Raw genomic sequence first — 57,671 nt, 5'->3', positions numbered from 1 at the left:
GGTTATGTAAGAACAAAGACTCCGTTTATGGCCAAAAGTGACTTATATAAAATCTCCGGACACTGGGATCATTATAAGGAAGGCATGTTTGTACTTGGTGATGAAGAAGTGGATAAGGAAGTATTTGCTCTTCGCCCTATGACTTGTCCTTTCCAATACTATGTATATAAATCAGCCCAAAGATCCTACAGAGATCTGCCTCTTCGCTATGGTGAAACTTCTACACTTTTTAGAAATGAAGATTCCGGCGAAATGCACGGATTAACTCGTGTACGCCAGTTTACTATTTCTGAAGGCCACTTAATTGTAAGACCGGATCAAATGGATGAAGAATTTAAAGGTTGTCTTGACCTTGCCAGATATTGCTTAAAGACATTAGGCCTTGAAGAAGATGTAACTTACCGTTTATCCAAATGGGATCCAAACAATAAAGAAAAATATATCGGTACCGAAGAAGTATGGGAAGAAACTCAGGGAAGAATCAGAAAAATATTAATAGACCTTGAGATTCCTTTTACAGAAGAAGAAGGGGAAGCTGCCTTTTATGGCCCTAAAGTAGATATACAGGCTAAGAATGTATATGGAAAAGAAGATACCATGATTACCATTCAATGGGATGCATTAATTGCAGAACAGTTTGATATGTATTACATTGACCAGAATGGTGATAAAGTCCGCCCTTATGTTATTCATAGAACCAGTATGGGCTGCTATGAAAGAACCCTTGCCTGGTTAATTGAAAAATATGCCGGATTATTCCCAACCTGGCTATGCCCTGAACAGGTAAGAGTACTTCCTATTTCTGAGAAATATCATGATTATGCGAAGAAAATAGAGAGCCAGCTAAAAGATAACGGAATTCATTGCAGTGTTGATGAACGTGCAGAAAAAATCGGGTATAAAATCCGTGAAACAAGACTTGACCGAGTTCCTTATATGTTAGTAGTAGGACAAAAAGAAGAGGAAGAGGGCTTAGTATCTGTAAGAAGCCGTTACCTTGGAGATGAAGGACAAAAACCTTTAGATACTTTCATAAATGATATCTGCAAAGAAATAAGAACAAAAGAGATTAAAAAAATTGAAGTAGAACAATAATGACTTATGAAAAGGGATATTGTAAAGTGATTTTACAATATCCCTTTTTAAGTCATAATATACAATTACAAATCCTTGACAAATATCATGTATATATTATATGATTAAGTAGTTTTGAAAAAAATAATATTGGTTAGAATATAGATTAATTTCACAAGTAATATACCAAGGCATTCTATGGGAAAGATTATACCGGCAGTATATTATCCCTTGTGACAGATTTAGTTTGGAGGATTCATTTTGGCTGATTATACGAAGGAAATAGAAAAAAGAAGGACATTTGCAATTATATCTCACCCGGATGCCGGTAAGACGACCTTAACTGAAAAACTGTTACTTTATGGCGGAGCTATAAACCTTGCAGGTTCTGTAAAAGCGAAGAAGACGGCAAAACATGCTGTTTCTGACTGGATGGAAATAGAAAAACAACGTGGTATTTCGGTTACTTCTTCCGTTATGCAATTTAATTATGGAGATTATTGTATTAACATACTGGATACCCCGGGACACCAGGATTTCTCGGAAGATACTTACCGTACTTTAATGGCAGCGGATTCTGCAGTGATGGTTATTGATGCTTCTAAAGGTGTTGAAGCACAAACAAAGAAATTATTTAAAGTATGCGTAATGCGTAATATCCCAATATTTACGTTTATTAATAAGATGGACCGTGAAGCAAGAGACACCTTTGAATTATTAGATGAAATAGAAACAGTTCTTGGTATTCAGACCTGCCCAATCAATTGGCCTATTGGATCCGGTAAGAATTTTAAAGGTGTCTATGACAGAGAAACCAAACATATCTCCCGGTTTTTTGCAGCTAATAATGGACAAAAAACGGTAGATACCATAGAGGTTGAATTAGGAGATGAAGAGCTGGATACTCTCATTGGAAAAGAAAATCATGCAATTCTTGCAGATGAAATTGAATTACTTGACGGTGCCAGCAGTGAATTTGATTTGGGCTTAGTGCGTGAAGGCAAATTATCGCCGGTGTTTTTTGGTTCTGCCTTAACTAATTTTGGTGTAGAAACATTTTTAAAGCATTTTCTCAATATGACTACCACACCACTGTCCAGAAGGTCCAATGAAGGCCTGATTGACCCGGTTAAGAATGAGTTTTCTGCTTTTGTATTCAAAATTCAGGCAAACATGAACAAAGCCCATAGAGACCGTGTTGCATTTATGAGAATTTGCTCCGGTAAATTTGAAGCAGGAATGGAAGTAAATCATATTCAGGGCGGAAAGAAGATGCGGTTATCTCAGCCTCAGCAGTTAATGGCCCAGGAGAGAAAAATCATAGAAGAAGCCTATGCAGGAGATATTATTGGTGTATTTGATCCCGGTATATTCTCAATTGGTGATACTATCTGTATGCCGGATCAAAAGTTTGCGTATGAAGGTATTCCAACTTTCTCACCAGAACATTTTGCAAAAGTACGCCAGGTAGATACCATGAAAAGAAAGCAATTCTTAAAAGGTATCACCCAGATTGCTCAGGAAGGTGCTATTCAGATTTTTCAGGAATTTAATACAGGTATGGAAGAAATCATAGTTGGAGTAGTTGGTGTTCTTCAATTTGACGTATTAAAATTTAGGCTGGAATCCGAATATGGAGTGGAAATCCGCTTAGAGAATCTTGCTTTTGAGCATATCAGGTGGATTGAAAATAAAGGAATTGACGTAAGTAAGCTAAGTGTTACATCTGATACTAAGAAGGTAAGGGATATGAAAGGTAATCCGCTGTTACTATTTGTTCACAGCTGGAGCATACAGACGGTTTTAGATAGAAATAAAGAATTGAAATTATCTGAATTCGGAAGAGAGTAGGAAGCTACTTCCTCTCTTCCGATTCTGACTGAGAGAAACGTATAATAAGTTAAAAGTTTTTATTGACATTTAACTTATTATATGATAGACTATAAAAGCTTGTAAATCCTTAGTTGAATAATTAAGGATGAACGATAACAACAAAGCAGAGTATCCACTCTCACCTCAGCACTTAGTTGTGACTTTGGTTAATATTTCTGGATTATGGAATTTAAGCTGCAAACATGGCATGTTTGTGTGCCGCTGAATTTCGTGAGCGCTTACTGATGAATTCGGTAAGATTGATCCGGTTGAAACGTGGATGGACTTTGCTATCCACTTTTTTTATGCCAAGTAACATAATGATTTAAGATTCAAACCTATGGAGGTGTACAACTATTAGCGATTTAATGATTAATGAGCAGATTAGAGACAAAGAAATCCGTTTAATTGGAGAAGACGGCGAGCAATTAGGAATTATGTCATCCAAAGACGCCCTAAAACTTGCAAAAGACGCAAATCTTGATTTAGTAAAGATTGCTCCCACAGCAAAACCACCAGTGTGCAAAATTATTGACTACGGTAAGTACAGATATGAAGTAGCCAGAAAAGAAAAAGAGGCTAAGAAGAAGCAAAAGGTTACAGATGTAAAAGAGATTCGTCTGTCTCCGAATATCGATGCAAACGATCTTAATACGAAAGCTAACCAAGCTAGAAAGTTTATCACAAAAGGTGATAAAGTTAAAGTTGCTCTTCGTTTCCGTGGTAGAGAAATGGCACATATAACATCCAGTAGACAGATTTTAGACGATTTCTATTCAAAGCTTGAGGATGTTGCAGTCGTTGAGAAGCCAGCAAAATTAGAAGGTAGAAACATGATTATGTTTTTAACTGAAAAACGTTAGTAACATTTCGCAATCTCAATCATAGTGACTCTATGATTTGTATTGAAAAATGTCATAAATAATATAAATAAGACAATTGGACAACCTGGCGGAATCCGCATATGGGGAGATTTAATTGTATCATGATTAAGGAGGACATATTATGCCTAAGATTAAAACAAACAGATCAGCAGCAAAGCGTTTCAAAAAAACAGGTACAGGACAATTAAAGAGAATGAAAGCTTATAAAAGCCATATCTTAACTAAAAAATCTACTAAGAGAAAGAGAAATCTTAGAAAGGCAACTTTAGTTGGGGCAACAAAAGTAAAGAACATGAAGAAGATTATGCCATATCTATAAGATATTGGTGATAAGGAGGGAAATAGAACATGGCAAGAATTAAAGGCGGAATGAACGCAAAGAAAAAACATAATAAAGTATTAAAGCTGGCTAAAGGCTATAGAGGAGCCAGATCCAAACAATATAGAGTAGCAAAACAATCCGTAATGAGAGCATTAGCAACTTCTTTCTCTGGTAGAAAAGAAAGAAAGAGACAATTCAGACAATTATGGATCGCAAGAATCAATGCTGCTGCCAGAATGAACGGACTTTCATACAGCAAATTTATGTACGGTTTAAAAGTTGCTGGAGTAGAAGTGAACAGAAAAATGTTATCTGACATGGCTATTAACGATCCTGCAGGCTTCGCTTCTTTAGCTGAGGTTGCAAAATCTAAGATAGCTTAATTGGTTGTTCCAATAGATTAAAATAAAATAGTGCAATGGATTTGTAATCGGTTGCAGTTAAAATATTAGGCTTACTTCATGAATAAACTATTTATAGTTTCCCTGAAGTAAGCCTTTCTTGTTATGTAGAGCTTCTAACTATTAATTTGGTTGGTAAAATTACCTTTTTGGGAAGAAGCTCATTGCCATTTATTCGGTCTAATAATAAATCAACGGCCACCATTCCTATTTCAAATGTAGGAACTTCCATAGTTGTTAAGGGTGGATTTGAATATTTAGAAACTTCAATATTTGAGAGTCCGATTATAGCAACTTGGTCCGGAACGGATATTTTGTTATTGTATAAACAATTAAGGGCGGCCATTGCCATTAAATCACTTGCAGCAAAAAAAGCATCGGGATAATTACCAGTCTCACATAAATGATTTACTTTCTCTGTACAAATATCTTCATCCCACATACAATCGATAATCCAGTCAGGATTTACAGACAATCCTTCTGCATGCATGGTAGCGTAGTAACCTTTATAACGTTGACTTTCTTTAATATTACCTTTTCTACCGCTTCCACCAATAAATCCAATCTTCTTATGACCTCTTTCAATTAAGTGTTTAACAGCCAAAGTTGCGATGTTGTAATGGTCATACCCCACATTATCAATTTCTTCCCTCTCAGTGTCAATACCAACAATATTAGGAACCTGATTACGGATAAATTCATAGGTTTCTTCATCTAATGTTTCCATTAGTATTAAACCGCTTATAGATTCATTAAAAGTGCCGAATAAAGTCTTCTTATCTTCTAATTCAGCTCCTGTTCTAATAAATGCTATGTCATATCCTTTACTGGACAATCTGTCTTCAATTCCAGATAATATGGACATAAAATAGGGGTCGTTAAATTTTTTCTTTGTAACACTTAGAATGCAGCCGATTTTAATATTGGTTTTGTTGTCAGTATTTGATGTCTGATTTTTCCCGCTGGTATTCACTTTATAATTCAATTGATGAATGGCTTTCCAGACTCTGGCCCGGGTTTCATCTGTCATTTTATAAGTGGTGTCATTGTTGATTACTCTGGATACTGATGCAATAGAAACGTTAGCTAATTTTGCAACATCTCTTATAGTACTCATAGAAAGGATCCCCTCCTTATTTAATTTAATATCTTTTGTTTCGCGATATTTACGTAATATATATAATACAATTTAAATCATTACATGTCAAGAATAACTAATAATATATTGAAATAAAAAATATATTGTGAAAAATATACGGATTATTATTTACAAATGAAATATTCAATGCTATAATAACTATAAATTTTAGTAAACAAACGTAACAAATCAACGTAAACAATAAAAAATTATGCGTAAACCATCTATTTTCTAAAAAATGTACTAATATAGTTTTAGGAAAGGAAAGTCATGAAAGAGGTTCATTGTGCTATATGCAGCAAAAAAGTAATAAATGATGAAGTTGCTATGAACTTAAAAGTACTTGGAAAGCAAATTGGTATCATACGCTGTTATGATTGTCTGGCTGCCGTGATGAACTGCAGTACGGCTAAGCTGACAGAACTATCTGAATACTATAAAAGTTCAGGATGCAATCTTTTTAAAGTAAATTACCTGCAGTAAGGATGGAGAAGATTATGAATAAGAAAAATACCATATACCCAACGATAATTGATACGGCAATTATAAATCCGGGCATTGGCTTTATAGCTGCCCCTGAATTGATGGGAAGTAAGGAAAAAGTTTACGACAATCGGGGCAATGAGGTTGAAAAATATAAGTTTACAGAGGATAGTAGAACTTATAATCACCCGGACAGTAAAGTATATTTTTGCAGCGTGGGCTGGAGGCAGATAGAGCGTGAAAAAGGTTTATATGATTGGAAGCTGCTAGAAGATAAATTAGAATATGCAAAATCTTTAGGGTGTACAGCAGTGGTTAGATGTTCTCCTTATGCCTTAAATGAAGAAGAGGATATACCTGGCTGGTTTCGAAAAGAATGCCCCCACGAACCGGAATTCCCTTTTTGGAGGGTGGATCCTAACACTACTCCCTACATAGAATATTGGTCAAATTTTATTAGAGACTTTGCAAAACATTTCGATGGGAATCCAATTATCAGTTCCGTTGACATGACAATCGTAGGAGCATGGGGAGAAGGAGGAGGAACGGAATTCTTAGATGAGGAGGCAATTAAAAAGGTTACAGATGCCTATTTGGATGGATTTAAAATTACACCTCTTCAAGCACTTTTACATGATCCCTTATCTGTTAAGATTATTAAGGAACGTAAAGCAAAGGTTGGTTTTCGAGTAGACTGTCTGGGGGATATGGGTGGATTCCATGGTGAGAAGTGGTCTCATATGCTGGACTTTTACCCTCAGAATATTCAAAACTTTAATATGGGTTCTGCCTGGGAAAAGGCACCTGTTTTATTTGAAGCATGCTGGCATATGAATGATTGGTATTATCAGGGATGGGATATTGATTATATTATTAAGGAATCGTTAAAATGGCATATATCCTCATTTAACAGCAAAGGCACTACCGTTCCGGAACCTTGGAAAGAAAAAGTAGAGGGCTGGATTCAGAAAATGGGGTACCGTTTTGAACTTAGGAAGTTTACTTATGACAGCCTGATAAAAAAAGGACAATATATTCATATCAGCGGCTTATGGGCTAATGTAGGAGTTGCACCTGTTTATAATCCCTATACTCTTGTAGTCAGGCTGGTTGGGGAGAAGGGAGTACATACTTTTAAAAGCAGGGAAGATATTCGTGGGTGGCTGCCGGACATGGACATTCTCTGGGAAGAAAGCTTTTTAATTCCCGATAATGTATTGGAAGGTACCTATAATTTAGAAATTGGAATTGAAACAGGTGTAGATAAAATAGGAAATATAAAACTTGCCATTGCAGGAGAAAAGAACGGTTATTACCAAATGGGTAAAATTTTAATAGAAAGGGACTAACACCATGAATCAAAAATTAGAGTATAAGGCTTGTATCGATTATTGTAAGTTTGATCAATTGCCAAAAGGAATTGAAGAAAAGTATGCAACCTATGAACCAGATAACAGTGAAATCTTAATTCACAGGGACTTTTTATATGGAATATGGAATCAGTATAATATTCCTGAAGACAAGAGAGAACTTCTGTTATCTGCCTTGGAAGAAATAGAAAAGGATTCTGTGCTATTCTATTTTACTAAATTTTTGGTAGATGATATGTGCTCTGCACGTAACCGTTGTGATGAAGATTTTTATACCAATCTTACTCCCGGTTGTATGAAAAAGCATGGTGACTTATATTCCTTCTTGTTGTTGCTTTCCTGTGTAGTACCTTCTATAAAACAAATGGAGAACAGAGGAATACCAAAAGAGTATTATGAGAAGATACCTCATCAACCTTTAAAGAATCAATTAGAGAAATTGGTAAAGAGCAATGATACTAAAGTAAGTGATTTTCCATGGGACATGAATTTTTATACTTGCTCTATATTCTTGCTTGACCGGTTTTTCTTTATACCATACCGTTTTGAAGATAATTTCACTATGTTTCGTAATAAGATTTCACAAAGAGTAATTGCCTTAAGACATGCTGGGGAAGAATTCCGCAGGGACGGACAAAGAGATGGAATTAATGATGTATTTGACAAGAAGGGTAAGTTTGCTACCATATGGGATGAAAATGAGGACTTTATTACCGCAAATAGAATTAACCCAATGGGATTTGTAGAAAAGGAAACAACTACAATTAATAAAAGTGAATGGGATACGGTACTGGAAAAGGGAGATACGGTTTTAGCTTTTCATATTCCTTCAGGACCCGGTTACACGCCGGACAGGGTAAGAAACTCAATGGAACTGGCAATTGAGTTTTATCAAGAGTATTTTCCGGAACTAACTATAAAGGGATTTTGGAGTGAAAGCTGGTTGTATGATACCAGATTGTCATTAATACTAAATGAAAGCAGCAATATTGTTCAGGTACAAAGACAATTTTATAATTATCCTATTTTTGAAGGAGACAGCATGCTCAGGTATGAAACCTTTGGAGACTGGAAGGCAGATCCTGACAGTATTTTGTTAAAGACATCCTTGCAAAAAGCAGCCGCGGAATACATAAAAAGCGGAAGAAGATTCAATACCTTAAGTATGGTAGTTCTAAAAGAAGATGCTAACAAAGTAGGAAGTATGCCATATATAACCAATGAAGACATGAGACGATTTAAAGAAATAGTAGACAGTCATCTGCAATAGGAGGGGATATGGGAATTTATTCACTTGAGAATTATGAGAAGTATAAAACCAAAACAATTCGTTTAAAGCCAGAAAGTAAGGCACCATCTAATTTTGGAACGGGCCAGATTCATTATGTAAAACTTCCATGGGCTTCCTTAGAACCACACCGGGGTGAATTTAATTTAGAATTAATTAATAGAGAAATGGAGAATGTAAAGAATCCGATTCTGGTGCTGATTCCTGATATTCCCTTATGGGTAGATAACCATAAGTCAGATTCCTTTACCTCCTTTATAAGAAGGGTTGGAAGTTTCATAGGAGGAGATAGGAAATTGGTTGGTGTTGTGATTTCAACAATAAATAACAGCCAGGCAGAATGGGATGGGTATATAGAATCTTTTGATAAAACAACGATTTTCGCTGATTTAGATAACAAGGAGTTGATCAGTTATTTAAAAGATAATAATAAAGACTTTGGATTATTGGTAAAGTGCAATGAAAAGAATTGGATAGAATGCTGCGAAGGATTTGCAAAACAAAACCTTCAACATGTATGGAAGAAGAACCCGGTGTTGATACATATAACGGATGATGTTTGTGGACCTAATATAAGCAGAGAAATCTATAGATGGCATGGAGGACTCTCAAATAAACAATTAGATTTGGGATATAACGTAACTATAAGAAGGGTTACTTATCCGGAGGCAGTTTCAAGCAAGGGCGCATTACCCATTCGGCTTTGGCTTGTGAATATGGGAACTGCAAGGATTTATCAGCCCTTTATAATAAAATTACTAATAAAACCCCAGGACCTACAGCTGTACAGTGAAAAGAATTCTTATGAATTGACCTTGAAAGGCAGTACAGAATCATGGTCGGTAGGTGATATTACTCATAATGAGGTTCTCCAATTACCGGATATTGAATCTGGGGTTTATACCATATCCATAGGACTTTTTTTATTAGATAACACTCCTATACAACTTAATAATGAAAATACTCCATTGAATGGATTTTACCAGATTGGGACGGTTTGTATTGATGATAAGAAGCGAAATGAGCTTTTTAACATCTGGGATACCTATTATCCGGAAGGATATTATCCCTTAGAGGATCCCCAGGTTCCGGAAGAAGAATAAATCCCAGGATATTAAAGGACACTTATGTATACTAAATTAAAAAGGATATTTAGGCAGATATATTTTAACAGTAATGAACTAACAGAAGAGGAATATAAAAGGGGACAGAAGAAGTTAATTCTTTCCGGGTTAACAGCTAACATGATTAGCTTATTAACAACAGGAACCTTTTTAGTGGGTTATTTAAGTTATTTAGGAGCATCGGAAAGATACATTGCCATAATAGGTGCAATTCCCCAGTTAGGTTGTATATTACAGATGTTTTCGCCTTATATTTTTGAGAAATTAAAACATAGAAAACTGCTAATTTGTATTTGCTGCTTTCTGTTTCGGTTTTCAGTGGGAACCATCATCTTTGTACCTTATGTATTACACAAAAAAGTTTCTCAGCTTATGGTGATCATGATAATTTATTCTTTTGCATATCTGGCGGCAGGTTTTGTTACACCAGGGCTTAACAACTGGAATATGAGTATAACTCCTGTACGGGGAAGAGGCAGGTTTCTTGCAATCAAAGATATTACATCTATGTTTGGAGTTGCAGCAGCTTCGTTAATGATAGGCCGGATGTTGGATTACTATAAGGTAAATAATAAATATTTAACAGGTTTTACTATTATATTTCTTCTTGCATTAGTAATATCCATACTGGATTTTATGCTCCTATCCGGTATAGGGGAACCGATTAATATACAGCAGGTACATAATAGTTCCTTATTTCAAATGATTAGCAGACCCTTAAAGGATCTACATTTTCGTAAAGTTATCTTTTTTTTGAGCATATGGTATTTTGCAGTCCATTTTTCGGTTTCATTTATTTCTATATATATGGTTAATTCTCTTGAATTAAGTTACTCTTTTATCTCAGTGGTTGGAGTATTAGGGAATATTTTTGGAATGGTATCTATTTATTTGTGGGGGAGTTTGGCAGATAAAACCTCATGGAATTTTTTATTAAAAACCAGTGGAATTATAATTGCATTTTGCTATATGGGTTGGGCTTTTGTTACCGTAAACAATGCTTTGATTTTAGTTCCTGTTTTTCAAATACTATTAACAGGAAGTAATGGAGCATTTAACATGGCAGCGGTTAATATTCAGTATGCCTATGGGCCGGAGTCGGGTAAAACCGCATATTTAGGAGTGACCCAATCTATCGCTTATGTTACCGGATTTTTTGGAGGAATTTTGGGGGCAGCTGCTTCTCAACTACTTAAGAATCTTAGAATAGAGTGGAAGGTAGTTTCCATAGGAAACATACAAATATTATTTTTAATTACAAGTCTTATTTTATTTACAGCATTAGGAAGTATTAAGATAAAGAAATAAAACGCAGGCGCTAAAACGCCGGAATCGAGGTTAAAGTGAAATTAGGTTTAATAGGTGCAGGACAAAGAGGCATGATTTATGCAGAGTATGCCTATAACAGTAAAAGAGCGGACATTATTGCAGTAGTAGAACCGGATGATAAGAGAAGAAAGGCGGCAGCAGATAAGTTTAATATACCATTAGAAAGACAGTTTAAATCAGTAAAAGAATTTTATCAATTAGGGAAAATATGTGATGCAATTATTATTGCATCTATGGATAGAGACCATTATGAACAGACTATGGACGGATTGGAGCTGGGCTATGATATTCTTTTAGAAAAGCCAATTTCCCCAAGTCCTTTGGAATGTGTAAAAATACAGGAAAAAGCCCATGAAAAGAAATGCCATGTTATAGTTTGCCATGTACTTCGTTACACAAACTTTTTTGCAGAAATTAAGAAGATTATAGACAGCAATGAATTAGGTAAGGTAGTAACCATTCAGCATAATGAAAATGTTGGTAATTACCACATTGCCCATTCTTTTGTAAGAGGAAACTGGAGAAGAAGCGACCTGGCCAGCCCTTTGATTATGCAAAAGTCATGTCATGATATGGATATTCTAACTTGGCTGGTGAACAGTAATGCAAAACGAATTTCATCTTATGGAGATTTGAGGTATTTTAAAGAAGAAAATGCGCCAAAGGATAGTTCGGACAGATGCCTGACCTGTAAAGCAGCAAAAGAATGCCGTTTTGATGTGAGAAAAGCTTATCTGCCGGTAATAGGACAATGGCCGGCTACGGTAATAAGTCAGGATCAGACAGAGGAAGGACTGTTAAAGGCATTGGAGACCAGTCCTTACGGACGTTGTGTATACCGCTGTGATAATGATGTATGCGATAACCAGGTATCCCTTATTGAATTTGAAAATGGTGTAACTGTAAGCTTTAACTTAAGTGGATTTACTAACAGGATGTGCCGGACCATCAAAATAATGTGTGAGAATGGAGAAATAAGAGGGGATGATGGACTAAATATTATTGAAGTGACTCATTTTGCCCCCAATGCAGTAGGAGGTTATGAACAAAGGGTCATTCATCCGGGCTCAGTGGAAGGTGGACATGGAGGCGGTGATACCGGTTTGATGGAGGACTTTTTAGATATGCTGGAAAGTAAGGGTGAGGACAGCAGGTCATCCATTGACAGATCCGTAGAGAGCCACATTATGGCATATGCAGCGGAAGAAGCAAGAGTTACCGGCAAAACCATTGAAATACAAGGATTTAAAGAACAACTGAAAGATGCTGTTTTAAAATAAGAGGAAGCAAAATAATAGGGTGGTAATAGGTTTTATGGTTATTAAATGGTGCAAAGCACCGGAATCGAGGTTAGGTTGAAAAACAAATTTTTCAACCGGCAATTTGCGGGCACAAATTGCTTGTTATTAAATGGTGCTAAAGCACCGGAATCGAGGTTAATATGAATTTGGCTGCTGAAAAGTCATTGAATGGAGGCCGAAATAGAAGAAAAGACGGACTTCTCTATGAGTTAAAGAAAAACAGAATTTTGTATTTAATGTGTGTACCTGCTTTAATCGTATTAATTCTATTTTGCTACATACCTTTTGGCGGAGTTTGGATGGCATTTACAGATTTTAATGTAGTGGATGGTATCTTTGGAAGTAAATTTGTTGGGCTGGAGAATTTTAAATTTTTCTTCTCAAAAAACAGTATGGGTTGGAGAGTTACTTATAATACTTTGGTAATTAACTTTTTTGGTATTATACTTGGAACTATCGTCCCCATTACTATAGCTATTTTTCTAAATGAGATTAGAAATAAGTCTTACAAAAAGATTACCCAAAGTATGATGTTTTTTCCTTATTTTCTTTCCTGGGTGGTAGTAGGTGCAATTATATACGGAATATTCTCTACAGATGTGGGTGTTGCTAATAATTTATTAAGTTTTTTTGGTAAGAACTCTGTAAGCTGGTATGCAGAACCTAAGTACTGGAAAGCAATCATTATTATAGCTAACGTATGGAAATGGAGCGGCTATAATTCCATTATTTATATGGCTGCAATGTCTAGTTTTGATGGAAGCTTGTATGAAGCAGCTAAAGTTGACGGTGCCAATAAGTTCCAGCGTATCTTTTATTTAACAATTCCTATGTTAAAACCTACCGTTGTAGTTCTTACACTAATGAGTATCGGGCGAATTTTCTATGGTGATTTCGGAATGATCTATGGTATTGTTGGCAACAATCCGGTTTTAATTGATGAGGTTACCGTAATTGATACCTATGTTTATCAGACAATGAGAACTTTAGGATTCTCGTATTCTACAGCAATAGGATTGTTCCAGTCTTTAATGGGCTTAATACTAGTAACATTTGCAAACAAGGCCGCTAAGAAAGTAAATGAAGGAGAGGGGCTGTTCTAATGAATAAAAATAAACTGTTTACAGATAAATTAGTGACGATTATCGCGTATTGCTTTATTGGATTGTTCGCAGTTATATGCTTATATCCGTTAATCTTAACCATAAGTGTTTCCTTTTCATCAGAACAGGAAATAGCAAGAAAGGGTTATTCCATTCTTCCCTTAGGCTTTACTTTTGATACCTATAAGTACATATTTATCAACAGCGGTACTAAAATTTTAAAGTCTTATGGAGTGACTATATTTATTACGGTAGTAGGTACAGTAGGAGCTATGCTGATTACCAGTATGCTGGCATTTGCTATCTCAATAAAGAAATTAAAATATAGAAATGTTATTGCATTTATTTGTAATTTTACAATTATTTTTTCTGCGGGGCTTATACCCTGGTATATGGTGTGCGTTAATTTCTACGGATTGAAGAACAATATTTTGGCATTAATCCTGCCTTCTATTTTTAGTGTCTGGAATATGTTTTTAATGCGTACATACTTTTCCAGTATACCATCGTCCCTTTATGAGGCAGCAGAAATTGATGGAGCGAATTATTTTACCATATTTATAAAGATGGCAATGCCTCTAAGTAAGACCGCCATATTAACAGTGGGCTTAATGTATGCATTACAATATTGGAATGATTGGTGGCATTCTTTGATCTTTATTAATGATAAAAATCTGTTCCCATTACAGTATTATCTATACAGCATATTGTCCAATGTTAATGCAATTAGTTCCGGACGTGTACCGGCCGGGGCAGCAGGGGGAATAACGTTACCGGCAGAAACCGTTAAGATGGCCGTAACGGTAATAACCATAGGACCTATCATCTTTCTATACCCCTTTGTTCAAAAGTACTTTGTTCATGGTGTTATGACAGGGGCCGTGAAGGAATAACCTTGTGTATTATGCCGCAAAGGCATTTTATAAAAAATATAAAGGAGGATATTTTTATGAAATTAAAAAAATTACTTATTTTATTAGCAGTAATGATGTTAGCGGCTTCGCTGTTAGCAGGCTGTGGCAAAAAAGGGGGAAATGCAAAAGGAGACCTGGAAACTCTTACTATTTTATATCCCGGAGAAACAAGTGACAGGATGTCTGAATTCCTTAAAAATGAATTCGCTGAAAAGATGGCAGCAGATCTTGGGTTAAAGGTTGAAGTTACCTTTGTGCCTTGGGCTCAGTATTGGGAGCAAAAAGATATTATGTTAGCTGCTAATGAACCAATAGACCTTTATTGGGATGGACTTCCTGATCTTGCAGCAATGGTAAATAAGAAACAAAGTATGGCATTGGATGATTTGATTAATGAATATGGAAAAGATATGCTTAAGGTTTTACCGGAACAACAGCTTCAAGGTGCAACCATTGACGGTAAAATATATGGTATTCCATCTGCCTATGCACCATCCTCTGCTATGTTCCAATTAGTATGTGTCCGTCAGGATATATTAGAAGCAGTTGGAATGACAGAAATCAAAACTGCTGAGGATTTAAAAGAATTTGCAAAAAAGGTTAAGGAACAATTTCCTGAAATGAAAGGGCCAGCTGACGTAATCTTTAAGCCTTTAACCAGATACTTTACAGAGGAGCAATATAACTGGATTGCTGCAGAAGACTTAGTGGTATTTGGTGAAGATACGAAAAAGGCATATAGTTATTTTGAGACAGAAGCATTTCAGAAACTTTCTAAGTATAACCAAAGTATGTATGATGAAGGATTGTATACGGAGGATTTAACAATCAAATACAATGAAAGAGACTCCCGCATGCAGACCGGCTTATATCTATGGGTAGAGGGCTCTTTAGGTAAGGAAATGGAAATCATTAATACTGTTAAAGCCAATGCTCCGGATGCCAAATTAAAAAGTTACCTTCTGGCACCGGAAAAGCCCCGTTATATTACATCAACAGGGGGAGAGGTATTATGTATCCCTGTAACTGCACCTAATCCGGAAGGGGCAATGAAGTTCATTAATTGGCTTTATTCTTCACAAGAAAATTATTTATTCGCATTATATGGGGTTGAAGGAAGAGATTACGAAATTGTTGATGGAAGAATTAATAAGATTTCCTCAAATGAGTTCTTCTATGAATGGATGTTCAGAAATCAAAATTATCAATTATTTGCTCCGGATGTAGAACAGGAAAACATTGATAGTTATACAAAATGGGATAATGAAGCTATTGTATCAGATTCTTTAGGTTTCCGTTTTAATAATGAGAATGTAAAAGAAATAGAAACTGCCCTTAGAGAAGTAGCTGGTAAAGATTTAGCTGCTGTCCGTTCCGGTTTTGTAGATTTTGAAACGGAATATCCAAAGGCAATTAAAAAATTAAAAGATGCAGGTATTGATGAATATGTAGCAGAAGTACAGCGTCAGTTAGATGAATACTTAGCTAATAAAAAGTAAAAGACGAAAAGTATTTATTAAGGCATAACGTGTAAATAATCCCTGTTCCGAATAGAGGAACAGGGATTATTATTTAATCTTTTTTATTTTTTTTGCGTTGTTTTACGCATTCATTTAATAAGTACTCAATCTGCCCGTTAATGGAACGAAAATCATCCTCCGCCCAAGCGGCTAATTCCTGCCATAAGGAAGATGATAATCGTAATAAGAGCTGCTTTTTTTCCTTATCCTTTTCTTTATTTTCCATTTATCATCATCCCAATCTTCATATATTGTACAAAGCATTTATTTTTTACGATTATCTTTTATTCCTGTCTTTTTGATATTGTTGCAATATTTATATTATCTAATACAAGGAACCGCTGTTTACTACGGGCTGAGGATCTTTATTTCCGCAAAGTACAACCAGTAAATTACTAACCATGGCAGCCTTACGTTCCTCATCCAAATCTACAATATGCTTTTGATTTAACTGTTCTAATGCCATATCCACCATACCTACGGCACCTTCCACAATTAATTGTCTTGCAGCAACAATGGCAGATGCCTGCTGTTTCTGCAACATTGCAGATGCAATCTCAGGTGCATAGGACAGATTTGTGATTCTTGCTTCTGCAATTTCAAGTCCTGCAATGTTGACTCTGGACTGAATTTCTTCTTTTAATCTTTCAGCAACTTCCAAGCTGCTTCCTCTTAAGGATTTTTCTTCGTCATTATCAAAAGAATCATAAGGATATAAGCGAACGATATCCCGAAGAGCAGAATCCGTTTGTATGGATAAGAATTCATTGTAATTGTCTACATTAAAGACTGCTTTTGCTGTATTTACAATCTTCCATATTACGACTACTCCAATTATAATTGGATTCCCTAGCTGATCATTGATCTTTTGCTTTTCGTTATTTAGAGTCATTGCTTTTAAGGATATTTTCTTGCTTGTAAATTGTACTGTGGAAATATTAACAGAGATTTTATCTTTTGCTGCTGCATCATTTGCTGAGCCAAAGGAACCGGAGGATGCGGTTTTGGAAGCAGGATTTACGGCAACACAGAATGGATTTACGAAGAAGAAGCCTTCGCCCCTTAGTGTTCCGTGATATTTACCGAATAAAGTTAAGACAAGAGCTTCATTTGGCTTTAGTACTTTTAGTCCGGCATATAAAACAGGGCCAATTATAAAGGAATAAAGAATTCCTCCAGTCATAAGTAATGCTCCAAGAAACACATTTCCACCGCCATTGGATAACAGAACGATACCATAGATGAATCCTGCAATTCCTAACAGTATCAGTAAACTGTTTACTATCAGTGCGGATAGTCCGCTTTTCGCCTTTAAATGAATCTCTTCGTAATTCATTGAGTTTTCTAAATTTTTATAGTTGTTTGACATATTTAAGACCCCTTTCTTGTATGAACTAATATTTAATACCACTATAGTTTTAAATAGTATTAAATATTAAAGAGATATCAAAATGATATCAATACCATATTATACTATTTATGCTTAATGTGTCAATATATATCTATAAGAAAATAGTGAACTGCATACAGTCCCCGTCCATACAGTTCCTTGAGCTTCGGCGTGATTCGTACAGGAATACCTGTATATAGGATCAGATAATATAACAGAGCTCTGGCTTGCTAAACTTGACGGTTACTTTTACCAATGATAGAATAATTATGGTATTTTATTAAGGTTCATTGTAAATAAGAGTTTTTAAAATCTCACTGCTTTAAGTTTTAATGTAGGTTTCGAAAAATTAAATTGGTGAAAAGCCAGGTCTGGGAGGTTTTTGCTTTGAACAAAGTGATTGCATATTTAAAACCCTATAGGAATTCTATGTTATATGGGCTTTTTATTAAAGTTATTGGAACATTTTTGGATCTAGGACTTCCATGGGTGCTAGCATATATTATAGACGAAGTAATTCCGTTTAAGAAAATTTCTTATATTTTGCTATGGGGAGTTGTTATGATACTGCTTTCTGTTGGGGCAAGAACCTTTAATATCAAAGCAAACCGCAATGCTTCCAAAGTAGCTAAAGATACCGTAAAAACTTTAAGACATGATCTGTATAAAAAAATTCAAAGCTTATCCGGTGCTCAAATCGATTATTTTACAATACCTTCTTTAGGATCCAGATTAACAACGGATACTTATAATATTCACAGTATGATTAGTATGATGCAGAGGCTTGGAGTGAGATCACCTATTTTACTACTTGGAGGAATCGTGATCACCAGTACCTTAGAACCTGTATTGACATTAGTTCTTGCGGGTATTTTTCCCTTTCTTATTTTAGTTGTATTCTACATATCCAAAAAAGGCATTCCTCTTTATATTCAGGTACAATCCTCCGCAGACCGTTTGGTACGGGTAGTAAGAGAGAATATCAGCGGTATTCGTGTGATTAAAGCATTATCTAAAACTCCCTATGAAAAAGAACGTTTTAAAAAGGTGAACAGGGAGGTTGTCAACAAAGAATTGAAAGCTGGTATTACTATGGCTGTTACTGACCCCATAATGAATCTGCTTTTGAATTTAGGACTTACCCTGGTGATTGTTATCGGCGCTTACCGGGTAAACAGCGGTAGTTCAGAACCGGGTAAGATAGTTGCTTTCTTATCTTATTTTACACTAATGCTAAATGGCGTTATTGGTATCACCAGAATATTTGTAATCTACTCTAAGGCCAGTGCTTCCGCAGCCCGTATAGAGGAAGTGTTAGTTATAGAAGATGACTTAAAGGAAATGAATATAGAGCCGGTTCAGACAGAGTATCATATTGAATTTCGTGGGGTATCTTTCACTTATACGAGAGAACCTTGTATAGAAGACATCAGCTTTGCCCTAAAACGGGGAGAGACCCTTGGTATCATAGGCTCAACCGGTTCCGGAAAAACTACATTGATTAACCTGTTAATGCGCTTTTATGACGTTTCGGAGGGAAGTATTCTTATAAATGGAAGAGATGTAAGAAACTATAACAAGCAGGAACTTCGTAAAAAGTTTGGTGTAGCCTTTCAAAATGATGTATTATTTGCAGACACCATCTATGAAAACATAAAGCTGGGAAGAAATCTGTCCAGGGAACAGGTAAAGACTGCTCTTACACATGCTCAGGCTGACTCTTTTATTCAGGAACTGGAGGGAAAACTTGACTTTAAATTGTCCATTAAGGGAAGTAATTTAAGTGGCGGTCAAAAACAAAGATTATTGATTGCAAGAGCATTAGCCGGAAATCCGGAGATATTAATTTTAGATGATTCCTCCAGTGCATTGGATTATAAAACAGATTCACTGCTTCGAAAAGCAATCAGAGAACAGTATCATGATACAACCAGCATTATTATTGCCCAGAGAATCAGTTCCATTATGAAACTGGATCATATTCTTGTGGTTGAGGAGGGGAAGATGGCTGGCTATGGAACACATGAAACCTTGTTAGAAACCTGTGAGGTATATCAGGAAATCTATCATTCACAAATGATGTAAGAAAGGTGGGAATAAACATGGCTGTAAATCCAGGACCGTCAAAAAGGGGAGTCAGCACAAAAAATGATAGACCAAGGGATACCAAATATGTTTTAAAACGTCTCTGGCCTTATATATATCATTATAAATGGTTATTAGCCCTGGCAATTATCTTAACTCTTGCCGGCAATGTGTTTGCCCTCTTAGGACCTATGTTATCCGGTTATGCAATTGATGCCATTGAGCTGGGCAAAGGAAGGGTAGCTATAAATAAGGTTTTATATTTTGCAGGATGGATGATTGGGTTTTACATTATTTCCTCTTTCTTTGCATATCTGCGTTCCATATTGATGATTCATTTAAGCCAAAAAATTATCTATAAGATGAGAGAAGATGTATTTACCAAATTGATAGAATTACCAATTGGATATTTTGACAGGAATCAGGCGGGAGATATTATCAGTAGAATATCTTACGATATTGATACCATTAATACTTCCCTTTCTACAGACATTGTACAAATAGTTGCCAGTATAATGATTGTAATAGGCTCTTTTATTATGATGTTAATTATATCGCCGGTGCTGGTATGGGTAATGTTGATTACCATACCTCTATCTCTGTTATATACCAGGTTTATGTCCAAAAAGGTACGTCCCCTTTTCCGAAAGCGCTCGGCTAAATTAGGAGAGCTGAATGGCTTTACAGAGGAAATGGTATCCGGATTAAAGACCATAGAAGCTTATGCTTCCGAAGATGCTGTTATGGAAGGTTTTGATGCTATAAATGAGGAAACTACAGAAGCATATTATCAAGCTGAATTTTACGGCAGTACCATGGGACCGACAGTTAACTTTATTAATAATATTTCCTTATCTTTTATTACTGTGGTTGGTGCAATATTTTATCTTAAGGGAAATATGTCACTTGGTAATATATCTTCTTTTATACAATACAGCCGTAAGTTCTCCGGCCCTATTAGTGAAACAGCCAATATTATCAGTGAACTTCAGTCTGCGGCAGCTGCTGCAGAGAGAGTATTTAAGCTTATGGATGAAGCACCGGAAGTGTTGGATAAGGAGGGAGCGAAAGAATTAGAAAAAGTAGAGGGAGAAGTGGATTTGAAAGATGTTACCTTTGGTTATATACCCGAGAAGGTTATCTTTGAAAAACTAAATCTCACAGCAAAACCTGGTAGTTTGACAGCCATTGTAGGACCTACGGGAGCTGGAAAAACTACGGTTATAAATCTTCTTATGCGTTTTTATGATATATGGGATGGAAAGATTCTGATTGATGAAAATGAAACAAGAGACCTGACAAGAAAAAGCCTTCGAAAGTCTTTTGCCATGGTATTACAGGATACCTGGCTATTTCGGGGAACTATCTTTGATAATATAGCTTACGGTAAAGAAAATGCCACCATGGAAGAAGTAGTTAAGGCGGCCCAAATGGCAGGAATTCATTCTTTTATTAAACGTCTTCCTGAAGGGTATCATACCATAATCAGTGAGGATGGCTTTAATATATCAAAGGGGCAGAAACAGCTGCTTACTATTGCCAGGGCCATGCTGCTGGATGCCAAAATGTTGATCCTGGATGAGGCAACTTCTAATGTAGATACAAGAACGGAAGTAAAGATACAAAGAGCAATGGTTAAACTTATGGAAAATAAAACTTGCTTCGTTATTGCCCACCGTCTATCCACCATTCAAGGTGCCGATACCATATTAGTAGTGAATGAGGGGAAAGTAGTGGAGCAGGGAAAGCATAAAGAATTGATGGAGAGGAAAGGGTTCTACTATAAGTTGTATCAGTCCCAATTTGAATAATATTTTAAAAAATGCACCTATGGGGAGTAAAAACATAGGTGTTTTCTTTTATATAAGAACATATCACAAAATTTTTATCCTTTTACAAAGTCTTTCCCAAACTTCTTTTACCGGAACTTCAACTGTGCCGTTTTTAGGATTGCTTTCAACATAAGCATATTAGTAAGAGAATTTGAAAAATTATTTTTAGTATATTCACAAATGTTATTTCTGTATGGTATTATTGATTAAACTCCTTAATTGCATGGTGAAAATGACGAAAAGATAATGGATATACTCTCACTTGCACCTATTTTAATGTAGCAGCAAAACCGCCTTTTCCCATAAGTCCATGAAACACGCGGAGGAACAAAAAGAATACGAAAGAAGGAATTTAATGCGGAAAATTCATTATGGTTTAGTTTTATTGTTGTTAGTGGTTTTGATATTTCTTACACAATGTGGAAACAGAGGGTATTCTAAAAAGCAAGCTGAAGGGATTATGACAGAGTATATTCAGGAAAAATACGGCAGCACCCCTGCTTTTGAGTGGGTTCGCTGGTTTAAAAAGAAGGGATATTCACAAGGTTATTACGCCAAAACTACGGAAGGTTACTACATACGTATGAATGTCTTTACAGAGGGAAACAAATCTAAAAAGTTTGACTGTTTAGACACGAAAGAATATCCGGAAGTTGCAGAGGCAATGAAACTTGCTTTTGCAGATAACCCCCTGTCGGATAATTATCTTGTAGAGGTAAACCTAATTAATGATGCTAGTAAAGAAGAGTTGTGGGATAGTCTCAAATGGGCTTTTCATGAAAAGTGGAACGGTGATTTACAAGATTTTTTGCTTAAGCATGAAGGCCGCTTTCGTACTGTATTTCAATACGAATCTTGGGATAGTAAACCAAACTTTTATGTGACCATCCGGCCTGACAGCGTTGCTGATTACAGCAAAAACTATGAGGCATTTGATGAGTATGTCACAAGTTTGAGATACAAAAATGAAAATATGTTCCTGTCGGTTCTTGTTGTACCGCCTTCTTTACCTGTGGATGCATTAGGGGCATTAAATACGGAATATATAATAGAGAATCCTGGGATTTTACTTGACAATCTTAGAAAAGGGGGAGGCCACGATTTCAGCAGGCCGTCGGTTCTGCCCAGCCAGGGAGAGGGTGCTGAATGCTATATTTATCAGAATGAAGAATCTGCAGTAGATGAAAACTATGTGCTGACAGCGGCTGCTCCCCCAGAAGAACCAATCAGTTATTTATTTGGTGAAGCATACCGGATTATCAGCCCTGTTTATAGTGTGGAAAACATACAAGATGCAACAATCGTTTTGGATTTTGATTTGCCTGTTGTTCTCAAGGATTATCTTGCTGAAAATCCAGAGGCTCAGTTTGGCAAGGACTTTGTGCTACTGGAGTTGGAGCCGGATATGTCCTGGATCACACCGGTGGTACCATCTTATGACAGTAAAAACTTTGACACACCGGAGAATGCAGAAAAGTATTTAGAAAAGACCAGTAAATATACTTATTCCTACCATGCTTCCGACACACCAATACAAATTTGTTTTGGTGTGCTGGAAAAAGAATAAAACAGGAGTGCTTTGATAAGCCCTGAAAAAACCGCTGTTCTGTAATGAACAGCGGATCTTTTTAAATTATGAGAAGAACCACCAATAACGATTGATTTAAAATTATGGTAGTTTAATCTTTATTTATTCTATTCCTGGACCGGCTGGAAGAGGTTCATAATCAGTTTCATCAACGCAATTCCATACTACCTCCATGAATTTTAAAAATTTATTGTTATTTTTTGATATTCCCTTTTGGTCAATATAAGCACCTGTACCACAGGATATGTTTTTGGTTTCCCCATCCGTGGTATATAGTAGTTCATAATGTGATGGAGGTATGGCCATATACCCCTTATCCGGGTCGATTTCTTCAGGCAGGTTCTGGATGTCATATTTTATAAAGGCTTCATAAATCTCCTGTAGGTGCTCGTCAGAAAAAGAGAAGTCTGTTACTGAATCTGGGTCTCCTGCGTCAAAACTAAATGTATTTTTTATTGTGGAATTAAAAGTGTCAACTTCTATAAAATTATAAGTACAAACAAATCCAAAATCATCAGGCATTTTTTCTGCTGATTTTGATGATTTTCCTCCGCCGTTACATGCGCTAAAAAGCAAAGCTGATATTAACAGAATCATTATAACCTTAGCTCTTTTCATTCTTACTGCATCCTCCTATTATTCATTATGGATGTTACTCATTTGTATACGAACAGCCACCTTTGAATAGCTGTGTCATTGGAAGAAAAATTTCTAAAAATGCTTATAAGAAATTTCCTTATTTCTTATAAGTGATTAAATATATGTTAAATTATACCACCATTTCAGGAGAGTGCAATAAAAATAGAGTAACCTTTCGGTTACTCCTATCTACGGTATGTTCAGTGTTGTTATGTCATGCAGTCGAAGGGACTTGAACCCTCACGGTCTTGCGACCACTAGAACCTGAATCTAGCGCGTATGCCAATTCCGCCACGACTGCAAATAATAGTAACGTAATTATTGTACTACTTTTTTCGGTTATGTCAAGTGTAAGGTTTGGAATTTTTAAATATAATACCAGGAGCATTTTCCTTGCAATGATAATATTTATATATTATAATAATCAAATATGAATAGTATATTTTAATAATGACCAAGAATTTAGGTTTCCAATCCCTTAGGATAAGCCTTGTGGCGATTCCTTGGGTTGTGGAATTAATAGGGAAGACAGGTGAGAATCCTGCACAATCCCATTGCTGTATTTACAGAGTACATTTTCTGGATTTAAAATCAGCCACTGGAATATCTGGGAAGGCGAGAATGTATGTTGAAGTATAAGTCAGAATACCTGCCTAAGTTTGTAGAATAGCAATTCTGTGAGGACAGGACATGCTATATTTATTAGGGTAAGCTCATGTAAATGAGTTTTATTTTGTACCTAGTATTCATAATAAATATAGATATAATTTAAGCCTTATAGTTGCATTCTGACTATGAGGCTTTTTCTTTTTAACTAAAAGTGTAGACGTTTGGCGGATTGAAATTCTTTAATGATTAATTAAAGAGAGAAAGGAAGGGTGTCATGGAAATAAAAATAAAAAAGAGGAATGGTAGTTATGAACCTCTTTACGTTGAAAAAACAAAGAAAATGGTAGCTTTTGCATGTGAGGGTCTGAACGGCTGCGATCCAATTGAACTTGAAATGGACTCCAACATCCAGTTTAGGGATGGTATGAGCACAAAGGAAATACAAAAAGTCCTTATTCAGACAGCTATTGAAAAGATGATTCAGACTACAAAAGATGCCCACGGCAATATGGTAAAAACCACAAATATTAACTGGCAATATGCAGCGGCAAGATTATTAATGTCTGATTTGTATAAAGAGGCTGCAATTAATAGAGGATATGATTATTTTGGCTATGGAGATTTTTCTGCATTAGTACATAAGCTGGTGGAACAAAAATATTACGGGGAATATTTAATAACGGAATATAAGGAAGAAGAGATAAAGGAATTAGGTGCTTATATAAAGCCGGAAAGAGATCTGCTTTTTAATTATGAGGGTTTAAAGCTATTGGCTGACAGATATTTAATTAAAGGTTTTAATAAGGAAGTTCTGGAGTTGCCTCAGGAACGTTTTCTGGCCATTGCAATGCATCTTGCCATACCGGAAGGCAGCAGAAAGATGGAGTATGCCAAAAAGTTTTATGATCTGCTTAGTTTACTTAAGATGACAGTAGCCACACCAACCCTTGCCAGCGCAGGCACTCCATATCATCAATTAAGCAGCTGCTTTATTTCTGTAGTGGGAGATAATCTGTGGTCTATTTATGATGTAAATAGTAAGTTTGCAAATGTATCCAAACATGGTGGTGCATTAGGTATCTATCTAGGAAAAATCAGGGCACTAAATAGTGAAATAAGAGGGTATAAAAATGCTTCCGGTGGAGTAATTCCATGGGTTCGTTTATATAATGACACTGCTGTAGCGGTAGATCAGCTTGGCAGAAGAAAGGGAGGAGCCTCCATTACACTGGACATATGGCATAGAGATCTTTATGAATTTATGGAACTAAGGACCAATAATGGGGACGATAGAAGAAAAGCTCATGACATTTTCCCAGCTTTAAGTATTCCCGATCTATTTATGGAAAGATTGGAGGAAAGAGGAAGCTGGTCTTTATTTGATCCATATCAGGTATACAAAGAAATGGGATTTTACCTGGAAAACTTTTATGATGATAAAGACAACAAAGCATTTACAGCACATTATCTTGCCTGTGAAAATAATCAAAATCTGGAACGCATTACAGTAACAGCCTTAGATATTATGAAAAAGATCATGAAAAGTGCAGTTGAAACTGGAACTCCGTTTATTTTCTTCAGGGATACTGTAAATCAGGCCAACCCCAACAAACATGCCGGAATGGTTTATGCCTCCAACCTTTGTCATGAGATTGCCCAAAATGTAAGTGAGTCCATTCTAATTGAGGAAAGCATTGTAGGGGATCCAAATGAAAGTCATGTAGTAACAAGGGTAAAGTCTGGTGATATGGTAACATGTAATTTGAATTCCATTAATCTTGGGCGCGTTCATATAGATGAATTGAAAGAAACCGTTCCACTTCAGATTCGTATGTTAGACAATGTAATAACTTTAAATCAATCACCGGTGGCGGAAGCGAAAATTACCAGTGATAAATACAGAGCAATCGGCTTGGGAACCAGCGGGTATCATCATTATCTTGTAAACAGGGGAATAACATGGGAGAGCGAAGCACATTTTAAGGAGGCTGACCTTTTATTTGAAGAAATAGCATATGAAGCAATTAAAGCCTCTATGGAACTTGCTAAGGAAAAGGGTGCTTATCCGGAGTTTGAAGGTTCTGAATGGCAATCGGGTAAATATTTCGAGAGACGAGGTTACAATTCTCCCCGTTGGCTGAAATTAAAAGAAGAGGTAAAGAAATATGGGTTAAGAAACGGTTATATTATGGCAGTTGCTCCTACAGGAAGTACTTCTAATATTGCAGGAACCTCAGCAGGAATTGACCCAATCTTTCAGAAATTTTTTATTGAGGAAAAGAAAGGCAGTTTTACGCCCAAGGCGGCACCAGACCTAAGTGAGAAAAATTTCTGGCTTTATAAAGAAGCACATTATATTAATCAGATTTATAGCATAAAAGCCTGCGGTATTCGTCAAAGGCACATTGATCAGGCACAATCCTTTAACCTTTATATTACGCCAAATTTAAGTGCAAAGGATATATTGAACCTATATATAGAATCTTGGAAGAATGGTGTTAAAACTATCTATTATGTTAGAAACCAGTCACTTGAAATGGATGAGTGTACAAGCTGCTCCAGCTGAATGAAATAATAGATGAGTTTCGTAAGACTATATTTGGAATTTCCTATATTGGAATTCTCCGTTTGTTGGAAAACACAAGCATTGTGACTGGAAGGTTGAAAGAAAATATATAGAAGGAAGGCTGCCGCAAAATTATTCTTTCAACTTGATTTTTTATGGCAGTATCGTATCTGCAGGCAGAGTATTACACCTGTTTACAGATGTGATATACAAAGGGTGTAAAAATGAATAAGAAAAAGATTTTTAATGAACAGGGATTACGGGGTACAGAATCATTAATCAATGGAAATACAACTAATTTAAGAGAATGGAACCGGATCAAGTATGATTGGGCTAATCTATTTTACAGAACCATGTTAAATAATTTCTGGATACCGGAAGAAATATCTTTGAATGAAGATATTAAGCAATTCCCGTTATTGACCAATGGAGAAAGAAATGCTTTTGATAAGATAATTTCCTTTTTAAATTTCCTTGATTCCGTTCAAAGTGAAAACCTGCCGAATTTATCAAGATATATAACGGCTCCGGAGGTCTCTTCCCTTCTTAATATACAGGCTTTTCAGGAGGAGATTCATGCCCAGAGTTATTCCTATATTCTGGATACCGTAACAAACCCTGTTACAAGGGATAAAATTTATGATGAATGGAGGGAAGATAAGTATCTTCTAAGAAGAAATCAGTACATTGCCAACATATATCAGAGGTTCAATGAAGAACCAAGTACAGAGAATTTTCTTAGGGCAGTAGTTGCCAACTACATATTAGAAGGAATTTATTTTTACTCCGGCTTTAGTTTCTTCTATACCTTAGCCAGACAGGGTAAGATGACTGCTACAAGTACTATTTTTAAATATATCAATAGAGATGAAATTACCCATCTGGTTCTATTTCAGAATATATTGAAAGAACTTAGAAATGAAAACCCACAGTTATTTACAAAAGAGATGCTAGAGGAAATCAGGGAAATGATGGGTACCGGTGTAGAGCATGAAATCGCATGGGGACAATATGTTACCAATAATGAGATATTGGGGATGAACAATGAGTTAATCGATAAATATATTAAGTATTTAGGAAACTTAAGATTAAGGGCAATTGGATTAGAGGAGCTATATCCTGAAATAACAGAGAATCCAATGGCCTGGATTGAAGGATTCTCCAACTTAAATAGTACGAAAACAGACTTTTTTGAAGCGAAAGTAACCAATTATACCAAAGCGGCTGCTTTTGATTTTGATGACTTAGAGTAGTAGAATTTTTTAAAATTAGAATTAAAAAAGCAAAGAAAAAGAATCATCGTAAAATATGGAACTGTAAATTAGAAACTTGTAAAAAAAGAAACTGGAAACTGTCATTCTAGCCCCCAGGAGAAGAATCTACCATTATAGAGAGTCATCTCTTAATAGGCTTTGAACGACAGTTTTCCAATTTATTTGTTAATAATTCAATATTTCATAAATTTCAGATTAACCCTCTAAATCTTTTTTTAAATCTTCGATGGCTTCCATTAATAAGTCTTTATCTATTACATATTCAATACGGTTGTTATTTTTCTCCATCCTGATAATCTTAGCAGTAAATAATGCGTTTAAGTGGTAGGAAATGGTTGCACCGGATACATCAAGAGCGGCAGCAATTTTCTTATTAGAGTATTCTCCGGAAGCAATCAGTTTTAATACCTCATACCGTGTTTTATCTCCAAGATTCTTAAAGATTTGAATTCGGTCATTTAGCTTGTTTTCTTTTTTCTCCTTTATAGATTTAAAGATTTCCTCCACATTCAGGCCCCAAATGAAATATTGAGGAAGGGTAGAGGTTACAATAGTAAGGGTGTAAGGATTAATTACGGATACCAAATATTCTTTTGTTTCATTTTCAATAATATCTGGGTCAAAAATAGAATAAGTCTTGTCTGCTAATCCTTTTTTTCCATTTTTGTTTAAGAAGTCTTCCAAATATCTTCCATAGGTTATGATTTTTTCTTCATAAGAAGAATATATCTTATTGAACAAAGGCAGCAACTGCCGCATCAAATCAACAAACTTATTCATATATTTGACGGGTTCTTCAATAATCAAAAACAAATTCCACTTAGCACCGGCGTCTATGCGCAAATCTTTAATGTATGACATAATTTGCTGGCTGTCGGTGCTTATATTCTCAATGTCAGATATAGTTTCGCCGCTTATATCTTGCATTAATAATAAAGTATAAAGAATGCTTTTTTTAATTTGATGTTCATTCATTGACAATAAAAAATCAAGGTAACTTTCTATGCTTTCATAGCCAAAAAAAGGGTTTGCTTTAGTCATGAAATCAGAAAATGTATAGAAATCTGATGACTCCTTCGGATAAAACAGTGCAATTTCTTTTTCATATGGCTGTAGTTGCAGTCTTGCACGTTTTATAAATTCTATATATTCATCTGAATTAATTTCTTTTAAATCATCTTCAAGGTCTTTTAAGTCTGACTGACTTTCAAATAATAATCTTGGAAATTCAAGAAAGTCATTTATTTTACTTTCTTTTGGAAAAAAATTAAATTTCATTGGTTTCATCTCCTGGCAGGATATATAACAACTCAGGTTGCTCCTCCTCTTCAACTTGAATTGATTGTACTTCTTCCTGTTCTGTTGTCTTATTATCATCTTGGTTATCTATTTCTATAAGTATTGATCTGTATTTTATTAAAGCAAGAACAATAATAATACCATTTAACAAAATTACATAACTTGGAGATATTATATCATAAAGATAACCAAAAAGCATCTGTCCAATTGGAATAAACACGGTTACAAGTAGATTAAAAACGGTAGATGTTCTTCCCATTAATTCCAAAGGAACCACTTGATTGAACAATGTTCCTAGAACAATATTAACAACGGTAGCAAACATACCAATAACAAAAGATATGACAAGCAAAAGGATAAAAGGAACTATATTTGTATCAAACAAATTTAAGACAAAAGGTGCTGGAACAAATGCCATGAGGAAGATTAAAAGAGCAGTTACCATGAAACTGTTAAAACATAACTTTCCTATTTTATTCTTTTTTATATAACCGGAGAACAAAAGGGGTGATACAATCATAGATAAGGAAAATATTGACTGAAATAAACCGAATTGAAAATCGGTACTTTTTAAAACCTCTTTTATGATATAAATGACACCGATAGCAAACAGGGGGCTTACGGAAAAGTTAATAATTGTTCCAATTCCCATGATAGAAGATATAATTTTATTATCTTTTATAACCCGAAAGCCTTCCATTAAATCACTTTTAAAGTTTTTTATAGTAATTTTTTCCGGCATTTTATTTGTGGCAGGAAAATGTAAGAAGATTTTACTTAGTGCCGACAATAAGAAACTTATGGAACTTACAATCAGTATGATCCTTAATCCGAAGGCAGCATAGATAATAGAAGCTATGACTGGAGCCAGCAGCTGTCCTATGTTCATAATTAAGGAGTTAGTTGAATTCGCATCTATTAATTCATCCTTGGAAACAATGCTTGGCAGGATTGCTGACATGGAGGAATGAAAAAATATCTCAGTAGTTTCTAAAAGTACTACAAATAAATAAAGTAGTGCAACGCTAATGCTGCCATTTATAATCATAAGGATAGCATACATTCCAATAATAACAGCATTTGCTAAATCAAGTATAATGATAATTTTTCTTCTGTCAAACCAGTCCCCAAATACTCCGGCTATTGGTGAAAGCAGAAGTCTTGGAATAATTAATATGGATAACATGGATGCAAAGATAGCAGCAGATCCCGTTACTGCAAGAACATATAAGGACAAGGCAAATTGAAGCATATTGCTTCCCAGCAGTGATATGAATTTGCCTGCCATTAAGAGAGAAAAATTTTTGCGTTTAAATAATTTCATATCCATATAAAAATCCCCCTATTGGTATATATTGTAATTCAATTATATAAAAACGAATATCTAATGTCAAGCAATTAATTAGATAAATATCTAATTGTGAAATATAAGTTATATAAAGGGGAAATATTTAGATGGATTTATATTTGATTATGAATAAAATATTTGGGTAGATTTGTAATCTAAGAAATATGACATTCTGAATATGTAATATAAAAACTTTAAATGAACATCTATGATAATAGCTATTTCTCCCTTTAGTGTCAGTTGGTTCAGTATGAACAAGGTATTTTAATTTATTAATATTAGCTGGTAACTACATTAAATATATTACAACTTTAAGGCTATAAATTTACTGTGTGAATATTCCATGCCACATATGGGAAATATAACCTAGAGGTGAATGAGATGGATACTTTATGGAAAGCAAAAAGCGTTTCTCATAATAGCGGAAAAGAAAAGGGCGAATCTATATGGATACAGAAGGAATACAGGAACACAAAGGAGAGCAATGACCTTCAAGAAAAAGAGGAAAAAGAGCCGAAGTTTTCTAAGGAGGAAGAGGAAAGTGCAGCAGATAGGAATATAGCCCCTTCAAGTTCGCTAAAGGGTGATATTAACACAGAGGTAGCAGTTATAGGTGCCGGACTGGCAGGCATTTTAACTGCATACATGTTACAGGAACAAGGAATATCTGTTGTTGTAATAGAAAAAGACCAAGTTGGATGTGGAATAACCAAGAATACTACGGCAAAAATAACATCCCAACATGGACTCATATTTCAAAAATTATTAAGATATAAGGGTGAAGAAAGAGCCAGAGAATATGTAAGGGCAAATCAAATAGCTATTCAAAAATTCGAAGAAATATCCAGCCGTCTTCACATTGATTGTGATTACGAAATCTTACCCAATTATATATATTCTTTAAAAGGGGAAGAAAAAATAAGAAGAGAAGTAGAAGCGGCAAAAAGAATTGGGCTGCCAGCTCTTTATACCAAAGAAACTACTTTACCATTTCAGGTAAAGGCGGCAATCCGGTTAGAGAATCAGGCCCAATTTCACCCAATAAGGTTTTTGGAGGGAGTAGCGAAGGAACTTACTATTTATGAGAATACAAATATTATAGAATTAAAAAAGAACGGTCTTATTATAACGGAACAGGGAAATATAAAAGCAAAGTCCATTGTAATTGCAACCCATTATCCCTTTATAAATACTCCCGGATATTATTTTTTAAGACTTCATCAGGAAAGAAGTTATGTGACTGCACTACAAGGGTGGAAAAAAGAGGATAATACATGGAAGGGAATGTATTTAGACGAAGATAAATATGGTTTCAGCTTTCGAACTTACAAAGATTATCTTATACTTGGAGGAGGATATCATAGAACAGGAGATAGTAATCCACTTGATGCTTACGAAAAGATAGAAACGGCTGCGAGAAAGTGGTATCCGGATGCTAGTATCCAGTATAAATGGTCGAATCAGGACTGTATTACACCGGACGGTATACCTTATATTGGCAGGTACTCCGCAAAAACACCTAATATTTACATTGCTACCGGATTTAATAAATGGGGTATGACTAGCTCTATGGCAGCTGCCCGTATTATTAGTGATATGATTCTTAAAAAGAAAAATGAAGATGAAAAGGTATTCTATCCAAGAAGGCTGATGTTCTCCGGCAGTAAAGTGTTATTAAAAGATACAGGTATCATTGCAAAAAGCCAATTATCGGAGCGCCTGAGAATACCACAGGACAAATTGGAAGATATACAGCCTAATCAAGCAGGTATCATCAATTATAATGGAAAGAAATACGGTGTATATAGAGATAAAGAAAATAGATATTTTTTTGTAACAACCAAATGCCCTCATCTTGGATGCAGCTTAGAGTGGAACCAAAATGAACTTACATGGGATTGTCCTTGTCATGGTTCAAGGTTCGATTATCGGGGCAGATTGATTAATAATCCCTCAATGAGAGATGCCTTCGATTCTTGCCAAAGGAAGCTAATTAAAAAATAGGAGTGGCTGCTGGCTGAAGATTCTAAATAAGCCTATAATATATTCTTATATGAAGAATCTGCAATTTATATAGGACTGAAGTGTCCGATTATAAATTGCAGATTTTATTGAATTAATATAAGAATAAGCCACCAACTATAATTTAACTTTTGGGTCAGATTATAAGTTGGTGGCTTGAATTGTGTTTTTAGTATGAATTATTGCTGAATAGAGTTTTTTAAAACCTCTAATACTTCCATTAGGTCTTTACAAATCAGAGAAGCATTTTCTGTCATTTCCTTATCCGGAGGGGTTAAATCAGGAATTAGAATAGGATACATTCCAGCATTTTTACCTGCCCTTATTCCAGACTTACTGTCTTCCAATACCAGACACTCCCCTGCTTTTACATTAAGCTGACGGGCTGCCATTAAAAATATCTCCGGATTTGGCTTACTTTCGGTTACCATGTCACCATAGATATGTGCCTCAAAGTAATCATAGACACCGGCGTCTATTAAATACTTTTTGGCTCTCTCGCAGTACGAAGAAGTTGCAACTGCCATTTTTGTATTGGTCTCTCTTAAAAACGCTAGAAGTTCGAAAAGCCCTTTTTTAATGGGAATACCATTTTGCTTTATCATATCGGCAACATATCCGTCTCTTAAAACTTTGGCATTTTTATAGACTTGGTCAGTTCCAAAAATCTCTGAAAATATTCGAATAGCATCTGTTATATTTCTTCCCCGGACTTGAGAAAGTATATCTTCCGTAATTGAATAATTAAGTTCTTCACCAGCCCTTTTCCATGCTAAGGAAGCCAGGTATTCGGTATCAAACATGGTACCGTCCATGTCAAATATAACTGCTTTATAATTTAAGTTTAAATTCTTATTCTCATTATTTTTCCAATGCATTTATCTTTTCCCAAACTTCATCTAATACAGGGATACCATTTTCCATATTATCTTGTCTTGTCAAATATTCTCTTTCCCCTGGATAGAAAATTTTACCGCCTTCATTAATAGGTTCTGATTGCTTGATGTCCTCAATTACTGTATTAATTATGGAATCAGAAATTTCTTTGGTATCCATTTTACTTGGATCAATTGCAATCATAATTTGAGATATAGCAATCTCTTCTTCGTATTTTTTTCCTATCTCGGTACAAGAATTACCACCGGATAGAACAGCAGCGGCCAAATCTAATAGGATAGACATACCGGAACCTTTCCAGTAACCCATAGGAAGTACCCGGCCTGTTTTCTCAATTTCGGCAGGATCGGCAGTCATATTACCCATCGTATCATATCCCCCTGGTACAGGAAGTTTTTCTCCTTTCATTCTGGCTTCTTCAATCTTGCCGTAGGCAAATTGTGACATGGCACAGTCTAAAACAATATGGGCTCCATTGGACCTTGGAATAGCGATAATAAATGGATTATTACCTATCCTAGGATCTTTTCCTCCCCAAGCAGGCATATTTGGAGTGGTGTTGGTCCAACATATGCCGATACAACCATTGTTAGCAGCCTGCCATCCATAACTGCCGCCTCTCATCCAATGGTTGGTATTGCTAAGAGCTACGATACCAATGCCATTTTCCGTTGCTAACTCACAAGCTCTGTCCATACAAATGGAAGCATTTAAAGGCCCTAATCCTAGTTTTCCGTCCCAACGTTCAAATGAACCAAAGGAGGAGACTTTTTCGCATAAAGCATTAGGCTGAATCAATCCTTTATCTAAGTAGGAGATTACTCGTGGAAAACGATTTACTCCATGTGAGTAAATACCATCAGCACTTGACTGTGCAAATACGGTAGCAGCTTTATGTGCATTTTCCTGTGAAAAACCTCTGCTTATTAAAAGCTTTTCAAACTTAGTTAGTAAATCCTCAAATTTTATTCTCATAGTTTTTTCCTTTTACACTGTTGTCTTTTATCGAGTTATTTAATTATAACATTGGAAAAGATGATGTCAAGGGGTGTATAAGCTCCACATCTATCATTAGCTTTACAGTTTTGGAGTAAAACACAAGATTTTATCATCACCCGGACGAAGAATTCCTCTGCCATCCATATTACTGGTAGTAACATAAACAGAACCATCTATCCATTGTACAACTTCACGTAAACGCCCATACTCATTTTCCAGCAATGGTTCTACTGCTGTTACCGAGGTTCCGTTTTCATCCAGAGACAGGAGGAGCAGCTGTTCGCCCCGAAGGCATGCAATAAGCAATTTTCCTGCCCAAGGTCCTTGATTAATATAAGCAATCCCGGAAGGTGCCCATGTTACATCTCCGCTTTGGATAAGCGGTCTTTGTATCTGTAAATCACTTAATACATCATACCCTTCCACCAGCGGCCATCCGTAATTGGCTCCGGGAAAAATAATGTTTACTTCATCATGAGCAGTTTCCCCATGTTCTGTACTATATAATATACCTTTATCGCTCCAGGTTAGACCTTGGGGATTTCTATGCCCATAACTATATATAGGAGAATCTATAAAAGGATTATCTTCCGGAATGCTGCCGTCTAAATTAATACGGAGAATTTTGCCTGCCAAACTTGATAAATCTTGGGCTAATGAAGGGTTTCCTACATCTCCTGTAGTTATATACAATCTTTGATCCGGACCAATCTTTATTCTTCCCCCATTATGAATTCGTCCTCCCGGAATTCTATCCAGAATGACCTGATTAAGAGTTGCTTTATTATTTTCTTCAACTAAACGAGCTACCCGGTTAAATATTTCATTGCTTTCTATATAGGTATACATAATGTACAGATAATGATTTTGTGAAAAATCAGGATCCAGTGCAATACCCATTAACCCCCCTTCTCCCTGACTTGAAAAAGGAGGTGGGAGGGTAATAAGAGGTTGATCAAGAGGCATGCCATTTTGAATTTTTCTAACATTTCCATCCCGCTCTGTAAAATAGATGTTTCCATCTGGGCTTAAGTCTAATGCCCAGGGAACATATAAATCCACAGCTATTATATCTATTTCATAAGGAAATTCTTGAAAAGGCTGGCCTGATATTTGATTGTAATGGTAACGTAACATAGTCGGATATAATTTCTTTCCCATGTAAACACCCAAAAAATATGCTATTTATTATTATAAGTGAATCTTTAAAAGATGTTCGTTTAATAGAATAAATGAACACAAAAAATCTTTGCTGAGGCAGTACTGTGAATTTTTCAGTAATTAGAACTCCTTATTGGGAGAGTCTTTACTTTTAATTCCCAGCTGTATTTATACATATTTTAGTAAGTATGGCTTTGGAGGAAATAAAGGTTAAACCAATATAAAAACGTTTTATAAATTAATGAAAACAAATAGGAGGTTATAAGGCGAAAATTTCTTTGCATTAGTTAAAAAAACAAGCCAGCTTAAAATAAAATACAATCATATCTATATAAATTAGATATAATATGTATATTTTGACTATATAATATGTAATAAAAACGTTTTTATTATTGCACTTATAAATATCATCATTTATAATGCAATTATAGCAAAAATTTGTTAGTTCTTTCACTATTTGCCATTTGGCTTAATTTAATGCGATGAATCTGCTTATAAAGAACGGAGAGGTATTATGATAACGATTAAAGATGTGGCAAAAGAATCCGGCGTGGCTATATCAACAGTATCAAATGTATTAAACAATGTAGACGTGGTGGCACCGGAAACGCGCCAAAAGGTAATAGATGCAGTTGAAAAGCTGAAATATGTGCCTAATATGAATGCTAAATTTCTAAAATCCAATAAGAAAAATACCCTGGGCTTGTTTTTACCCAGTGTGCAGGGTGATTTCTACAAAATGCTGATGCAGTCCATTCATTTACAATTTATGAGAAAGGGATATATGCTGAATATCTATGTAAGCAATGGGAATACCAGCGAAGAAATCTATGGAATGATCATTTCTTCCGGTGTACAGGGAGCTATTGTCTTTAATGAATATTTGTCTGATGAATATATCCATCGGATAGCCAAGTCAAAGATGCCAATTGTCTTTATTGACAGAGAAATCTCCGGAGACCATATGTCCAGTATACTGATTGACAATGGAAAAGGAGCAGCTTTAGCAACGGAATATCTGATAAAACAAGGGCACCGCCGAATCGGATATATTCATGGCATTGATAATTCCGATGATTGTAAAAGATATCAGTCTTTCTGTAATGTTATGAATAAATATCAGTTGCCCTTGGACGAAGACATAATCCTGAGAGGCTATTTTGAAGAAGCCATTGCTTACAGTGAGATGAGAGTATTATTAATGAAAGGTATAAAGATGCCCGATGCATTTTTTTGTGGTAATGATGAAATGGCCTGGGGCTGTATCCGTGCATTGACAGAAGCCGGAGTGAAAGTTCCGGATCAGGTAAGCATAGTGGGATTTGATGATAATACATTAGCATCTTATTATTCTCCCCCATTAACTACCATTCACAGTCCGGTGACGGAGCTTGGCAGCAGAAGTGCTTTGGAATTAATGCGGTTGGTGGAGAATGATGAGCCTACGGAAGGAATTATTTCCAGTTTGTCTCCCGAACTGATAATCAGGGAGTCCTGTAAAGTGAAAATATAGAAAAGCAGTATCATTTCTGTAAATGTATTGCAAAATGGAGGGGAAATATGAAAAATTATAGTTTGCAAAGTAATACCTATGTTATAAAGAATTATGATAAGCTGCCGCCGTTTTCCAGCTTTTTATCAGGTCTGGCAGGTGTAAAGGGAATTCCTCTATGGGTATTTTACACCAACCGCGGTCAAGGAATTAATAGTTTTGGAATTCATAATAAAGATAATGCAATTATGGAATTTAATCCTGCTAATACCGCCTATGAAAATACACCTTTAAAGGGATTTCGAACCTTTATAAAGCTGGATGGTAAGTATTACGAACCATTTCGGACAATGGGAAAGCAAATAGAACGTAATCTGTATATACGCAGAAATAGTATTAAAATTGAAGAAATAAATAAAGATATAGGATTACATATCACTGTAAAGTATTTTATATTACCAAAAGAAAGGATAGGGGCTTTAGTAAGAAAAGTTGAGATAAAGAATAGGGATAAGCAGGAAAAAGATATGGAACTGCTGGATGGAATGCCTAAAATAATTCCTTACGGCATACATAACGGAGCCTTTAAGGAAATGTCCAATCTGCTAAAGAGCTGGACGGAAGTTAAAAATACAGAAAATCATGTACCTTATTATACTATGGGTGCTTCCAGTGATGATTCGGCGGAGGTTACTGAGATTCATGGAGGATACTTCTACGCTTCTGTGATAAATGGGCAGGTCATTCCTATAATTTATGATCCCGATACAGTATTTAGCTATGATACGTCACTGGTAAATCCAGTAGGTTTTATGGAGCATGATATAGATAAATTAATGAATCTGCCACAATATTATGTAAACAAAGTGCCCTGTGGCTTTACACCACTGAAAATGAAATTGCAGCCCCTTAAAACACAAGAGATAACAAGTTTTATTGGTTATGCAGGTTCTCCCGGACAGGTAAACGAAAAATTAGAAGAGTTCAGCAAAGAGGAATACAAAGACAGAATAGAACATCTTGCTGACGAGATAGTGGATGACTTAACAAAAGATGTGAAAACCCATACTTCCAATCCTGTATTTGATCAATATATAGAACAATGCTATCTGGACAACTTTCTACGGGGAGGATACCCGTTTGTCTTTGGTAAAGATAAGAATAAATCGGTAGTGCATCTTTTTAGTCGTAAACATGGAGATCCGGAAAGAGATTATAACTTCTTTTCCATTGCCGGTGAATATTATTCACAAGGTAACGGAAACTTCAGGGATGTGAATCAGAACCGCAGAAATGATTTATTCTTTAATAAAGATGTAGGAGACTTTAATATTAAGACTTTCTTTCAATTGATACAAATTGATGGTTACAATCCGCTGGAAGTAAGACCCTCCACATTTACAGTTAAAAGAGATTGCAATGAGAAAGTAAAGGAACTATTACAAGAGATGGCAGGAAGAGAAAGTGTAAAACTGCAAAAAGTAATTGACAGGAATTTTACTCCTGGACAGATAGCTAATTGTATTGCCCGGTACAACATTGCTATTAAGGGCAGTGAAGATGAATTATTAACAGAGATTCTGGCATGTTGTAACCAGAACATGGAAGCAGGATTCGGGGAAGGATACTGGAGTGATCATTGGGATTATAATATGGACTTGATAGAAAACTATTTAAGTATATTTCCCGACAAAGAACAGGAATTATTATTTCAGGACATCAGTTACCGCTTCTATGACAGCCCCGCAAGAGTATTGCCACGGAGTGAGAAATATGTTATCAGTAAAAATGGTGTAAGGCAATATGGAGCTCTTGTACATGATGAAGAAAAATTAAACAGACCTGGTTTTCAGAAGGAAGGTTCCAACTGGTTAAAGACCAAATCAGGTGAATACGTAGAAACATCTTTGATGGTAAAACTTATTTCATTGGCATTAAATAAGTTTTCTACTCTGGATCCATATGGTATGGGAGTTGAGATGGAAGGGGGCAAACCGGGTTGGAATGATGCCATGAATGGACTTCCCGGACTATTCGGAAGCGGAATGGCGGAAACTTTTGAATTAAAGCGTATGATTCAATTTATTTGTAATGTGGTAAGAGGCAGCAGCGAAATTATAATTCCTATGGAAATAGGTGACTGCTTAATAAAGGTTTCAGAGACATTAAAATCTGCAAGGGAAGAAAATTGGGATGATTTTACCTATTGGGACAGAGTTGCAGCAATTAGGGAAGAATATCGCGAGAACACAAGATTTGAATTAAGTGGAACAAATCGTATAATAAACACCTGGGAGATATACAGCATCTTCTGTAACTTTGCCGAAAAAATAGAGGATGGAATTAAGAAAGCAGTCCATTATGGAAATGGTATTGTGCCAACCTATTTTACATATCAAGTTTCAGACTTTGATCAGGTGGTTGACAAGGAAGGCAATCCGGTTATCAGCCACTATGGACTGCCAAAAGCCATCGTAAAGAAATTTACGGTACAGCCCTTACCCTCTTTTCTGGAAGGGCCCACCAAAATGCTTAGTACTATAGAAGATGAAGAAACGGCTGCCGGATTATGCTCCAATATTAAGAACAGTGAATTATATGATAGAAAGTTAAAAATGTATAAAACCTCTGTCCCTATTGAGCAGTTATCCATGGAAAACGGCAGAATACGTGCCTTTACCCCGGGATGGCTGGAGAGAGAAAGTATATTTTTACATATGGAATACAAATACCTGCTCTCCATGATGAAAGCAGGATTATATGAACAGTTTTATAAAGAAATGCAAACCACATTAATTCCATTTCTTTCACCGGAAGTGTATGGAAGAAGTATATTGGAGAATTCCTCTTTCTTAGCTTCCAGCGAGAATCCGGATCCCAAGGTGCATGGAAGGGGCTTTGTAGCCCGTCTTAGCGGTTCTACCACAGAGATGATATCTATGTGGATCCGAATGTTTATGGGCGGAAGGATATTTACTTATGACAATGGAGAATTAAAGTTACATTTTGAGCCTAAATTACCTGGCTGGATGTTTGATGAGAAGAATGAAACTTCCTTTACCTTATTATCCGGATGTACAGTAAAATACAGGAATGAGAAACGAAGAGATACCTATGGTAAAAATGGAGTTAAGGCAGTAAAAATCCTACTGGAGGATTGTGGAAAGGCAGTTCATAATAATGCTCTTTCCGGGGAATTGGCAGAGAAGGTAAGAGAGGGTAAAATAAGCAATATTACTGTTATTCTAGAGTAATTTTAATAACGCAACAGCGAATAGATTCGCATTTTCGTTGAAGACATTTCATATGCACCTAAATATACCATATAAATGCAAATACTCACTAGATTCCATAGTAAACTATAGAATCTTAGTGAGTATTGTTTTATTGCATTATAACATCAATATACTATGGAATAAGGGTAATTATCACCCTGCCATTTATCTTGTTTTGGCAGCACTGCATTCTTATCTTTTGTAGAGGATAGAATAACTCCCATTTCACCGGCAACTAAAAATTTCTTTCCGTCCCATAATGCAGTCCTCAATGACTGGCTGGTCACTTTGGTACTTTTATTATAATGAATCCCGTTTGTGGAAGTATAGATATCCCCAAAATAATCAAAAGCAATATAGGTTTTGTTTCCATATATCCCATATTCGAAATCATCCTCGGTCTCTTTAATTTCCCACTTGATACCATCACTTGATAAGGCAACCACCGTTTCATCACTAAATATACTATTTTTATGGAGTTTCCCTCCAATGGTCACAAATTGCTTACCATTCCATACAACATTTGCTGCTGACAGATAATATTTCTTACCGTCTTTTTCAACCCATACTCGAGACCATTTTTTATAGTCAGTGGAAGTATATAATGTATCAGCACTGATATCTCTATCATTTATTGCTTTTCGTCCAACATATATTTTGTTGTTATAAATAATATCTTTTAGCATAGTGTTCTTTAAAGTGTATCCGCTCCAATTTTCCCGTCTTTTGAAGTAATCAGGCCATTTCTGGTAAATAGATGAAATTTACCTTGCAGGTATTTCGCTCCATATGTGTACATAAAATTATCTGGAAAGCTCATTTTTGACCAACTACCGGGTTTATCTGAATAATAATAAAAGCAATCTCCGTAACCTACCAATCCAGTCTTTTCACGGCAGACAGCTATTATAGTACCGTTATAAGCTGCAACGCCTTCCCAGGATAGTTCTTCGTCACCACTTCCCAGAGATACCTTGCTCCAGTTATATCCATTGCTGGATTCCCATAGTCCTCCTTCGTTTCCGGAAGCAATGTATCTGTTTTTCCCGTCGTAAACAATATTATCATAGTCCACTGAGGGACGGGCACGGGCAACAATGCCCTTCTCTAAATTTTCAGATACAAGTATGGTTCCATTATTACCGACCTGAATATATTGTTTGCCATCAAAAATTATTTTTTGGATGTTTGCTTTTGCTGCTGTACTATCACTATATCCAAGAGGCACTACTGTAACATCCCACAATTGATTTAGCTTCTTCCAATTTGTCCCGCTTTTTGAGGTTAATACCATACCTTTATATCCGGCTATTACATATTGGCTGCCATCCCATAATACACTTTTCATACTTAGATTTGAAAATCCATTTGCTTTTCCATATTTCTTATAAGTATCATCTATGGTATGAGTGAGAGAGCCTATGTTCTCCTTATTAATGACTTCTTTCCAATCAATCCCGTTTGTTGAAGTATGGATAGTTCCAGCTATAGAATTCAGGCTTCCATCCCAGCCGATTATCATATATTTTCCATTCTCAAAAATAATATCTGAAATATCACCTCTTACGTCTGGTGCTGTAACTTTCCACTTTTTTAAATCTTGTGAAAAGGCGATTTTTTCTCCAGAGGTGGTTACGTATTTTGCTCCTGTATAAATGATTTTTTCTATGTCTGGAATATCGATATATTTAGCTTCCCAGGTTCTCCCATCTTTTGAAGTTATGATAAAATCGCTATATAAGCGTACCTGTGCATTTGTAGAATAACTGCCTTGCTTTAAGTTTCCAGTCTGCACTTCCCAATGACCAATGGCCACATATTGCTTACCATCCCAAAGCACATCTCTTAATTCGATTTGTGATTGTTTTGGAAGAGCACCCCAATTAACTTTGTAATCCTTCTCTATATAACTTCTCATTTTACCTGTAATTTTTTCATAGGTAAGCTCCTTACTAAAACTAATGCTGCCCTTTGTCCATGTTATACCATCTTTTGATTTTATAATAGCTCCATTGCTGCCTACTGCTACAAAATCTTTTCCATTGGTTGTTATGGCTTTTAAATTATCTACTGTCTGCAAACGTATGTTGGACCAGTTTCTTCCATTGGTTGATCTGATGACAGCCCCATCATCTCCTACAGTAATATAAACGTTGTCTTTGTTATAGGCAATATCATATAAATTACTGCTTTCGGATTCTTTTGTTACCTTTGTCCATGTCAAATCTTTCCCTGATGTAGCAGCTGTTACTGCTACGGGATGTAAACTACATCCAAGTAATACGATACTGATTAACCCAATAATTATTTTCTTCGTTAATTTATTTATCATAAGTACACCTCTCATAATGAATTAAGAATCTATTGCTTTTTCCTTTTCTTACTAATTATAGTATTGTTATATTAAATACTCAAGCACAAGTTTGTTTAAGATAAATAAGGTTTTGTTGATTGTTTTCTTTTACTCCCATATATAACAATAAAAAATGGGAAACCCCTATTGTAAAAGGTTTCCCACTTTATTGTATAATGCAGTTGACGGGACAGTTGAACAGTTCAAGTCCCAATATACATGTTTCAATTAGTAAATGCAGTCGACGGGACTTGAACCCGTACCCAAGCAATATGGACTAGATCCTTAGTCTAGCGCGTATGCCAATTCCGCCACGACTGCTTATATTAATTTCATAACTTGATTGGTTATGTTATGATATTATATGTTCGGCCTAATATTGTCAGCAATTAGTGAACCGAATAAGATTATAACACTTTGTAAACAATAATTCAATAAAAATTTTAATATTAATATTAAAGTTTTACCACTTTTTAAGATTTCAGATAATGAAAGGACATAGTAGAATGGAAATATCACAAAAAGTGCCGGATAAGGCCTTTACCCATAGCGGCAAATTTCATGCAGACGATGTTTTTTGCGCTGCGTTGTTAACGTATTTAAATCCCAATATAACAATAGAACGTGGTTTTGAAGTGCCGGAAGAGTATGAGGGTATTATCTTTGACATTGGAGGCGGGGAATTTGACCACCATCAGCAAGGAGCCCCGGTTCGAGAAAACGGAAATCCATATGCAGCTTTTGGATTACTGTGGAAAAAATTCGGTACATTAATTTTAAAGGAAGAAGAAGCTGAAAAGTTTGACGAATCTTTTGTCCAACACTTGGATTTATCCGATAACACAGGCAGCAGGAATGAAATATCCGAAGTAATATCTTTATTTAATCCGGTTTGGGATTCGAAAGAAGATCCTGATACATGTTTTAAGGAAGCTGTTAACTTTGCAAAGACCATTATAGAGAAGAAGTTCTTGCGGATAGAGAGTGTGGAAAGAGCAGAAGTGGTTGTAAATGAAGCTTTGGAACATGCAGAGGATAAAATAGCAGTACTTTCAGTAGGAGTACCTTGGAAAAGATTTATTATTGGAACGGATATGGAATTTGTCATAGCACCTTCTGATAGAGGAGGGTATACCGGGCAGGGAGTTCCTATTGACCGGGATACCAATGAATTAAAGATATCCTTTCCAGAGAGCTGGAGGGGGAAAAGGGATGAGGAACTAAAGGATATCAGTGGCATAGGAACTTTACATTTCTGCCATAATAGCGGTTTCTTAATATCTGCGGATACTTTGGAAGATGCCATAAAGGCATGCCGACTGGCAAAAGAAATCTATATTGATAACTTGTCTTTAACCGACGAACTAGAGGGAGATAAAGAAAAAATCAACGAATTACAGCCCACTTAATTCCAATCCATTTGAAGTATATTTTTTAAAATCTCTGCATTTTCAGGTCCGATTTTAGTAATAATCTCCTTTTCAATGGATTCTTTCATTAATTTACTATCCATATAACATGCTTCACCAAAAGGGGTTAATTCCAGATATTTTTTTTTATTGTTATTTTCAACATTATGAATGGCAATGAGTCCTTTTGAATGTAACAACTTAATATTTTTATGTGTGGCCTGCCTGCTTATATCAACCTTTTTGGTTATTTCCGCAATGGCAGGCTTTTTTCCATATATCAGCGATAAAATTTGCCATTCTGAATTGGTAATGGCAATATTATAAGCACTATTCCACATCTCTTCGATGGCCTTTCTTAGCTGAAGATATTTATCACTTATATTGTCTAATAAACCATAGTCATATCTTTCATTTTCCATATACAAATCACCTCTGCACTAATATACACGGAATAGGGGGTAATGTCAACTGGGTTGACGAAAGATTAAAAATATGTTATGATTATATTGTCAACTTGGTTGACGTTTTGGAGGTGAAAGAATGTTTAGACAAGGTGACTACATTATGTACTCTAATTATGGAGCATGTTTCATAGATGATATTGTGGAAAAAACCATAGAGAATGAAACAAAATTGTTCTATATAATGCGTCCTATAAATGAAGACAAGACCAGAATCATGACTCCTATTAATAACAAAAAGGTTAAGATGAGGGAAATCATGCCTTTGGAGGAAGCGGAAAATATATTTAATGTAATCATGAATGGTAACGTGAACTTGATAACCGACAGAAAACAGAGGGAAAAAGCATATACTAAAATCTTAAAAGAGGGAGATCCTTTTGAAATAGCAGAAATTATTCTTACATTACTGTTAGAGAAAAATGAAAAAAGTAAAGCAGGAAAAAACATATCCATTACAGATAAAAAATATCTGGAACAGGCTGAAAAGTTATTGTATTCGGAATTATCAGTCTGCTTGGATATAGAAATGGACCAGGTAAAAGAAAAAGTATTGGACATGTTATTAGAGAATGAGGCCAGGTAAGAAAAAGGGTAGGGAATAGTTATTGAAATCAGGAGTCATAAGACTCCTTTTTTTAATGTCAGTTTAAGGTTGTCGGTATATAGTGGAAGTGTTAATTTAAAAATTGTATTTCATTGCATTTTTGATTTATTTAGAATAAAATAAACAAAGGAAGTCCATATGAGTGTATTATCATTATGTGAATCCTTATTGAAGTGATAAGAGAGTAATTATTGTATAATAAAGAAAGTAAATAAAAATAAAAAGAATAGTGAGGTATGGATATGGCTTTATTACAGGTTGATTTCTACTCTAATGTAATTGGAATGTGTATGCAGATGGATGTTATTTTACCACAAAAGGTTGATAAATATATGGATACTAATGTAAAAAGTGGAAATGATAAGTATCCAACCCTTTATCTTCTACACGGTATGGGAGGCAACAATACATCATGGATAAGAAGGTCTTCTATTGAACGTTACGTAGATAACATGGGTATAGCAGTAGTAATGCCGACTACACATCTGGGATGGTATACAGATATGTATCATGGTCATAAGTATTGGACTTTTATCTCTCAGGAGCTTCCAGCCATTTGTCATGAATTCTTTCCAGGAATGTCAGAAAAGAGAGAAGATAATTTTGTAGCCGGTCTTTCCATGGGCGGCTATGGTGCTTTCAAGCTGGCACTGGGATGTTCTGACCGTTTTTTTGGGGCGGCTTCCCTATCCGGTGCTTTAGATAGCAGTGATTTAGCGAATATAGATACTTCCAATAAAGACTTCTTTGAAAATGTATTTGGACCTTTGGATAAGGTAATAGGCAGTGATAATGATTTATTTACTTTAGCAACTAAATTAAAAGAGTCCGGTAAACCACTTCCCAAACTATATATGTGGTGCGGCACGGAGGACTTCTTATATAATGGTAATCGTGCCATGAAAGAACATTTAGAGAACTTAGGCTTTGATTTGACCTATGAAGAATCGGCTGGAGATCATCAGTGGAAATACTGGGATGAAAAGATACAGGATGTACTAAAATGGCTTCCATTAAAAAGCAATATAAATTAGTTTTTTAGGACAGTAATGCTTTTCTTGACAAGCAAAAAATTGGCTGTATAATACAAACATAGGTTGATGCAGATAGCATCAACCTTTCATCTATTATGTTGAATTGGGGATGTAATAACAATGAATACAGCATCTAAGAATAAGGATGAGGTTATTAAAGAAAGAAATAAGAAGAAAAAGAAAAAAAGAAATATACTCATATATGAATATTGCATTTGTGTTCTGGCGTTAATGGGTACCGTTTTAGCAGTAATTGATATTAATATGGGCTTAACCTTGTGGCAAAAGTGGTTAGACCAGGGTATCTTAATTATTTTGACGGCAGATTACTTTGTAAGATTTATATTAGCTAAAGATAAAAAAGTATTTTTTATTGAAAATATATTTAACTTAATTGCAATCTTTCCGTATAGCTCTACATTAAGAATCCTTCGGATTACCAGACTGACAAAACTGTTTAAGCTAAGCATAATTGGGGCATTTCCCAGAAAAGCATTTCGAAAGGTTAAAATATTCCTAAACACCAATGGATTAAAGACTATGCTTTTTTTTACAGTATTGGCTATTCTGTTTGGAGCGGTAGGAATTATGTATACAGAGCATATGTCCATTGCGGATTCATTATGGTGGGCATTCGTAACTGCAACCACAGTGGGATATGGTGATTTATCACCAGGCACTAATTTAGGAAGACTGATCGCAGCAGTTTTGATGATTTTTGGTATTGGTTTAATTGGTTCTATCACCAGTACCATAACCAGTTACTTCTTAAAGCTTGAAAAGAAGGATTTTAAAGAAGAAACTATTACATCAATTAAAAATAGGCTGGATGATATTTCTAATTTATCCGATGAAGAAATTGATTCCATATGTAAAGTTTTAAAAACATTAAATAAAAACAAATAAAATATTTAAGCTGTGAGCTAAAGATATGGAGCAGAAAAAGGGAGGTAGAGAAAGTATGTCCGGAGAAATAAATACAGATGGAATTATAAAAGAGAACTATACATTAATAAAAGATAAAAAGATATGTATTGTGGGTCTTGGGGGTGTAGGTGGCTTTCTTGGCGGAACTTTAGCAAGACAATATCCCCATGTTATGTTTTATGCCAGAGGTGACAGAAAAGATGCACTCCTTAAAAAAGGGATTTCTATTGAAAGTGAATACATTGGAAATTTTACGGTGAGACCGGAGAAAATATCTGATAAGGCAGAAGATTTTGGCATTATGGATTATATTATTATCAGTGTGAAGAATTACTCCTTAGAACAAGTTTGCAACCAGATTGCACCTATGGTTGGAGAAAAAACCGTTATTATACCCATTATGAACGGCACTAATCCTGGGGAAAGGGTTAGAAAATATTTGGGAAAAGGTATTGTGTTAGATGCTTTGATATATATTGTCTCTGGAAGTAATGAGGACTATACCATTACCCAAAAAGGCAAGTATGCTTCCGTTCATATTGGCCTTAATACACCGGATATAGAAGAACAAAAAGCAATTAAAGATGTACATGCGATAATACAAGGGGCAGGAGTAGAGTGTGTAATGGAAGAGGATATCCAGGCTGTCATATGGAAGAAATATGTCCTTAACTGTGCATATAATGTGCTGACTGCATATTACAGTGCTACCACCGGCGAATTAAGAAATGATCCGAAAAAAGTGGAAGAATATAAGGAATTATTAGCCGAGGCTTGTCTGGTGGGCAGGACAAAAGGTGTTTCTATCCCCGATAATATGGAAGAAGAACAATTGAGACATTTGCTATATATACAGACAGAAGATGCAACCAGCTCCCTTAGAAGAGATATGGATGCAGGCAGGCTAAACGAACTGGATACCTTTAGCGGTTATTTATTGGAGGAAGGTAAAAAGTATGGTATAGGACTGCCGGTTACAGAGCGTTTCTACAGGGAATTAAAAAGGAGATAATGAAATCTTATATTTTTGGAGGATATCATGTTATATATTACAGAATCGGAAGAAAAGGAATTAAAGCAGATAAAGACCTATTTGCATCAGCATCCTGAGACTTCCATGGAGGAGTACGAAACAACCAAATTCATAAAAGAAAAACTTATTGCACTGGGAATTGAAGTAATTGACCTGGGAATGGATACAGGTGTGGTAGGAATTTTAAAAACTGGTAAAAAAGGATTGGTTGTAGGACTACGGGCGGATATTGATGGAATAAAATGTGTGGAAACAGCTGAAGTTGAGGCAAAGTCTTTGATTAAAGGACTTATGCATGCCTGCGGACACGACTTCCACACAACTTCTTTACTGGGTGCCGCCAAATTATTAACAGACAATAAGGAGGAACTTACCGGGGATGTGGTATTCATATTCCAGCCTGGAGAGGAAACTACCTCCGGAGCGGCTGCATTAATAGAACATGGTTTATTTGAAAAAGTAAAAATGGATTATTTATTTGGACTTCATAACCGTCCTGAGATTGTAACGGGAAAAGTTGCGGTGAAGAAGGGAAGCCTTATGGCAGCCAAGGATAACTTTTCAGTCCAAATAACCGGAAAAGGTGGTCATGGGGGTATGCCTCATCAAACCATTGACCCAATTGTATGCGGTGCAGGTATCATTAGTGCCCTTCAAACTATTGTAAGCCGTAATATGGACCCTTTGGATTCAGCAGTAGTATCTATTTGTTCCATACATGGAGGAACTCCGGAGAATCTGATAGTTGACCAGCTTCATATGACCGGATCCATTCGTGCCTTATCTAAGAAAGGACATGAATTGGCTAAGAAAAGATTGGAAGAGATTGTTACGAATACCGCAAGTGCTTACAACTGTAAAGCTAAAGTTACTTATGAATCCGGCGGGGTTCCCCTTTTGAGTAATTCTGAAGCTATGTACCAGTTAGCTTACAAAGCAGCAGTACAAGCTATGGGAGAAACAGCAGTAGTAAGTACAAAACCTTGTCTTGGTTCTGAAGATTTTGCAGTTTATTCTGAATATGTTCCTACTTTTTTTTATTGGCTTGGAGTAGGAAAAGAAGGGGGCAGTGCTCCCTGGCATTATGCTGACTTTGCTACAGACGATGATGCTCTGAAATATGGTGCAATGCTACTGGCACAAAGTGTTTTGACTGCCCAGAATGAAAATATGGGTGAATAATTCTTTTATAACATAAGGAAGAGGCTGTTAATTGTTTTTACAGTCTCTTTTTTAATTATTAGGAAATTCCTCAAATCAAAAAAATAGTATATAAATATACTTCTATTAAAATCGGATAGTAATTTATTTACATTCATAATACCTATAAAATCATATGAAAAAAACAAAAAATCATACCAGCATTCATATTGACTTTTATATTCTTCATATCTATAATTAGTTAGAAGTCTAATTAATTTTATTGAAAAAGTGAGGTCGGGAATTGAAACAAGAATATATTGGGCAAAAAATTATTCATTTGTCACGTAAAATTGACAGAGTATTAGGAAAGAACTTTTCCCAATATGGTTTATCGATCATTCAGGGAAGAATCATAAGTTTTGTATATAGGGAATCTCCCAAAGGTGATATCTTTCAAAAAGATATTGAGGAAAGATTTAATATAAGGGGCTCGTCTGTAACAAGTGTACTAAACTTAATGGAAAGCCGAGGAATTCTAAAACGTATCAGTGCGGAGGAAGATGGCCGGTGCAAAAAAATCCTTCTTATGGATAAAGGCAATGAACTTTATGATGCAGTTCATAAGGAATTAATTGATATGGAAAACTTATTATCCAGTGGGTTAACCAAGGAGGAAGAGAGTATTCTGATGGAATTACTGGATAAATTAGCAAAAACCGTAGATGATTCATTTAGTTAAGAAATTAGTGAGTAATTTAAAGGAGATAGTTACATGATAAAAAAAATAGCAGGATATGTAGGAGAATATAAAAAAGCTGCCATATTATCGCCAGTATTTATTATTCTAGAAGTAATTGCAGATATTATCATCCCCTACTTAATGGCGAATATGATTGATATTGGTGTAGGAATGGGGGACATGGAGTATGTCTATAAAAGCGGGCTTATTATGGTAGGAGTCTCTATGTTGGCTTTAATTTTTGGTGTACTGTCCGGCAGGTATGCAGCAAGGGCTTCCTCCGGTTTTGCGGGAAATCTAAGAAAAGGCATCTATTATAACATTCAGGAATTTTCATTTGCCAATATGGACAAATACTCTACATCAGGTTTAATAACAAGATTAACCACTGATGTTACCAATGTTCAGAATGCCTTCCAAATGATAATCCGGGTAGCGGTGAGAGCGCCTATCATGTTAGTTGCAGCTATGATTATGAGTTTTTATATAAGCCGTCAAGCGGCTCTTATATTCTTGGGTACCATTGCTTTTCTTGGTTTTGCATTATATTCAATAATCATGCATGCTCACCCCAATTTTGTAAAGGTTTTTGAAAAATATGATATTTTAAATGCCAGTGTACAGGAAAACTTAACAGGCATTCGTTTTGTAAAAGCCTATGTAAGAGAAGAGCATGAAGTAAAGAAATTTAAAAAAGCATCTGAAGTTATATACCAATACTTTTTAAAGGCATTAAATTACGTAATACTGAATGCACCGGTTATGCAATTTGCTATGTATACCACCGTTCTTCTTCTGTCCTGGCTGGGTGCAAAGCAAATTGTATCAGATACCATGACTACCGGTCAACTTATGACTTTATTTACTTATTCTTCTATAATTCTAAATAGCTTAATGATGCTGTCCATGATATTTGTTATGATGATTATAGCCAGACCCGCTATGGAAAGAATCGGGGAAGTATTGGTTGAGAAAAGTGATTTAACCAATAGAGAAAATCCGGTATATGAAGTAAAAGATGGTTCCATTGTTTTTGAACATGTGAATTTTAGTTATGCAGGCAAGGAAGATAATTTAAACTTAGAAAATGTTAATTTAACTATCCGTTCAGGAGAAACCATTGGAATTATCGGCGGTACCGGTAGTGCGAAAACTACCTTGGTGCAATTGATACCAAGACTTTACGATGTAACAGGGGGTTCTGTAAAGATTGGCGGTGTGGACGTAAGAGACTATGACCTTAAAACATTAAGGGATCAGGTTTCTATGGTGCTTCAAAAAAATGTCCTATTCTCCGGTACTATCAAAGAGAATCTAAGATGGGGAAATAAATATGCTTCTGAGGAAGAAATTATAGAAGCCTGTAAATTAGCACAGGCCAGTGAGTTCATTGATACATTTCCGCAAAAATACGACACCTATATTGAGCAGGGTGGTACCAATGTATCCGGAGGACAGAAACAAAGACTTACCATTGCCAGAGCTTTACTTAAGAAACCCAAGATTTTAATTATGGATGATTCCACCAGTGCAGTAGATACAAAAACAGATGCTTTAATACAAAAAGCATTAAAAGAGTCCATTCCGAATACAACCAAGATTATAATTGCTCAGCGTATTTCATCTGTTCAGGAGGCAGATAAGATTATAGTACTGGATGACGGCAGAGTCCATGGTTTTGGAACCCACGAAGAATTATTAAAGAACAACGATATTTATAAAGAAGTATTTGAATCGCAGGTAAAGGGGGCTGACACGGATGAAGAATAGGAAAGCAGCTATTTCAGATAAAGCAGGGGAAATGAAAATTGCAAAAACCAACCCTCTAATAACCACCAAACGACTGCTAAATATTATATTAAAAGAATACAAGTTTTATTTATTCTTTGTAGTTATAGCAATTGTATTAAGTTCTCTTGCTAATTTAAGCGGTATTTTATTTCTTAGAGTATTATTTGATGACTATATTACTCCATTACTAAATAAAACAGAAACCAGCTTTGTACCATTACTAAAAGGTATACTGACTCTTGCATTTATCTATTACAGCGGTGTGCTATTTACCTATATATACAACAGAATGATGATGAAAGTATCCCAGGGTACTTTAAAGAAAATAAGAGATGATATGTTCACCCATATGCAGACACTGCCTATTAAGTTCTTTGATACCCATGCACATGGCAATATCATGAGTTTATATACCAATGATACAGATACCTTAAGGGAGATGATCAGCCAGAGTCTGCCTCAGCTGCTTGCTTCTATTATTACTATAATCAGTGTATTTGTTTCCATGATTGTAATGAATATACCTTTAACTATTGTAGAAATTCTAATGATTATTTTAATGACAATGGTTACTAAAAAAGTAGCAGGAAAAAGCGGGAAACATTTTATGGAACAGCAAAAGAACCTGGGTATTCTCAATGGATATATTGAAGAAATGATGGAGGGGCAAAAAGTAGTTAAAGTATTTAATTATGAAGAAGAATCCAAGGAGAGATTTGTACAGTTAAATAATAATCTTAGACAGAGTGCGTACCATGCAAATAAATTTGCCAATTCCTTAATGCCTATATTAGGTAATATCGGTTATTTGAATTTCGTGCTGGTGGCTGTGGTTGGTTCACTGTTGGCCATTAATGATGTAAGTGGTTTTACCCTTGGAGGAATTGCAGCCTTTTTACAATTGTCACGAAACTTAAACGGTACGGTTGGACAAATCTCCAATCAGATTAATGCGGTTATTATGGCTTTAGCAGGTGCTGAACGAATCTTTATTCTGATGGATGAAGAACCGGAAACAGACGACGGATATGTAAAGTTAGTAAATGCGAAAATACAGGACAACGGTGAGATTAAAGAAGTGCCGGAACGTACGGGAGTATGGGCATGGAAGCATCCTCATAATGATGGAAGGGTATCCTATAAGCAAATGCTTGGAGAAGTAGTTTTTGATAATGTAGATTTTGGATATTCAGAAGAAAAAACAGTGTTACACAATATTTCTTTATATGCAAAACAAGGGCAGAAGATTGCCTTTGTTGGTGCCACCGGAGCCGGTAAAACAACCATAACTAACTTAATAAACCGTTTTTATGATATTCAGGACGGTAAAATTAAGTATGATGATATCAATATAAATAAAATTAAAAAAGCAGATTTAAGAAAATCCCTTGGTATCGTATTGCAGGATACACACCTGTTTACCGGAACCGTTGCAGATAATATACGGTACGGTAAACTTGATGCAACTGAGGAAGAAGTGGTTGCAGCAGCTAAATTAGCCAATGCAGATATGTTTATAAGGCATTTGCCTGAGGGCTATCAAACTATGATCACTGGTGACGGGGGGAACCTGTCACAGGGACAAAGACAGCTCCTTGCCATTGCCAGAGCGGCCATAGCAGATCCGCCGGTTCTAATATTGGATGAAGCTACCTCCAGTATTGATACAAGAACAGAAAAAATCGTACAGGAAGGTATGGATAAGCTGATGGAGGGAAGAACGGTATTCGTTATTGCCCACAGATTATCTACGGTTAAAAATTCTGATGTGATCATGGTATTAGAACAAGGAAGAGTAATTGAAAGAGGAAGCCATAAAGAACTTATTGAGAAAAAAGGAAAATATCATCAACTTTATACCGGTGCATTTGAGCTTTCATAATACCGCTTAAATTGTTTTTTACAAAATGGCCATTACCAAATTAATGGCCATTTTCTTTAAGTTTATTAGGAAATTATCATCAATATTTTCTAGAGATAAATTTAACATTTTACCATATTGATATTATAATTTAATTGTGTTATTATGCAGTAGTACATTTCATAGTAAGCAATATTGTACATTGCAGAAAGAAGGAAATATGGCTGTTTTTAAGAAAATGAGTCCGGGAAGATTTATTACTATTGGATTTATGACGGTGATATTATTGGGAGCCTTAATATTATACCTCCCTATCTCACAGAATGAAGGAGCAGAAGTGGCATTTATTGATGCATTATTTACCTCAACAAGTGCAGTTTGTGTTACGGGGTTAATTGCTATTGATACGGCAGATCACTTTAACGTATTTGGACAAACAGTTTTAGGAATGTTGATTCAAATCGGCGGTTTAGGTGTTACTTCAGTGGGAGTCGGCATAATTATACTTGCCGGAAAAAAAGTAAGCTTTAAAGATCGTATACTGGTTAAGGAAGCTTACAATCTGGATTCCATGAAAGGTATAGTAAAGCTGGTTAAATCCATACTTTATGTTACCTTATTTTTTGAGACAATCGGAACAATCCTAAGCTTTATTGTATTTTCCAAGGATTATCCGCCTCTAAAAGCTTTGGGAATCAGTTTATTCCATTCTGTAGCTGCTTTTAATAACTCTGGTTTTGATATTTTGGGAGGTTTACGTAACTTAATACCATATCAAAACAACGTCTTATTAAACCTAACTACATGTGGTTTAATTATTTTTGGCGGATTAGGTTTTTTTGTAATTAAAGAGATCATACATAAGAGAAATTTCAAGAAATTTACGTTACATTCAAAAGTTGTAATTACCATGACAGCAGCATTGTTAATTATTGGTACTTTAACAATGAAGCTAACAGAAGATATTACCTGGCTAGGTGCATTTTTCTTTAGTACCTCTGCAAGAACAGCCGGTTTTAGTACCTACCCGGTTGGTGATTTTACAAATGCTGGCTTATTTGCCTTAATTATATTAATGTTCATCGGTGCATCTCCGGCATCAACCGGTGGCGGTATCAAAACAACTACATTTTTTGCGTTAATAAGGAGTACAATAAGTGTGGCAACTAATAAACATTGTACCGCTTTTAAGAGAAAGATGCCAAATGAGATTATTTATAGAGCATTTATACTTACTTTTTTATCTGTTGTTTTAGTATGTATTGATTCCTTTATTATCAGTATTCTGGAGCCGCAGTATACATTTATTCAAATACTTTTTGAAGTGGTATCTGCATTTGGTACCGTTGGTCTGTCAACGGGAATTACACCTGATTTAAGTGTAATAAGTAAACTGATCATTATATTTACCATGTTTATTGGGCGCTTAGGACCTTTAACCATAGCAACTATATGGATCTTTAAACCATTGTCAAGTGTAACTTATTCAGAAGAAAGTATAACAATCGGATAAACCTATAGCTTTTATAAGCAGGCTGCAAATATTTATTTTAGCAGCAGAAATAAAGACCTTAAGGAGGATATGCAATGTTACAGCATAAAGCAATTATAGAATTTGGTATTATCGGTCTTGGAAGATTTGGATTTGCACTTGCAAAAACTTTAGCAGATGCAGGAAAAGAAGTACTGGTAATTGACAATAATGAAAGTAAAATTAAACAAATAAGAAATATTACAGAGAATGCCTTTGTAGTAGGCCCATTGGATAAAGAAAGTTTAGAGGATGCTGGAATACAAAACTGTGGTACTGTCATAGTATGTATTGGTGAGAAGGTTGACGTTAGTATTTTAACCACTCTAAATGTTATTAGTATGGGAGTGCCAAGAGTAATAGCAAAAGCTTTTAGCTATGAGCAAGGTTTGATTTTAGAGAAAATCGGTGCTGAGGTCATTTATCCTGAAAATGATATGGCAATTCGTCTTGCTAACAGACTGATATCATCCAGTACGGTGGATTCAATTGAGTTAAAAGGTGATATCAATATATCAGAAGTAAAATTAACTAATAAAATAGCAGGCCAAACTGTATTAGAGGCAAATTTACGTCAAAAATATAAACTAAATATTATTGCTATTGAACGAGAAGGAGATACCATTACTGAAATCACTCCGGATTATGTTCTTAGAGAAGACGATAAAGTAGTAGTTGTTGGTAAAAAGGATGAACTGAAGAAATTTGAATTATTTTTAAGAGGTCTTCGTTAACAAAGGAGGAGCACAGAATGAATTTAGAAAAACAAAAAGCGTTTCTGATACATTTTCTTTTCATAGCAGTGACACTGGGGATTATCTTTATAGGCTTTAAATATTTACTGCCTCTTTTAATGCCTTTTGTTATTGGTATGCTGGTTGCGGCAATTTTACGCAAATCCATTGATTCAATATCAAAGAAAACACATATACAACGTTCCTTTGTTTCCATATTCATTCTGCTTGTTTTTTATAGCATTATTGTATTACTGGCAATAATGGTTGGAGCAAAAGTAGTATCCTTTATTATTGAACTATTTTCTAAACTGCCTGGATTATATGCGGAAAAATTAGAACCGGCATTAAATTCAGTCAATAATGATCTTCTAACCAGGTTCCCTAATATAGAACCATTCTTAGAAGAACGATTGGATACCATTAATGATGCCATTTTTGGCTACATAAAGTCCACGTCGGAATCGGTAATTGGAGCAGTTACCAAAGTAGCAACTCAAATTCCCTCCATGATTATTAACTTAATTTTTACAATTGTATCTTCATTCTTCTTTACTATTGACTTTCACAAGATTGTTGACTTTGTATTAAGACAGTTATCTGATGAAAAGCGTAACATGGTAGTTCGGATAAAGGAAAATATTGTAGGAACATTAATTAAATTTATTAAAGCATATGCTACTCTAATAACAATAACTTTTGTGGAATTATCCTTAGGATTTTCTATTTTAAGTATACCTAATGCAATCTTACTAGGTGTTGTTGTTGCGATTGTAGATATAATGCCTATATTAGGAACCGGAGCCATCTTAATACCATGGTCAATTATAGGGTTCGTACTGGGAAATACCAAAATCGGTGTGGGAATGTTAATCATGTATCTGATTATAACCGCAGTAAGGCAGGCTTTAGAACCAAGAGTAGTGGGACAGCAAATTGGCCTCCATCCGGTAGTAACATTAATCTGTATGTTCGTAGGAGTCCAGCTGCTTGGAATAATAGGATTATTTATGTTTCCGATTATTGTAACTATCTTAAAGAAAATGAATGATGAAGGCACCATACACTTATTCAAATAAATGATAAAAAAGGGGCTCTTTGTCAAGTTTTGGGGTGGGTTCCCTTGGAACCCACTTTACAACTGGTATTAGAGCCTTTTTGATATTCTACTTATAATTATCTGTTTTTGGGTACACGAAATAAACCTCCGTGTCAGTCTCTTTAAAATTATCTAGTACAATGTAAAATTCTGGTTCGGAACCTTCTGAAATTTTTGATTCCAAATGAGTTACGTTTAAGCACCTTTATTTTGTTATTAAATCCTTCTGTTGGTCCATTTGTGAGCCCATATTTAAACGCATTCAATATCTCTTTTGACCAATTTCGATATGTAGATGCACATTTCTCAAATTCGGTAATACCCGATGATTCGGCTGTTTTTATCCA

The 57,671-nt window shown here is 35.5% G+C and carries 47 protein-coding genes, 2 tRNA genes and 1 riboswitch (1 of these 50 running past the window's edge); of the genes, 34 read left to right on the top strand and 15 right to left on the bottom strand.

Annotated elements, in window-relative coordinates:
- The 5 genes from thrS to rplT form a co-directional block, all read left to right on the top strand.
- Positions 1-1,095 carry the 3' portion of a threonine--tRNA ligase gene (thrS, locus tag BM183_RS05045; RefSeq protein WP_091684939.1) on the top strand. Its footprint begins 858 nt before the window's first position, so only the last 1,095 of its 1,953 coding nucleotides appear in the window; its start codon lies beyond the left edge, outside the window; its stop codon occupies positions 1,093-1,095.
- Positions 1,096-1,335: 240 nt separating this feature from the next.
- Positions 1,336-2,925 carry a peptide chain release factor 3 gene (locus BM183_RS05040; RefSeq protein ID WP_091684937.1) on the top strand — a complete coding sequence of 530 codons (1,590 nt, stop codon included), beginning with the start codon at positions 1,336-1,338 and terminating at the stop codon, positions 2,923-2,925.
- A gap of 389 nt (positions 2,926-3,314) precedes the next feature.
- Positions 3,315-3,809, top strand: coding sequence for a translation initiation factor IF-3 (gene infC, locus BM183_RS05035; RefSeq protein WP_091684935.1), 495 nt, complete (start codon positions 3,315-3,317; stop codon positions 3,807-3,809).
- Between the two features lie 142 nt (positions 3,810-3,951).
- A complete protein-coding gene (gene rpmI, locus BM183_RS05030; protein WP_091684934.1) occupies positions 3,952-4,149 on the top strand; it encodes a 50S ribosomal protein L35 in 198 nt (65 codons plus the stop codon).
- Positions 4,150-4,178: 29 nt separating this feature from the next.
- On the top strand, positions 4,179-4,535 hold the full coding sequence (gene rplT, locus BM183_RS05025) for a 50S ribosomal protein L20 (protein ID WP_091684932.1): 357 nt from the start codon (positions 4,179-4,181) through the stop codon (positions 4,533-4,535).
- Positions 4,536-4,656: 121 nt separating this feature from the next.
- On the opposite strand, the gene BM183_RS05020 is transcribed toward rplT, so the two are convergent.
- Positions 4,657-5,670: a LacI family DNA-binding transcriptional regulator gene (locus BM183_RS05020; RefSeq protein ID WP_091684930.1), complete on the bottom strand. Its 1,014-nt coding sequence runs from the start codon at positions 5,668-5,670 to the stop codon at positions 4,657-4,659.
- Between the two features lie 291 nt (positions 5,671-5,961).
- Here BM183_RS05020 and BM183_RS05015 point away from each other — a divergent pair, with 291 nt between their 5' ends.
- The 9 genes from BM183_RS05015 (at position 5,962) to BM183_RS04975 (ending at position 16,102) form a co-directional block, all read left to right on the top strand.
- A complete protein-coding gene (locus BM183_RS05015; RefSeq protein ID WP_091684928.1) occupies positions 5,962-6,174 on the top strand; it encodes a hypothetical protein in 213 nt (70 codons plus the stop codon).
- A 14-nt stretch (positions 6,175-6,188) separates the two neighbouring features.
- Positions 6,189-7,523 carry a DUF4832 domain-containing protein gene (locus BM183_RS05010; protein WP_091684926.1) on the top strand — a complete coding sequence of 445 codons (1,335 nt, stop codon included), beginning with the start codon at positions 6,189-6,191 and terminating at the stop codon, positions 7,521-7,523.
- A gap of 4 nt (positions 7,524-7,527) precedes the next feature.
- On the top strand, positions 7,528-8,814 hold the full coding sequence (locus tag BM183_RS05005) for an acyltransferase domain-containing protein (protein WP_091684924.1): 1,287 nt from the start codon (positions 7,528-7,530) through the stop codon (positions 8,812-8,814).
- A gap of 8 nt (positions 8,815-8,822) precedes the next feature.
- The gene (locus BM183_RS05000) at positions 8,823-9,935 is read left to right on the top strand and encodes a DUF4832 domain-containing protein (RefSeq protein WP_091684923.1); all 1,113 of its coding nucleotides are present in this window, start codon (positions 8,823-8,825) and stop codon (positions 9,933-9,935) included.
- 24 nt (positions 9,936-9,959) lie between these two features.
- Positions 9,960-11,264, top strand: coding sequence for an MFS transporter (locus BM183_RS04995; RefSeq protein ID WP_091684921.1), 1,305 nt, complete (start codon positions 9,960-9,962; stop codon positions 11,262-11,264).
- Between the two features lie 35 nt (positions 11,265-11,299).
- On the top strand, positions 11,300-12,565 hold the full coding sequence (locus tag BM183_RS04990; RefSeq protein WP_091684920.1) for a Gfo/Idh/MocA family protein: 1,266 nt from the start codon (positions 11,300-11,302) through the stop codon (positions 12,563-12,565).
- 161 nt (positions 12,566-12,726) lie between these two features.
- Positions 12,727-13,689, top strand: coding sequence for an ABC transporter permease (locus BM183_RS04985; RefSeq protein ID WP_091684918.1), 963 nt, complete (start codon positions 12,727-12,729; stop codon positions 13,687-13,689).
- Positions 13,689-14,582, top strand: a complete 894-nt coding sequence (locus tag BM183_RS04980) for a carbohydrate ABC transporter permease (RefSeq protein ID WP_091684917.1) — start codon at positions 13,689-13,691, stop codon at positions 14,580-14,582. Before BM183_RS04985 ends, BM183_RS04980 begins: the two co-directional genes overlap by 1 nt.
- Before the next feature lie 56 nt (positions 14,583-14,638).
- Complete coding sequence (locus tag BM183_RS04975) at positions 14,639-16,102, top strand: extracellular solute-binding protein (protein WP_091684915.1); 1,464 nt, start codon at positions 14,639-14,641, stop codon at positions 16,100-16,102.
- 73 nt (positions 16,103-16,175) lie between these two features.
- On the opposite strand, the gene BM183_RS20485 is transcribed toward BM183_RS04975, so the two are convergent.
- Both BM183_RS20485 and BM183_RS04970 read right to left on the bottom strand, forming a co-directional pair.
- Positions 16,176-16,349 (bottom strand): type II toxin-antitoxin system antitoxin, encoded by a 174-nt coding sequence (locus BM183_RS20485; protein WP_139221482.1) that lies wholly within the window; start codon positions 16,347-16,349, stop codon positions 16,176-16,178.
- Between the two features lie 99 nt (positions 16,350-16,448).
- Positions 16,449-17,492 carry an SPFH domain-containing protein gene (locus BM183_RS04970; RefSeq protein WP_170847893.1) on the bottom strand — a complete coding sequence of 348 codons (1,044 nt, stop codon included), beginning with the start codon at positions 17,490-17,492 and terminating at the stop codon, positions 16,449-16,451.
- A gap of 417 nt (positions 17,493-17,909) precedes the next feature.
- Here BM183_RS04970 and BM183_RS04965 point away from each other — a divergent pair, with 417 nt between their 5' ends.
- The 3 genes from BM183_RS04965 (at position 17,910) to BM183_RS04955 (ending at position 22,997) form a co-directional block, all read left to right on the top strand.
- Positions 17,910-19,598 carry an ABC transporter ATP-binding protein gene (locus tag BM183_RS04965; RefSeq protein ID WP_242960867.1) on the top strand — a complete coding sequence of 563 codons (1,689 nt, stop codon included), beginning with the start codon at positions 17,910-17,912 and terminating at the stop codon, positions 19,596-19,598.
- 17 nt (positions 19,599-19,615) lie between these two features.
- Positions 19,616-21,409, top strand: a complete 1,794-nt coding sequence (locus BM183_RS04960) for an ABC transporter ATP-binding protein (RefSeq protein WP_091684911.1) — start codon at positions 19,616-19,618, stop codon at positions 21,407-21,409.
- Between the two features lie 376 nt (positions 21,410-21,785).
- The gene (locus BM183_RS04955; protein ID WP_091684909.1) at positions 21,786-22,997 is read left to right on the top strand and encodes a hypothetical protein; all 1,212 of its coding nucleotides are present in this window, start codon (positions 21,786-21,788) and stop codon (positions 22,995-22,997) included.
- Positions 22,998-23,120: 123 nt separating this feature from the next.
- Here BM183_RS04955 and BM183_RS04950 read toward each other — a convergent pair whose 3' ends face one another.
- Positions 23,121-23,636, bottom strand: a complete 516-nt coding sequence (locus BM183_RS04950; RefSeq protein ID WP_091684908.1) for a hypothetical protein — start codon at positions 23,634-23,636, stop codon at positions 23,121-23,123.
- 238 nt (positions 23,637-23,874) lie between these two features.
- Positions 23,875-23,958: transfer RNA gene (locus BM183_RS04945), tRNA-Leu, on the bottom strand.
- 175 nt (positions 23,959-24,133) lie between these two features.
- A riboswitch (cobalamin riboswitch) is annotated at positions 24,134-24,328 on the top strand.
- Between the two features lie 212 nt (positions 24,329-24,540).
- Between BM183_RS04945 and BM183_RS04940 the strand changes: the two genes are divergently transcribed.
- Both BM183_RS04940 and BM183_RS04935 read left to right on the top strand, forming a co-directional pair.
- Positions 24,541-26,832, top strand: coding sequence for a ribonucleoside-diphosphate reductase subunit alpha (locus BM183_RS04940; RefSeq protein ID WP_091684906.1), 2,292 nt, complete (start codon positions 24,541-24,543; stop codon positions 26,830-26,832).
- Positions 26,833-27,056: 224 nt separating this feature from the next.
- Positions 27,057-28,085, top strand: coding sequence for a ribonucleotide-diphosphate reductase subunit beta (locus BM183_RS04935; protein ID WP_091684904.1), 1,029 nt, complete (start codon positions 27,057-27,059; stop codon positions 28,083-28,085).
- A gap of 216 nt (positions 28,086-28,301) precedes the next feature.
- On the opposite strand, the gene BM183_RS04930 is transcribed toward BM183_RS04935, so the two are convergent.
- Both BM183_RS04930 and BM183_RS04925 read right to left on the bottom strand, forming a co-directional pair.
- A complete protein-coding gene (locus tag BM183_RS04930) occupies positions 28,302-29,384 on the bottom strand; it encodes an ArsR/SmtB family transcription factor (protein ID WP_170847892.1) in 1,083 nt (360 codons plus the stop codon).
- Complete coding sequence (locus BM183_RS04925) at positions 29,374-30,735, bottom strand: MFS transporter (RefSeq protein WP_091684900.1); 1,362 nt, start codon at positions 30,733-30,735, stop codon at positions 29,374-29,376. The genes BM183_RS04930 and BM183_RS04925 overlap by 11 nt, the downstream gene beginning before the upstream one ends.
- Positions 30,736-31,134: 399 nt before the next feature.
- Between BM183_RS04925 and BM183_RS04920 the strand changes: the two genes are divergently transcribed.
- Positions 31,135-32,757 carry an FAD-dependent oxidoreductase gene (locus BM183_RS04920; RefSeq protein WP_091684898.1) on the top strand — a complete coding sequence of 541 codons (1,623 nt, stop codon included), beginning with the start codon at positions 31,135-31,137 and terminating at the stop codon, positions 32,755-32,757.
- A 197-nt stretch (positions 32,758-32,954) separates the two neighbouring features.
- On the opposite strand, the gene BM183_RS04915 is transcribed toward BM183_RS04920, so the two are convergent.
- The 3 genes from BM183_RS04915 to BM183_RS04905 form a co-directional block, all read right to left on the bottom strand.
- Entirely contained in the window at positions 32,955-33,653 is a 699-nt protein-coding gene (locus BM183_RS04915; RefSeq protein WP_091684897.1) for an HAD family hydrolase, read from the bottom strand.
- Positions 33,637-34,647, bottom strand: coding sequence for a 3-dehydro-L-gulonate 2-dehydrogenase (yiaK, locus tag BM183_RS04910; RefSeq protein ID WP_091684895.1), 1,011 nt, complete (start codon positions 34,645-34,647; stop codon positions 33,637-33,639). The genes BM183_RS04915 and yiaK overlap by 17 nt, the downstream gene beginning before the upstream one ends.
- Before the next feature lie 102 nt (positions 34,648-34,749).
- A complete protein-coding gene (locus BM183_RS04905) occupies positions 34,750-35,832 on the bottom strand; it encodes a PQQ-dependent sugar dehydrogenase (protein ID WP_091684893.1) in 1,083 nt (360 codons plus the stop codon).
- 514 nt (positions 35,833-36,346) lie between these two features.
- Here BM183_RS04905 and BM183_RS04900 point away from each other — a divergent pair.
- Together BM183_RS04900 and BM183_RS04895 are read left to right on the top strand one after the other, a co-directional pair.
- A complete protein-coding gene (locus tag BM183_RS04900; RefSeq protein WP_091684891.1) occupies positions 36,347-37,345 on the top strand; it encodes a LacI family DNA-binding transcriptional regulator in 999 nt (332 codons plus the stop codon).
- Positions 37,346-37,392: 47 nt separating this feature from the next.
- On the top strand, positions 37,393-40,578 hold the full coding sequence (locus BM183_RS04895) for a cellobiose phosphorylase (protein WP_091684889.1): 3,186 nt from the start codon (positions 37,393-37,395) through the stop codon (positions 40,576-40,578).
- A 146-nt stretch (positions 40,579-40,724) separates the two neighbouring features.
- Here BM183_RS04895 and BM183_RS04890 read toward each other — a convergent pair whose 3' ends face one another.
- The 3 genes from BM183_RS04890 to BM183_RS04880 all read right to left on the bottom strand — a co-directional run bounded on the left by BM183_RS04890 (position 40,725) and on the right by BM183_RS04880 (position 43,273).
- Positions 40,725-41,285 carry a hypothetical protein gene (locus BM183_RS04890; RefSeq protein ID WP_091684887.1) on the bottom strand — a complete coding sequence of 187 codons (561 nt, stop codon included), beginning with the start codon at positions 41,283-41,285 and terminating at the stop codon, positions 40,725-40,727.
- Positions 41,286-41,293: 8 nt separating this feature from the next.
- Positions 41,294-42,931 carry a beta propeller repeat protein gene (locus BM183_RS04885; RefSeq protein ID WP_091684885.1) on the bottom strand — a complete coding sequence of 546 codons (1,638 nt, stop codon included), beginning with the start codon at positions 42,929-42,931 and terminating at the stop codon, positions 41,294-41,296.
- Positions 42,932-43,188: 257 nt separating this feature from the next.
- Positions 43,189-43,273, bottom strand: a tRNA-Leu gene (locus tag BM183_RS04880).
- 185 nt (positions 43,274-43,458) lie between these two features.
- Here BM183_RS04880 and BM183_RS04875 point away from each other — a divergent pair.
- On the top strand, positions 43,459-44,361 hold the full coding sequence (locus BM183_RS04875; RefSeq protein ID WP_091684883.1) for an MYG1 family protein: 903 nt from the start codon (positions 43,459-43,461) through the stop codon (positions 44,359-44,361).
- Here BM183_RS04875 and BM183_RS04870 read toward each other — a convergent pair.
- Positions 44,358-44,783: a MarR family winged helix-turn-helix transcriptional regulator gene (locus BM183_RS04870; protein ID WP_091684882.1), complete on the bottom strand. Its 426-nt coding sequence runs from the start codon at positions 44,781-44,783 to the stop codon at positions 44,358-44,360. The genes BM183_RS04875 and BM183_RS04870 overlap by 4 nt on opposite strands.
- 121 nt (positions 44,784-44,904) lie before the next feature.
- Here BM183_RS04870 and BM183_RS04865 point away from each other — a divergent pair, with 121 nt between their 5' ends.
- From BM183_RS04865 to ytvI, 11 genes are all read left to right on the top strand, one after another.
- Entirely contained in the window at positions 44,905-45,411 is a 507-nt protein-coding gene (locus BM183_RS04865; protein ID WP_091684880.1) for a CarD family transcriptional regulator, read from the top strand.
- 263 nt (positions 45,412-45,674) lie between these two features.
- Positions 45,675-46,466 (top strand): alpha/beta hydrolase, encoded by a 792-nt coding sequence (locus tag BM183_RS04860; protein ID WP_091684879.1) that lies wholly within the window; start codon positions 45,675-45,677, stop codon positions 46,464-46,466.
- Between the two features lie 120 nt (positions 46,467-46,586).
- Complete coding sequence (locus BM183_RS04855; protein WP_091684877.1) at positions 46,587-47,372, top strand: potassium channel family protein; 786 nt, start codon at positions 46,587-46,589, stop codon at positions 47,370-47,372.
- Positions 47,373-47,397: 25 nt separating this feature from the next.
- Positions 47,398-48,405, top strand: a complete 1,008-nt coding sequence (locus tag BM183_RS04850; protein WP_091684874.1) for a ketopantoate reductase family protein — start codon at positions 47,398-47,400, stop codon at positions 48,403-48,405.
- 27 nt (positions 48,406-48,432) lie between these two features.
- Positions 48,433-49,608: a M20 metallopeptidase family protein gene (locus tag BM183_RS04845; protein WP_091684872.1), complete on the top strand. Its 1,176-nt coding sequence runs from the start codon at positions 48,433-48,435 to the stop codon at positions 49,606-49,608.
- A 262-nt stretch (positions 49,609-49,870) separates the two neighbouring features.
- Positions 49,871-50,308: a MarR family winged helix-turn-helix transcriptional regulator gene (locus BM183_RS04840; protein WP_091684871.1), complete on the top strand. Its 438-nt coding sequence runs from the start codon at positions 49,871-49,873 to the stop codon at positions 50,306-50,308.
- A gap of 33 nt (positions 50,309-50,341) precedes the next feature.
- On the top strand, positions 50,342-52,078 hold the full coding sequence (locus BM183_RS04835) for an ABC transporter ATP-binding protein (protein ID WP_091684869.1): 1,737 nt from the start codon (positions 50,342-50,344) through the stop codon (positions 52,076-52,078).
- The gene (locus tag BM183_RS04830; protein WP_091684867.1) at positions 52,068-53,981 is read left to right on the top strand and encodes an ABC transporter ATP-binding protein; all 1,914 of its coding nucleotides are present in this window, start codon (positions 52,068-52,070) and stop codon (positions 53,979-53,981) included. The genes BM183_RS04835 and BM183_RS04830 overlap by 11 nt, the downstream gene beginning before the upstream one ends.
- Before the next feature lie 199 nt (positions 53,982-54,180).
- A complete protein-coding gene (locus tag BM183_RS04825) occupies positions 54,181-55,473 on the top strand; it encodes a TrkH family potassium uptake protein (RefSeq protein WP_091684866.1) in 1,293 nt (430 codons plus the stop codon).
- A 74-nt stretch (positions 55,474-55,547) separates the two neighbouring features.
- Positions 55,548-56,225: a potassium channel family protein gene (locus tag BM183_RS04820; protein ID WP_091684864.1), complete on the top strand. Its 678-nt coding sequence runs from the start codon at positions 55,548-55,550 to the stop codon at positions 56,223-56,225.
- A gap of 17 nt (positions 56,226-56,242) precedes the next feature.
- Positions 56,243-57,304 carry a sporulation integral membrane protein YtvI gene (gene ytvI / locus BM183_RS04815; RefSeq protein ID WP_091684862.1) on the top strand — a complete coding sequence of 354 codons (1,062 nt, stop codon included), beginning with the start codon at positions 56,243-56,245 and terminating at the stop codon, positions 57,302-57,304.
- Positions 57,305-57,452: 148 nt separating this feature from the next.
- On the opposite strand, the gene BM183_RS04810 is transcribed toward ytvI, so the two are convergent.
- Positions 57,453-57,671, bottom strand: a 219-nt coding sequence (locus tag BM183_RS04810) for a transposase (RefSeq protein WP_139221480.1), incomplete at its 5' end; no start/stop codon positions are given.

The sequence above is a fragment of the Anaerocolumna aminovalerica genome (assembly GCF_900115365.1).
Lineage (GTDB): Bacteria > Bacillota > Clostridia > Lachnospirales > Lachnospiraceae > Anaerocolumna > Anaerocolumna aminovalerica.
Note: the sequence above shows the minus strand (reverse complement) of the source record. Positions and strands in the feature narration are given on the sequence as shown.

Bases quoted from the DNA above. Each gene is read 5' to 3' on its own strand.
- infC (WP_091684935.1), top strand. From the start codon at position 3,315: ATGATTAATGAGCAGATTAGAGACAAAGAAATCCGTTTAATTGGAGAA.
- rpmI (WP_091684934.1), top strand. From the start codon at position 3,952: ATGCCTAAGATTAAAACAAACAGATCAGCAGCAAAGCGTTTCAAAAAA.
- rplT (WP_091684932.1), top strand. From the start codon at position 4,179: ATGGCAAGAATTAAAGGCGGAATGAACGCAAAGAAAAAACATAATAAA.
- BM183_RS05020 (WP_091684930.1), bottom strand. From the start codon at position 5,670: ATGAGTACTATAAGAGATGTTGCAAAATTAGCTAACGTTTCTATTGCA.
- BM183_RS05015 (WP_091684928.1), top strand. From the start codon at position 5,962: ATGAAAGAGGTTCATTGTGCTATATGCAGCAAAAAAGTAATAAATGAT.
- BM183_RS05010 (WP_091684926.1), top strand. From the start codon at position 6,189: ATGAATAAGAAAAATACCATATACCCAACGATAATTGATACGGCAATT.
- BM183_RS05005 (WP_091684924.1), top strand. From the start codon at position 7,528: ATGAATCAAAAATTAGAGTATAAGGCTTGTATCGATTATTGTAAGTTT.
- BM183_RS05000 (WP_091684923.1), top strand. From the start codon at position 8,823: ATGGGAATTTATTCACTTGAGAATTATGAGAAGTATAAAACCAAAACA.
- BM183_RS04995 (WP_091684921.1), top strand. From the start codon at position 9,960: ATGTATACTAAATTAAAAAGGATATTTAGGCAGATATATTTTAACAGT.
- BM183_RS04985 (WP_091684918.1), top strand. From the start codon at position 12,727: ATGAATTTGGCTGCTGAAAAGTCATTGAATGGAGGCCGAAATAGAAGA.
- BM183_RS04980 (WP_091684917.1), top strand. From the start codon at position 13,689: ATGAATAAAAATAAACTGTTTACAGATAAATTAGTGACGATTATCGCG.
- BM183_RS04975 (WP_091684915.1), top strand. From the start codon at position 14,639: ATGAAATTAAAAAAATTACTTATTTTATTAGCAGTAATGATGTTAGCG.
- BM183_RS20485 (WP_139221482.1), bottom strand. From the start codon at position 16,349: ATGGAAAATAAAGAAAAGGATAAGGAAAAAAAGCAGCTCTTATTACGA.
- BM183_RS04970 (WP_170847893.1), bottom strand. From the start codon at position 17,492: ATGTCAAACAACTATAAAAATTTAGAAAACTCAATGAATTACGAAGAG.
- BM183_RS04960 (WP_091684911.1), top strand. From the start codon at position 19,616: ATGGCTGTAAATCCAGGACCGTCAAAAAGGGGAGTCAGCACAAAAAAT.
- BM183_RS04955 (WP_091684909.1), top strand. From the start codon at position 21,786: ATGCGGAAAATTCATTATGGTTTAGTTTTATTGTTGTTAGTGGTTTTG.
- BM183_RS04950 (WP_091684908.1), bottom strand. From the start codon at position 23,636: ATGAAAAGAGCTAAGGTTATAATGATTCTGTTAATATCAGCTTTGCTT.
- BM183_RS04940 (WP_091684906.1), top strand. From the start codon at position 24,541: ATGGAAATAAAAATAAAAAAGAGGAATGGTAGTTATGAACCTCTTTAC.
- BM183_RS04935 (WP_091684904.1), top strand. From the start codon at position 27,057: ATGAATAAGAAAAAGATTTTTAATGAACAGGGATTACGGGGTACAGAA.
- BM183_RS04930 (WP_170847892.1), bottom strand. From the start codon at position 29,384: ATGAAATTTAATTTTTTTCCAAAAGAAAGTAAAATAAATGACTTTCTT.
- BM183_RS04925 (WP_091684900.1), bottom strand. From the start codon at position 30,735: ATGGATATGAAATTATTTAAACGCAAAAATTTTTCTCTCTTAATGGCA.
- BM183_RS04920 (WP_091684898.1), top strand. From the start codon at position 31,135: ATGGATACTTTATGGAAAGCAAAAAGCGTTTCTCATAATAGCGGAAAA.
- BM183_RS04915 (WP_091684897.1), bottom strand. From the start codon at position 33,653: ATGCATTGGAAAAATAATGAGAATAAGAATTTAAACTTAAATTATAAA.
- yiaK (WP_091684895.1), bottom strand. From the start codon at position 34,647: ATGAGAATAAAATTTGAGGATTTACTAACTAAGTTTGAAAAGCTTTTA.
- BM183_RS04905 (WP_091684893.1), bottom strand. From the start codon at position 35,832: ATGGGAAAGAAATTATATCCGACTATGTTACGTTACCATTACAATCAA.
- BM183_RS04900 (WP_091684891.1), top strand. From the start codon at position 36,347: ATGATAACGATTAAAGATGTGGCAAAAGAATCCGGCGTGGCTATATCA.
- BM183_RS04895 (WP_091684889.1), top strand. From the start codon at position 37,393: ATGAAAAATTATAGTTTGCAAAGTAATACCTATGTTATAAAGAATTAT.
- BM183_RS04890 (WP_091684887.1), bottom strand. From the start codon at position 41,285: ATGCTAAAAGATATTATTTATAACAACAAAATATATGTTGGACGAAAA.
- BM183_RS04885 (WP_091684885.1), bottom strand. From the start codon at position 42,931: ATGATAAATAAATTAACGAAGAAAATAATTATTGGGTTAATCAGTATC.
- BM183_RS04875 (WP_091684883.1), top strand. From the start codon at position 43,459: ATGGAAATATCACAAAAAGTGCCGGATAAGGCCTTTACCCATAGCGGC.
- BM183_RS04870 (WP_091684882.1), bottom strand. From the start codon at position 44,783: ATGGAAAATGAAAGATATGACTATGGTTTATTAGACAATATAAGTGAT.
- BM183_RS04865 (WP_091684880.1), top strand. From the start codon at position 44,905: ATGTTTAGACAAGGTGACTACATTATGTACTCTAATTATGGAGCATGT.
- BM183_RS04860 (WP_091684879.1), top strand. From the start codon at position 45,675: ATGGCTTTATTACAGGTTGATTTCTACTCTAATGTAATTGGAATGTGT.
- BM183_RS04855 (WP_091684877.1), top strand. From the start codon at position 46,587: ATGAATACAGCATCTAAGAATAAGGATGAGGTTATTAAAGAAAGAAAT.
- BM183_RS04850 (WP_091684874.1), top strand. From the start codon at position 47,398: ATGGAGCAGAAAAAGGGAGGTAGAGAAAGTATGTCCGGAGAAATAAAT.
- BM183_RS04845 (WP_091684872.1), top strand. From the start codon at position 48,433: ATGTTATATATTACAGAATCGGAAGAAAAGGAATTAAAGCAGATAAAG.
- BM183_RS04835 (WP_091684869.1), top strand. From the start codon at position 50,342: ATGATAAAAAAAATAGCAGGATATGTAGGAGAATATAAAAAAGCTGCC.
- BM183_RS04830 (WP_091684867.1), top strand. From the start codon at position 52,068: ATGAAGAATAGGAAAGCAGCTATTTCAGATAAAGCAGGGGAAATGAAA.
- BM183_RS04825 (WP_091684866.1), top strand. From the start codon at position 54,181: ATGGCTGTTTTTAAGAAAATGAGTCCGGGAAGATTTATTACTATTGGA.
- BM183_RS04820 (WP_091684864.1), top strand. From the start codon at position 55,548: ATGTTACAGCATAAAGCAATTATAGAATTTGGTATTATCGGTCTTGGA.
- ytvI (WP_091684862.1), top strand. From the start codon at position 56,243: ATGAATTTAGAAAAACAAAAAGCGTTTCTGATACATTTTCTTTTCATA.